This is a genomic window from Paenibacillus sp. OSY-SE, assembly GCF_000283315.1.
In the GTDB taxonomy this organism is placed as follows: domain Bacteria; phylum Bacillota; class Bacilli; order Paenibacillales; family Paenibacillaceae; genus Paenibacillus_B; species Paenibacillus_B profundus.
In genome coordinates this window covers 1-57,671 of sequence record NZ_ALKF01000204.1, presented here as the reverse complement: position 1 = coordinate 57,671, position 57,671 = coordinate 1, and the positions used below count along the sequence as shown (strand labels likewise).

The 57,671-nt window shown below is 51.4% G+C and carries 54 protein-coding genes and 1 riboswitch (1 of these 55 running past the window's edge); of the genes, 3 read left to right on the top strand and 51 right to left on the bottom strand.

The window, feature by feature from the left end; genetic code table 11:
* From A372_RS0130205 to A372_RS0130125, 17 genes are all read right to left on the bottom strand, one after another.
* A protein-coding gene (locus A372_RS0130205) for a M23 family metallopeptidase (RefSeq protein ID WP_026011385.1) crosses the window boundary here: on the bottom strand, window positions 1-347 show its beginning. 433 nt of this gene lie to the left of the window's left edge; 347 of the gene's 780 nt are visible here — the first part of the coding sequence; its start codon is at window positions 345-347; its stop codon lies off the left edge, out of view.
* Between the two features lie 59 nt (window positions 348-406).
* Complete coding sequence (locus tag A372_RS0130200; protein WP_026011384.1) at window positions 407-1,651, bottom strand: SpoIID/LytB domain-containing protein; 1,245 nt, start codon at window positions 1,649-1,651, stop codon at window positions 407-409.
* 347 nt (window positions 1,652-1,998) lie between these two features.
* On the bottom strand, window positions 1,999-2,265 hold the full coding sequence (locus tag A372_RS35080; RefSeq protein ID WP_019424681.1) for a hypothetical protein: 267 nt from the start codon (window positions 2,263-2,265) through the stop codon (window positions 1,999-2,001).
* Between the two features lie 1,285 nt (window positions 2,266-3,550).
* On the bottom strand, window positions 3,551-4,879 hold the full coding sequence (gene murA, locus A372_RS0130190) for a UDP-N-acetylglucosamine 1-carboxyvinyltransferase (RefSeq protein WP_192813650.1): 1,329 nt from the start codon (window positions 4,877-4,879) through the stop codon (window positions 3,551-3,553).
* Between the two features lie 295 nt (window positions 4,880-5,174).
* Window positions 5,175-5,429, bottom strand: a complete 255-nt coding sequence (locus tag A372_RS0130185; RefSeq protein WP_019424679.1) for a DUF1146 family protein — start codon at window positions 5,427-5,429, stop codon at window positions 5,175-5,177.
* 14 nt (window positions 5,430-5,443) lie between these two features.
* Window positions 5,444-8,338 carry a S8 family serine peptidase gene (locus A372_RS0130180; RefSeq protein WP_019424678.1) on the bottom strand — a complete coding sequence of 965 codons (2,895 nt, stop codon included), beginning with the start codon at window positions 8,336-8,338 and terminating at the stop codon, window positions 5,444-5,446.
* Window positions 8,339-8,691: 353 nt separating this feature from the next.
* On the bottom strand, window positions 8,692-10,230 hold the full coding sequence (locus A372_RS0130175; protein WP_019424677.1) for an NADH-quinone oxidoreductase subunit N: 1,539 nt from the start codon (window positions 10,228-10,230) through the stop codon (window positions 8,692-8,694).
* A gap of 4 nt (window positions 10,231-10,234) precedes the next feature.
* Window positions 10,235-11,851, bottom strand: a complete 1,617-nt coding sequence (locus A372_RS0130170; protein WP_019424676.1) for a complex I subunit 4 family protein — start codon at window positions 11,849-11,851, stop codon at window positions 10,235-10,237.
* On the bottom strand, window positions 11,852-13,747 hold the full coding sequence (gene nuoL, locus A372_RS0130165) for an NADH-quinone oxidoreductase subunit L (protein ID WP_019424675.1): 1,896 nt from the start codon (window positions 13,745-13,747) through the stop codon (window positions 11,852-11,854). It abuts the gene before it with no gap.
* 20 nt (window positions 13,748-13,767) lie between these two features.
* Entirely contained in the window at window positions 13,768-14,079 is a 312-nt protein-coding gene (gene nuoK / locus A372_RS0130160) for an NADH-quinone oxidoreductase subunit NuoK (protein ID WP_019424674.1), read from the bottom strand.
* Window position 14,080: 1 nt separating this feature from the next.
* Window positions 14,081-14,602: an NADH-quinone oxidoreductase subunit J gene (locus A372_RS0130155; RefSeq protein WP_019424673.1), complete on the bottom strand. Its 522-nt coding sequence runs from the start codon at window positions 14,600-14,602 to the stop codon at window positions 14,081-14,083.
* Window positions 14,595-15,047: an NADH-quinone oxidoreductase subunit NuoI gene (gene nuoI, locus A372_RS0130150; RefSeq protein WP_019424672.1), complete on the bottom strand. Its 453-nt coding sequence runs from the start codon at window positions 15,045-15,047 to the stop codon at window positions 14,595-14,597. The genes A372_RS0130155 and nuoI overlap by 8 nt, the downstream gene beginning before the upstream one ends.
* Before the next feature lie 114 nt (window positions 15,048-15,161).
* Window positions 15,162-16,172 (bottom strand): NADH-quinone oxidoreductase subunit NuoH, encoded by a 1,011-nt coding sequence (gene nuoH / locus A372_RS0130145; protein ID WP_019424671.1) that lies wholly within the window; start codon window positions 16,170-16,172, stop codon window positions 15,162-15,164.
* On the bottom strand, window positions 16,172-17,272 hold the full coding sequence (locus tag A372_RS0130140) for an NADH-quinone oxidoreductase subunit D (RefSeq protein ID WP_019424670.1): 1,101 nt from the start codon (window positions 17,270-17,272) through the stop codon (window positions 16,172-16,174). The genes nuoH and A372_RS0130140 overlap by 1 nt, the downstream gene beginning before the upstream one ends.
* Before the next feature lie 6 nt (window positions 17,273-17,278).
* Window positions 17,279-18,181: an NADH-quinone oxidoreductase subunit C gene (locus A372_RS35075; protein WP_019424669.1), complete on the bottom strand. Its 903-nt coding sequence runs from the start codon at window positions 18,179-18,181 to the stop codon at window positions 17,279-17,281.
* Window positions 18,178-18,696 carry a NuoB/complex I 20 kDa subunit family protein gene (locus A372_RS0130130; protein ID WP_019424668.1) on the bottom strand — a complete coding sequence of 173 codons (519 nt, stop codon included), beginning with the start codon at window positions 18,694-18,696 and terminating at the stop codon, window positions 18,178-18,180. The genes A372_RS35075 and A372_RS0130130 overlap by 4 nt, the downstream gene beginning before the upstream one ends.
* Window positions 18,681-19,055, bottom strand: a complete 375-nt coding sequence (locus A372_RS0130125) for an NADH-quinone oxidoreductase subunit A (RefSeq protein ID WP_036705696.1) — start codon at window positions 19,053-19,055, stop codon at window positions 18,681-18,683. The genes A372_RS0130130 and A372_RS0130125 overlap by 16 nt, the downstream gene beginning before the upstream one ends.
* 846 nt (window positions 19,056-19,901) lie before the next feature.
* Here A372_RS0130125 and A372_RS0130120 point away from each other — a divergent pair.
* Both A372_RS0130120 and A372_RS0130115 read left to right on the top strand, forming a co-directional pair.
* Window positions 19,902-20,555, top strand: coding sequence for an SDR family NAD(P)-dependent oxidoreductase (locus A372_RS0130120; protein WP_019424665.1), 654 nt, complete (start codon window positions 19,902-19,904; stop codon window positions 20,553-20,555).
* A gap of 439 nt (window positions 20,556-20,994) precedes the next feature.
* Window positions 20,995-23,055, top strand: a complete 2,061-nt coding sequence (locus A372_RS0130115; RefSeq protein ID WP_019424664.1) for an S-layer homology domain-containing protein — start codon at window positions 20,995-20,997, stop codon at window positions 23,053-23,055.
* A 174-nt stretch (window positions 23,056-23,229) separates the two neighbouring features.
* Here the strand turns inward: A372_RS0130115 and A372_RS0130110 are convergent, their stop codons facing one another.
* From A372_RS0130110 to ychF, 22 genes are all read right to left on the bottom strand, one after another.
* Window positions 23,230-23,646: a F0F1 ATP synthase subunit epsilon gene (locus A372_RS0130110; RefSeq protein WP_019424663.1), complete on the bottom strand. Its 417-nt coding sequence runs from the start codon at window positions 23,644-23,646 to the stop codon at window positions 23,230-23,232.
* Between the two features lie 66 nt (window positions 23,647-23,712).
* The gene (atpD, locus tag A372_RS0130105) at window positions 23,713-25,119 is read right to left on the bottom strand and encodes a F0F1 ATP synthase subunit beta (RefSeq protein ID WP_019424662.1); all 1,407 of its coding nucleotides are present in this window, start codon (window positions 25,117-25,119) and stop codon (window positions 23,713-23,715) included.
* A gap of 36 nt (window positions 25,120-25,155) precedes the next feature.
* Window positions 25,156-26,016: an ATP synthase F1 subunit gamma gene (gene atpG, locus A372_RS0130100; RefSeq protein ID WP_026011382.1), complete on the bottom strand. Its 861-nt coding sequence runs from the start codon at window positions 26,014-26,016 to the stop codon at window positions 25,156-25,158.
* A gap of 104 nt (window positions 26,017-26,120) precedes the next feature.
* Window positions 26,121-27,635, bottom strand: a complete 1,515-nt coding sequence (atpA, locus tag A372_RS0130095; RefSeq protein WP_019424660.1) for a F0F1 ATP synthase subunit alpha — start codon at window positions 27,633-27,635, stop codon at window positions 26,121-26,123.
* Window positions 27,636-27,672: 37 nt separating this feature from the next.
* The gene (locus A372_RS0130090) at window positions 27,673-28,221 is read right to left on the bottom strand and encodes a F0F1 ATP synthase subunit delta (RefSeq protein ID WP_019424659.1); all 549 of its coding nucleotides are present in this window, start codon (window positions 28,219-28,221) and stop codon (window positions 27,673-27,675) included.
* On the bottom strand, window positions 28,218-28,703 hold the full coding sequence (atpF, locus tag A372_RS0130085; RefSeq protein WP_019424658.1) for a F0F1 ATP synthase subunit B: 486 nt from the start codon (window positions 28,701-28,703) through the stop codon (window positions 28,218-28,220). The genes A372_RS0130090 and atpF overlap by 4 nt, the downstream gene beginning before the upstream one ends.
* 96 nt (window positions 28,704-28,799) lie before the next feature.
* Window positions 28,800-29,012, bottom strand: a complete 213-nt coding sequence (atpE, locus tag A372_RS0130080; RefSeq protein WP_019424657.1) for a F0F1 ATP synthase subunit C — start codon at window positions 29,010-29,012, stop codon at window positions 28,800-28,802.
* A 97-nt stretch (window positions 29,013-29,109) separates the two neighbouring features.
* The gene (gene atpB / locus A372_RS0130075; RefSeq protein ID WP_019424656.1) at window positions 29,110-29,895 is read right to left on the bottom strand and encodes a F0F1 ATP synthase subunit A; all 786 of its coding nucleotides are present in this window, start codon (window positions 29,893-29,895) and stop codon (window positions 29,110-29,112) included.
* 30 nt (window positions 29,896-29,925) lie between these two features.
* The gene (locus A372_RS0130070; protein ID WP_019424655.1) at window positions 29,926-30,309 is read right to left on the bottom strand and encodes an ATP synthase subunit I; all 384 of its coding nucleotides are present in this window, start codon (window positions 30,307-30,309) and stop codon (window positions 29,926-29,928) included.
* Window positions 30,302-30,535 carry an AtpZ/AtpI family protein gene (locus A372_RS0130065; protein WP_019424654.1) on the bottom strand — a complete coding sequence of 78 codons (234 nt, stop codon included), beginning with the start codon at window positions 30,533-30,535 and terminating at the stop codon, window positions 30,302-30,304. Before A372_RS0130065 ends, A372_RS0130070 begins: the two co-directional genes overlap by 8 nt.
* A 175-nt stretch (window positions 30,536-30,710) precedes the next feature.
* The gene (gene wecB, locus A372_RS0130060; RefSeq protein WP_019424653.1) at window positions 30,711-31,865 is read right to left on the bottom strand and encodes a non-hydrolyzing UDP-N-acetylglucosamine 2-epimerase; all 1,155 of its coding nucleotides are present in this window, start codon (window positions 31,863-31,865) and stop codon (window positions 30,711-30,713) included.
* 30 nt (window positions 31,866-31,895) lie between these two features.
* On the bottom strand, window positions 31,896-32,525 hold the full coding sequence (upp, locus tag A372_RS0130055; RefSeq protein WP_019424652.1) for a uracil phosphoribosyltransferase: 630 nt from the start codon (window positions 32,523-32,525) through the stop codon (window positions 31,896-31,898).
* Window positions 32,526-32,904: 379 nt separating this feature from the next.
* Window positions 32,905-34,155, bottom strand: coding sequence for a serine hydroxymethyltransferase (glyA, locus tag A372_RS0130050; RefSeq protein WP_019424651.1), 1,251 nt, complete (start codon window positions 34,153-34,155; stop codon window positions 32,905-32,907).
* 105 nt (window positions 34,156-34,260) lie between these two features.
* Window positions 34,261-34,833: a TIGR01440 family protein gene (locus A372_RS0130045; protein ID WP_019424650.1), complete on the bottom strand. Its 573-nt coding sequence runs from the start codon at window positions 34,831-34,833 to the stop codon at window positions 34,261-34,263.
* Window positions 34,834-34,854: 21 nt separating this feature from the next.
* Window positions 34,855-35,313 (bottom strand): ribose 5-phosphate isomerase B, encoded by a 459-nt coding sequence (gene rpiB / locus A372_RS0130040; protein ID WP_019424649.1) that lies wholly within the window; start codon window positions 35,311-35,313, stop codon window positions 34,855-34,857.
* A gap of 287 nt (window positions 35,314-35,600) precedes the next feature.
* Window positions 35,601-35,681, bottom strand: a riboswitch (ZMP/ZTP riboswitch).
* 47 nt (window positions 35,682-35,728) lie between these two features.
* The gene (locus A372_RS0130035; protein WP_019424648.1) at window positions 35,729-36,310 is read right to left on the bottom strand and encodes a low molecular weight protein arginine phosphatase; all 582 of its coding nucleotides are present in this window, start codon (window positions 36,308-36,310) and stop codon (window positions 35,729-35,731) included.
* 50 nt (window positions 36,311-36,360) lie between these two features.
* The gene (locus A372_RS0130030) at window positions 36,361-36,927 is read right to left on the bottom strand and encodes a manganese efflux pump MntP (protein ID WP_019424647.1); all 567 of its coding nucleotides are present in this window, start codon (window positions 36,925-36,927) and stop codon (window positions 36,361-36,363) included.
* 90 nt (window positions 36,928-37,017) lie between these two features.
* Window positions 37,018-38,319, bottom strand: a complete 1,302-nt coding sequence (locus A372_RS0130025; protein WP_019424646.1) for an L-threonylcarbamoyladenylate synthase — start codon at window positions 38,317-38,319, stop codon at window positions 37,018-37,020.
* Between the two features lie 1,213 nt (window positions 38,320-39,532).
* Window positions 39,533-40,300 (bottom strand): stage II sporulation protein R, encoded by a 768-nt coding sequence (gene spoIIR / locus A372_RS0130015; protein WP_019424644.1) that lies wholly within the window; start codon window positions 40,298-40,300, stop codon window positions 39,533-39,535.
* A 219-nt stretch (window positions 40,301-40,519) separates the two neighbouring features.
* Window positions 40,520-41,461: a peptide chain release factor N(5)-glutamine methyltransferase gene (gene prmC / locus A372_RS0130010; RefSeq protein ID WP_019424643.1), complete on the bottom strand. Its 942-nt coding sequence runs from the start codon at window positions 41,459-41,461 to the stop codon at window positions 40,520-40,522.
* Window positions 41,458-42,531 (bottom strand): peptide chain release factor 1, encoded by a 1,074-nt coding sequence (gene prfA / locus A372_RS0130005; RefSeq protein WP_019424642.1) that lies wholly within the window; start codon window positions 42,529-42,531, stop codon window positions 41,458-41,460. Before prfA ends, prmC begins: the two co-directional genes overlap by 4 nt.
* An 82-nt stretch (window positions 42,532-42,613) precedes the next feature.
* Window positions 42,614-43,714 (bottom strand): redox-regulated ATPase YchF, encoded by a 1,101-nt coding sequence (gene ychF / locus A372_RS0130000; RefSeq protein WP_019424641.1) that lies wholly within the window; start codon window positions 43,712-43,714, stop codon window positions 42,614-42,616.
* A gap of 322 nt (window positions 43,715-44,036) precedes the next feature.
* On the opposite strand from ychF, the gene A372_RS35070 reads away from it, so the two are divergent.
* Window positions 44,037-44,180, top strand: coding sequence for a hypothetical protein (locus A372_RS35070; RefSeq protein WP_192813649.1), 144 nt, complete (start codon window positions 44,037-44,039; stop codon window positions 44,178-44,180).
* 95 nt (window positions 44,181-44,275) lie between these two features.
* On the opposite strand, the gene A372_RS0129990 is transcribed toward A372_RS35070, so the two are convergent.
* From A372_RS0129990 to A372_RS0129935, 12 genes are all read right to left on the bottom strand, one after another.
* Window positions 44,276-45,451: a hypothetical protein gene (locus tag A372_RS0129990; RefSeq protein ID WP_019424639.1), complete on the bottom strand. Its 1,176-nt coding sequence runs from the start codon at window positions 45,449-45,451 to the stop codon at window positions 44,276-44,278.
* Window positions 45,452-45,755: 304 nt separating this feature from the next.
* On the bottom strand, window positions 45,756-45,953 hold the full coding sequence (locus tag A372_RS35065) for an AbrB/MazE/SpoVT family DNA-binding domain-containing protein (protein ID WP_019424638.1): 198 nt from the start codon (window positions 45,951-45,953) through the stop codon (window positions 45,756-45,758).
* 109 nt (window positions 45,954-46,062) lie between these two features.
* Window positions 46,063-47,034 (bottom strand): hypothetical protein, encoded by a 972-nt coding sequence (locus A372_RS0129980; RefSeq protein WP_019424637.1) that lies wholly within the window; start codon window positions 47,032-47,034, stop codon window positions 46,063-46,065.
* A 186-nt stretch (window positions 47,035-47,220) separates the two neighbouring features.
* Window positions 47,221-48,597 carry a sodium-dependent transporter gene (locus A372_RS0129975; protein WP_019424636.1) on the bottom strand — a complete coding sequence of 459 codons (1,377 nt, stop codon included), beginning with the start codon at window positions 48,595-48,597 and terminating at the stop codon, window positions 47,221-47,223.
* Window positions 48,598-48,762: 165 nt separating this feature from the next.
* The gene (locus A372_RS0129970; protein WP_036705691.1) at window positions 48,763-49,539 is read right to left on the bottom strand and encodes a carbohydrate ABC transporter permease; all 777 of its coding nucleotides are present in this window, start codon (window positions 49,537-49,539) and stop codon (window positions 48,763-48,765) included.
* Window positions 49,540-49,701: 162 nt separating this feature from the next.
* Entirely contained in the window at window positions 49,702-50,592 is an 891-nt protein-coding gene (locus A372_RS0129965; RefSeq protein WP_019424634.1) for a carbohydrate ABC transporter permease, read from the bottom strand.
* 32 nt (window positions 50,593-50,624) lie between these two features.
* The gene (locus A372_RS0129960; protein WP_019424633.1) at window positions 50,625-52,001 is read right to left on the bottom strand and encodes an ABC transporter substrate-binding protein; all 1,377 of its coding nucleotides are present in this window, start codon (window positions 51,999-52,001) and stop codon (window positions 50,625-50,627) included.
* Window positions 52,002-52,679: 678 nt separating this feature from the next.
* Entirely contained in the window at window positions 52,680-53,507 is an 828-nt protein-coding gene (locus A372_RS0129955; RefSeq protein ID WP_019424632.1) for an energy-coupling factor transporter transmembrane component T family protein, read from the bottom strand.
* On the bottom strand, window positions 53,504-55,213 hold the full coding sequence (locus A372_RS0129950; RefSeq protein WP_019424631.1) for an ABC transporter ATP-binding protein: 1,710 nt from the start codon (window positions 55,211-55,213) through the stop codon (window positions 53,504-53,506). Before A372_RS0129950 ends, A372_RS0129955 begins: the two co-directional genes overlap by 4 nt.
* A 40-nt stretch (window positions 55,214-55,253) precedes the next feature.
* Complete coding sequence (locus tag A372_RS0129945; RefSeq protein WP_026011377.1) at window positions 55,254-55,817, bottom strand: ECF-type riboflavin transporter substrate-binding protein; 564 nt, start codon at window positions 55,815-55,817, stop codon at window positions 55,254-55,256.
* 366 nt (window positions 55,818-56,183) lie between these two features.
* Complete coding sequence (gene fni, locus A372_RS0129940; protein ID WP_019424629.1) at window positions 56,184-57,227, bottom strand: type 2 isopentenyl-diphosphate Delta-isomerase; 1,044 nt, start codon at window positions 57,225-57,227, stop codon at window positions 56,184-56,186.
* Window positions 57,228-57,310: 83 nt separating this feature from the next.
* Window positions 57,311-57,671 (bottom strand): L-serine ammonia-lyase, iron-sulfur-dependent, subunit alpha (locus A372_RS0129935; RefSeq protein WP_019424628.1); only part of this gene is annotated, 361 nt, incomplete at its 5' end.

Sequence of the window (57,671 nt, the reverse complement as noted above, 5' to 3'; positions counted from 1 at the left end):
CCCAACGTTTCATTGGATGCGACCACTTCAACCGCCTCATCATTCGTCTTGCCTTCCGCCAATGTACCGGAATCTACTTGTTGTTCTACCTGCGTCGCATCCTTATTTGGGTCTAGTGGCTGCTGGTTCATGTCTTGATAGACCCACACTAACGTTAGGATGATTGCTGCTGCGGCCATGTACAAAGCGGGAAAGACCCATTTCTTCGACAACAGCTTTCTCCACGCGGATGTTTGAACCGCTTGAGCTCCTTGCATCGATTTAGAAGCTTCAGGCGTATTCGTTGCACTCGTTGCCGATGAACTAGTTGTAGATTTGTTTTTTGAGTTTTGGTTTTGTTCACTCATTTGTGATCACCTCAGTAACCATTGTTACCGGGGCTATCACTTTTATACGTAGTGTTTTGCTAATTTTTAAGATTTAAAGTTAGTAACTTCGAAGCTTTGTCGAGCGAAACTCCTTTGTAATAGTAAGTTACAATCTTCTCCGCCGATGCGCCTTCTTTCGCCATGCCCTGAGCGCCGTATTGGCTCATGCCAACACCATGGCCGAATCCGAAGGTCGTAATGAGAACTTTGTCGCCTTCCATCTTCCATTCAAAAGCGCTGGAGCGCAAATCTAACTTTTCCCGAATCTCGCGGCCTGTAAACTGATGTGTTCCAATCCGCACGTGCTCTACGCGTTCGCCCGGTGTATGTGAGAGAATTCGAATATCTTTCGAAAAGGCAGCAGCTGACAACTTACTGTCATGCTTTGAAGGTTCAGGGGGCGTGTGGTTCGTACCGTTCGAAGAGTCCAGTAAGCGAGATAGAGCCGGTACCGCATTGGCTGACAGGCCAAGCTTCGCCAGCACGGTGCTCACTTCCATTTCCACCTGTTCCGTATAACGCGGGGATATCGCTTGATCCCAAGGGCTCGATACACTCTTCAAATACGGAACGGGATTAGTCCAATAATCCTCCGCGTTCTCGGTATAGCCGTTGCTCGTCGAGAAGAAAGCGGCCATAATCGGCTCTCCTTTATAAGTGAGCACGATATCTTTTGTTTCGTTCACGGCGCGGTTCAGCTTCGCCACCGCGTCCTGCGGGCGCCGCTCCAGCTCTGCGAGCGGCACATAGGCTTGATGGGCGACGGTGTCGGTGACGTCAGCCCCCTCCGGTGCGCCGCTTGCGTCCTGCGCCAGCAGGCGGCGCACGATGTAAGTGCGGGCGGCAATCGCCTGCGCTTTGAGCGCTTCGAGCTCAAAGTCGCTTGGCATTTCTGCCGCGATAACGCCGCGCACGTATTGCTCCAGCGCGACGCGCTCTACCTGGCGCGTGCCGCTCAGGTATACGCGCACCTGCTCTGCCGCCCCGGCCTCGGGCGGCGCCACATCCGGCGCCACTGGCGCCGTGCGCTCGCTGCCGGGGCTTGCCGCCCGCTGCTGCGGACGGGTTTCCACCAGCAGCAGCGGCATGAGCAGGGCGAGCACGGTGAGCGCGCCGGCCCACGCGGTGGCGCGCACTAGCGCCGGCCGGGTACGGGCTGCGCTCCTCCGGCTCCGTCGTCTCCCTCGACGCCGAAGCCCCCGGAAGCCCCCCCCTAGGCGCGGTCGAAGGCGACTCGCCAGTCGCCGCGCCTCTTCAAGCAGCAGTCTCGGCTGCGTAGCCATAGGCTTCTCTCTCCTCTCCCGCAACACTCCCATTTCTCGAGGTTAATTTTCACGTTTCGAACGTGTTTCCTTTTGAAACTCGTACTCGTACTTCTAGCATCTCTCGAAAAGAACGAGTCTAACCTCTGCTTCTTCTAACCTATGCTTTTTTAAGAGAAGAAAGAACCGCGGAAACCAATAGAGCTGCGAAATGGAAATAGTCAAAAGTACGCCCTCATCCGGCCTATCTAGTGCACCCAGCCAACACACGCGCTTCTAACAGGATATCCTCTGCTCATCACGGCTCCTATCAATAGAAAAGGATGTCCCTGTTCAAGCACAAACTGCTTTAAGAGACATCCCTTCATTCAAATAGGCAGCAACCCTTGCCGCTCCGCCCTCTTTCTGCATGAAGCGCATACTCCCACCACGGAGCCGTGATTGCCTGCGTAAAACGTAAGCTTCTCTGCTTTCCTTTTGCAATACGAACACGGCTGTCCGGACACCGGCTTCTTCTTCGCATAGGACGCCATCGAGACAACCTTTTGCCTCTTCTTTCGATTTTTATAGAAAATGATGGTGCCTAACAGCAATACAAACACGACGGCCCCCAGTATAAACCAGAAATACAGCATGGCATCGCCTCCTTATTGAGGTGCAACGTCCTTACTATCAGGACAATGGATACGAGAAAACGTTTCTCTGTGGTGATGCAGTCAACCCAGCACAGGTGAGAGACTCGAAGTAATTCCTCTGCAATCCTCGGTAATCGAATAATCTACAATGGAATAATCTAAACAGGTTACGCTCCTACTTTTTTCTTTATTCCAATGTACCTCCTTGCGCCCCGATCAGCAACAATGACCCAACATTCTTTCCTTTTCAGAAAAGTTCCCGAATTAGAGCAAGCGTTTGTTGCAATGAGTTACTCCTCATAATATCTGTTAAAATTCGCTTTAAGTGCGTGTTCAAAAAGGTCACTTTTCAGCACCGAGAAGGTTGCAAGAACTCGAAGAAGGAGGAGCGCAGTGAAGGTAAATCTACATGAGCACCTGAGATGTTTCCGCAGGAAACATACTTCGGAAGCATAAGCTCTTCGAGAGTGAATTCAAGATTCGATGTCGAATCACATTCTGGGATGCCTCGTGATCAAAAGAGGACTTGTTGAACACCTCTTTAATACAACCAATGCAGCCTCTGAGTAGATGGCAGCCTATACCGGATGTAGTTCCTGAACGAAAGGGAGATTGGGTATAAGAACTGAGAGAGCCAGGTAATCTCCGGTAAATGACACTTTACTGAAATAACTGCTACTTTCTCGTAAGGCTGCCACTCCTGAACAGAGGGGTGATTGGACATAAGAACCGAGGGAAGAAACGCATAGCTGCCCTCATAAATCAAAGATTAGTTTCCATTGGATTTTGTGCAGCGTTTTATAGTTCCAATTGCTATAAAGGGGTATTGTATTGGATTAGGTACAGTGGAATCAGCTCTTTAGCAACAATTCAGCGGGAATGACTCAATTTCACTGGACATTTTCCAGTGGATTGAACATTTTATTCGAAAAAGTTAATTTCTACTGTAAGTTTTCCAATGAAAGAGAAGTATAAAGTTATAGGTAATGGACAGAACCGTTCAAAACGGCTAAGTTGTATCCGCACCAGCACATACATATAGAAACAGCAATGCGCCTCATTCTAGTCTATGCGCATACTGGGGTGAACCCTGTAAGGGCTCACAGTTTCTGAAAATATATCAGCACTGGGTTAAGGTGCAGCGCACAGTACGTTCCTGTCCATAGAAAAGCTCATTAATAAAGCCGCCCCTTACCGGGACGGCCTCATCTTCTGATTCAACTATATATGCTTCTCAACTGTCGAAACCTCCGTTGAGGGTCGTTCCGCAAACTGTAACCTGAACTTACGCCCAAGTCGGCTGTACGTTAAAGAGCTTCACTTCCTGCTCTTCCTTCACCTCAACCGGCTGCTCCTCCAGCGTCACGCGGTAGATGTCTGCGCCTAGAGAAGACAACTTCTCTGCCAAGTTCACATATCCGCGATCGATATGATGAACGCCGCTGACTTCCGTCGTTCCTTCAGCAACCAAGCCCGCACAGATGAGTGCAGCGCCTGCACGCAGGTCGGTAGCGCACACCTTGGCGCCCGCCAGCTTGACTCTACCGGTCACTACGGCCGTACGGCCTTCCACCTTAATATTGGCATTCATTAAATTAAATTCATCGACGTGCATAAAGCGGTTCTCAAACACCGTCTCCGTGACGACCGATGTCCCCTCCGCAACAAGCAGAAGCGCCATCATTTGTGACTGCATATCCGTCGGAAAGCCCGGATACGGCAGCGTCTTCACGTCTACAGCTTTGAGCGGCTTATCAGTGCGAACACGGATGCCGTTCTCATCAGGCTCGATAATTACGCCCATTTCTTCCATCTTAGCAATAACCGGACCCAGATGATCTGCAATCGCACCCTCGACATACACATCGCCGCCCGTCATTGCCGCGGCAACCATATACGTTCCCGCCTCAACACGGTCCGGTATGACCGTATGCTCGGCCCCATGCAACTGCTCTACACCTTCGATGCGAATGACACCCGTTCCGGCACCGCGCACCTTGGCTCCCATCTTGTTCAAATAGTTCGCCAAGTCAACGATTTCCGGCTCGCGAGCGGCATTCTCGATCGTCGTTGTCCCTTCGGCCAACGTCGCCGCCATCATAATATTTTCAGTCGCACCGACACTCGCAACGTCCAAATAAATCTTGGCGCCCTTGAGTCGGCCGTTTACTTTCGCTTCAATATACCCTTGACCAAGTCCGATTTCCGCACCCATCGCTTCAAAGCCTTTCAAATGCTGATCGATAGGCCGGGTTCCAATGGCACAGCCGCCTGGTAAGGAAATACGCGCCTGTCCCGCGCGGGCCAGTAATGGACCCATGACGAGGAACGATGCCCGCATCTTGCGTACGAGTTCATAAGGAGCTTCGAATGAATGAAGCTTCTCCGAATTAACACGAATGGTTTCATTGGAATATGTAAGGTTGGCTCCAAGCTTCTCCAACACATGGTGTATCGTCTTGACATCGTCGAGTGGAGGAGCATCGTAAATGATGCTTGCGCCCTTCTCTCCCAATAACGAAGCAGCGATGATCGGAAGCACTGAATTCTTTGCGCCACTTACGCGCACGGTGCCCGTCAGTCGTCTGCCTCCGCGGACGATAAATTTGCTCATCATGTTTCCCTCCGCGCTTTTTTTCGCCCCATCATCTATAAATCCGTAAAAAATGGCACGCTTTTTTTTCACCCAAACTCCATAATACCATTGTATTACAAGTAGGTACAAGCGATATTTTTCGACATACCCTTCCACATTTTACTTAGGGTTATCTACCATTGTTGACATCTTTATTCGATGTTATTCGACAAGTTCTGATTCTCTGTCGGGCGTAGCTTTGTTTGTGCGAATCATTGACAGCATTCCTGCAAGGGAACGCTGTCCTTTTTCCTCTTAACCATTCCGAATCGTTTCAAAACAAGAAGCGCAGCGATTGAGTCCATCCCCAATAATCTAAAAAAAACTGGGCAACCGCACGGCCCACAATAATCGCAAGGATAAGATGCAGCATTTTTCCTTGCGGACTTTGCGGATGTCGGATGAACAAGTCTATTTTCAGATGCTGCAGCGACCACCAAGCTATAGCAATGCATACAAGCGTAATAAGCATATGCGCCATGCCGCTCCATCCTACGGATGAAGTTACTTGAGACAACGAATCCTCCAACGCGAATTCCTCCCTTACTTCTCACTGTTCAGCACATTGACGAGCATCGCCACGAATTCGGCCCGTGTCGCGAAGCGCTCCGGTCCGAACCCTTCCTCCTGGTTGTTGGAGATCAGGCCCTGACGCTTCATTTCAGCAATCATGGGAGCAGCCCAATGTGTAGCGGCTACATCCTGAAATGGCGCCTCGGTTACCTTCGCCGGTGTAAGACCAAGCGCTTTGCCAAGCATGACGGCCATCTCGGCCCGCTTCACCATCCGGTTCGGACCAAAATGTTTTGGCCCCACCCCAGAGGTAATGCCTGCTTTGGCTACCCGGGCAACCGCAGCATGAGCCCAATGTGTAGAGGGCACATCCGTAAACGCAGGAGCCTGCCCGATATCGCGATTCAGCTTGAAGGCGTTCGCGATGACCGAAGCGGCCTCTGCCCTGGAAATATGCCGGTGCGGTTCGAACTTCGCGTCGCCGTATCCATTCATCCATCCGGACGTCACGGCTTCAACAATCGAATCCTCCGCCCAGTGGCCCTTTACGTCCCGAAATCCGGCGATAAGCGGCTCTGTGCTTACAGAGAGAAGATAATACTTCGTATCAAACTTCGCGTTTGTCGTCAGGCGTATATAATACGTTCCCGGATCCAACTTTGTTCCGGTTGCCACCTCGGTTTCCCCCGAAGCGTTGCTCCCAGATCCAAGAGGCTTCTGCTCCTTCGACATAACCGCCATTGAGACAATGCGGTTCGAAGGCAGCTGGCTCAGCTTGAACGTTGCATAGACTGGCTTCTTGACGATAAATTGAAACCAATCGACATCATCTTCTTCGTGAAAGACGCCTTTATATTCGGTGCCCTCGCTAACCGTAACCGCCTCGTACATCTTATCGTTCGGCTCATTCGGATCAGCAAGCTGAGTCATATAATCCACATGCAGCGTATACTCGCCGGCTACTGCTTCCGGACGTGCCGTTACTGCATTTTGCACCTGAATATAATACTTCCCAGGAGGCAGATCCTCCAGCAGGGCGATTTCGGACTGCCCTTCCTTCTGCTCATCAATCCAGCGAGTATCGATTTGCGAGCCTTTAATTTCAAGCGCCGGATCGATGCGGACCGTATCCGTACTTACCTTCAACCGCAGCGTTGCTTTGCTCGGCAGTTGAATCATGTACCAATCCGTGTCGCCCGCATGGCTGAACGTGCCAACGATATCTTGCGTTCGAGCCGGAATGGCATAAGCCTGGTACTGCTTGTCGTTCGGCTCGAACGGATCTTGATACACGATGAAGCGCGAGGCTAGTTTATAGGTTAACCCCACACTGCCAATGATGTCATCGGACGACAGACGCAGTACATTTTTCCCCCGTTTCACCGGAATAGCAGGCTGTTTGCTGCCAACGTCACTGTACGTTGTCCCAGAAACCTGCTCACCTGTAAAATACGTAACATGTACTTTTCCCGACCCTTGAATACGTTGAAATTGAAGCTTTAACGTACCGTCATATGGCGCATCGACCACATACCAATGCTCTTCCTTTGTACGGAGAACCGCGCTTAGCGAAGTGTCGATTGGGAACACCCTCGCCTTATTGCGAGCCGTGTTCGTCCCGAACGCATCTTCCTGAAACGGTACGGTCAATGCATCATCGGCACGGAGCAAACCGTAGCCGCTTTTACGGTTCCAGCCCTTCCCATCAATGTCCTTCGCCGTATAGCGTAAATGATGGCGAACCTGATACGGCTTCAACTCGGGGTATTTGCTCCATAAGAGCGCAGCCACTCCCGCCGCTTGCGGCGCTGCCATCGATGTGCCTTCTTCTGCTTTGTATCCGCCGCCCAATGCGGTAGTGAACACGTGCCAAGGCGCAACCACGTCGATTTCCGGACCGGTATTCGTCCTCGGCTCCACCTTCATCTGCGGTGTAGTGCCGCCAACAGCGAAGACAGTAGGATAAGCGGCTGGATACTTGACAGCTACTTTATCCTGATATCGTCCCCCGTCATTCCCGGTTGCCGCAATGAGCAGGACGCCTTTTTTCTCTGCATAGTTTACAATGTCTTCCATATATTTCGAATAGCGATACAATCCGACGGACATGACGACGACCTTCGCGCCATGGTCAACTGCATACAATATGCCTGCGCCCAGCTTGTCCTCATCGCCGTAACCGCGTGAATCGAGCGCTTTAATCGGCATAATCTTAGCTGACCAGAGCAGACCGGTCGTACCTTTGTTGTTGTTACCCACGGCGCCAACCACACCCGCTACACTGGTGCCGTGCCCATTGTCATCCTGGGGCAAGCCTGAATCTAGAAGGTTGATGCCTTTAACGATATTTTGCTTGAGATCCGGATGATTGAAATCAATGCCCGTATCTACCAGCGCTATAATAATGGACGAATTGCTCTTGGCTTGAGTCCATGCCGTATCCGCCCCGATTTGCCGTAAATAATGCTGCTGCGCATACAGCGTATCATTCGGTTTTACCCCAGATGCTAATGAATGTACCGTATGGTTCGGCTCGATGTATTCCACCTGTCGCGAGTGCTTCGCATCGTGCAACCAATTTTCCGTCTCAGCTTCGTCTACAGGCCTAAGCACCGCAATATCAACGGCAGCCTGTTCGTTTATAATCTCACTTTTCTGCAGCAGTTTTGCATCCTTCTGCCCTTGCTTCCATTTGACAATCCAGGAGGTCGCGCACGCCTCAGCTTCATCATTCGTAGTTGAATAAGCGGCTGTACGCTTTGTCACGTTCATGCTGCTCATGCCCTGCTGTTCTGTTTCCTCCGTCTTGTACCTTTGCTGCAATGTTTGATTCAACGGTACCGAAGCAATCGTCTCGCTTAACGTCAGAAAGGTAAGCGCAATGATCAAAGTCGATACGACGGCACGAGACAATCGTTTCATCATAAATCCCATCCAATTCGTACATCAAGGCCAGTTGAGTTTGAAGAATACAACACGTATTCGCCGTTCTTCCTGACCTCTAATCTAATTTGCTCTTCTTCTTGTTGGCATATGACCAATCAGGTCACAGCTTAGTTAAGGTTCGCCATGAAAGCAGCCATTCCTGTTACAAAACGTTAATTTAGGCCCTAAGACCTACCCTAAAACAAAAAGACCCAAAATCCTCCGATGGAGTAATTTCAGGTCTCTTTTAAGAAAATACATCGTTATAAGATTGACTAGGAAGTCCTACAGGTCACTGCTGGAGCGTTGTCCTTGCATACACTTCCCTGTAATCTTTTACGCGGGAAACATGTTTACCGTATTAATAAATCCGTCCCGAGGGAGAAGACCCGTTGAATAGCGCTCATCACCATGTTCGGGAACACGCCAAGCGAGATAACGGCCAACACGCATATCACAATGACGAAGCCTTGCGTAAGCGATACACGGACTTGAGCTTCGCTGCCGGCCCGCATATACATTTGGCGAATAAATCCGAAGTAGAAATAGAAGGACACGACGCCTGACACCATCATGAGAATGGCAATCCACACCGCTTGCGAGGCAACTGCGCCCAAAATAATGTACAGCTTTCCGAAGAAGCCAGCTGTAATCGGAATGCCCGCTAACGATAGTACGAACACCGTCATAGCGACCGCGATCCACGGGGAGCGGTAATACAGACCGGCATACCCGCTCATCTCATCATGTCCAGCGGAGCGTTCTATTACCATATGGACAGCAAAAGCCCCCGTCGTCATAAATAAGTAAGCAACCAAGTAATACATAAACTCCGAGAAGTTCGATGTATGCAAATGATTTCCCAGCGGATTCAATGCAATTGGAACGAGCAAAAAGCCAGCATTCGCAATTCCAGACAAAGCAAGCAGCCGCTTCACGTTCGCCTGTCGCAGTGCCATAGTCGTACCAATTATCATCGACAACGCCGCAACGACCAGCAGCATAATCGAGAAATCACGGTAGATGACCATTTCTGGTCCGCCAAGGCCTAGGAACAAGCTGTAAAAAACGCGGAACAGAATGGCCAGACCCGCTCCTTTGGATACGACGGCAAGAAACGCGGTAACCGGCGTCGGAGCTCCCTGATATACGTCTGGAGACCACGCATGAAACGGTGCAGCCGCAATTTTAAAGCCGAAGCCCACAAGCATCAAAATAAAGCTTACATAAATGATTGCCTCGAAGGAAGCGGAGTTCCCCGTCAATCCCTGCGCCATTTCTCCAAGCTGAGTGCTGCCAGTGATGCCGTACAGGAAAGACATTCCATATAAGATAAAGGCCGATGCCACGCTGCCGAGGATAGCGTACTTGAACGCGCCTTCCGTCGACTTCCGGTCGCTCTTCTTCATCGCCACCAAAATGTATGATGTGATGCTGAGCAGCTCCAGTCCGACATAGAGCGTAATCAAATCTCCGGAGGAGGCCATTATCATGCCGCCTAGCGCAGCAGGCAGCAACAAGTAATAGTACTCTCCCCGGTGCGGAATTTCTTCATCCCGCACATTGCCGATGCTCATGAGCAGAATGAATGCAGTTCCGACCAAAAACACAATTTTGAGCAGCAAAGCAAATTCATCGACACGATAGCTGTGATTCAGCAGTTGAACGGCATCTGATGATTGCTGCATACGCTCATAAAGCTTCCATAAGACGAACCCAAGCGAAACGAGCACGCCAAGTAACGACAGTCCCCCGATCAGATCTCGATTTACGCGGCGGGGGAGCACCAGATCGATGAGCGTGATGAGTATGGCTGCAATAACGAGCGTAAGCTCGGGTGCCAGCAATGCAAGATCGCCCACTTGCAGCAGTTGAACAGTTGGCGCATCCATCGGCCTACCCCCTCACCTTGAATAATTCAATGATGTGTTCCACACCAGTCTCAATCGGAGCCGTCACAAAGTACGGGAATAGGCCGATTAAGACAATGCACGCGGTTAATACCATAATCGGCATTGCTTCCACGAGTCTGGCGTCCTTTAAAGCTGTATACCGTTCGTTCAGCGGACCGTACGAGATGGCCAGCACCCCGCGCAGAACATAGACCGCGCTCAAAATAATTCCTATGGCGCCGAGCACGGCTGCCCACTTCATCGTTCCGAACAATCCAAGCAACGATAGAAGTTCGGCCACGAATCCGGATAGGCCCGGCAAGCCGAGCGAAGCGAGCCCCGCAAGCAGCAGGATGCCGCATATAAACGGCATGCTCTTCGCCAAGCCGCCCAATTCATCGATTCGCGTCGTGCCCGTGCGTTCCAAGAGGCTGCCTACTAGCAGGAAGAAGAGCGCCGAGATGAATCCATGCGACACCATCTGCACGACTGCTCCTTGCAGACCGATATCGTTCATCGCCGAGATGCCGAGCAGCACGAAGCCCATATGGCTGATGCTGGAATAAGCAAGCACAAGCCGGAATTCCTTTTGCACGAAGGCCAGTATCGCGCCATACAGGATGTTAATTACGCCAAGGGCGGCAATGACGGTCGCCCATGACGCCGTCTGCTGCGGCAGAAGCGCCGTACCGAACTGAATGAGACCATAGGCGCCCATTTTCAAGAGCACGCCGGAGTGAAGCATGACGACCGGAGCAGGCGCCTCGGCATGAACACGCAGCATCCACGTATGAAACGGGAAGAGCGGCAGCTTAATTCCGAACGCGACGAGCAGCAGGACGAACACCAATGTGCGCATCCCTTCCGTAAGATAGAACGTGTTGCCTTCGACCGCCATGTTCACAAATGCCTCTGGGTTGCCCAAATTCTGCATAATGACGTTCAGGTTGCCACTGTATATATACTGGCTGCCATCGCTCACTGCTGGATTCGGACCGAAGCCAGCGGTTACCGTCAAGATGACAAAAGCGACCAACAGAAGTGCGGAACCGAGACCGTTGTAGACGAGGAAGCGGTTCGCCGCCTTCTCGCGGTGCATGAAGCCCCATATGCCGATAAGGAAATACGTCGGAACGAGCGTCCATTCGAAAAACATAAAGAATAAGAACAAATCCCGCGCCATAAAGACACCGAGCATCCCAACTTCAAGCAGGAGGAACAGAATGAAATAGGTCTTCCAACGCTTCTTCAGGTAAAGTGAAGCAAAGGCTGCCATGGATGCCACGATGGTAGTCATAACGACGAGCGGCAACGATAAGCCGTCAATCGATAAATGGTACTGTATATCAAATGTCCAGGATTGAATGCCTCTCATTAATTCGATGTTGAGCGGTATTGAAATCCATGATGACTGCTCCGTAAGCGCCTTACCCTGTTCCAGCATGTCATAACCGCCATAAATAACGAGCGCAAGGAGCAGCGGCAAAATTGTCGTTCCAATGCCCACGATTTGGATGGCTCGCACGCGCCCTTTTGGGACGAGCAATAAAATAAGAACCCCGAGCAGCGGAGAGAAGGTGAGCAGCGTCAATATCGGCCAAGATGAAAGTTCACTCCACATTTACCAGAACCTCCTTCCGAGCGCCAATACAAGCACAACCAAACCTACAAATCCGAACAGCGATACCAAACCGTACGTTTGCATCTGACCGTTCTGCAGACGGGTCGAGGTCTTGCCGATTCCAACCATTATTCTAGCCACCAGACGAACAAGACCGTCGATGACCCACTTGTCGATGGCCTTCAGCACTTGGCCTATACCCTGCAAGGAACGGACAAACACAATTTGATACAGCTCATCGATGTAATATTTATTTGCAAGCAGACGATATACTGGACCAGCCGAGTCTTGGAGTCCATCACGGCGACTGCGGCCAGGGCCATATATCATATACCCTATGCCAATTCCAAGCACGCCTACCAGAACGGAGACGACCATAACGATAGCGTTGGCATGCTCCCCTGCTTCTTCCCCCGTCAACCAAGTACCGAAGGAACCGGTCCACGGCGTGTACACAAATCCGGAAACCACGGCCAACACGCTTAAAATGATAAGCGGCACCGTCATAGATGAAGGCGACTCGTGCGCCTTGGACGCATCGGATTCATTCGACGGCTGACCGGTAAAGACAAGGAAGAACAGCCGCGCCATATAAAATGCAGTAAAAAATGCGGCGATTGCACCGACGACGAACAACAGCTTATTGTGCTCCCACGCTGCCGATAAGATGGAATCCTTGGACCAGAAGCCGGATAGCGGCGGTATGCCCGATAACGCCAATGCTCCGATGGCAAATGTCCATGTTGTAACTTTCATCCGGCGGCCAAGCCCGCCCATTTGGAATATATCCTGTGTATGTACCGCGTGTATGACACTGCCTGCGCCCAGGAACAGCAGAGCTTTAAAGAAAGCATGCGTGAACAGGTGGAACACCCCGGCGGTTACCGCGCCAAGTCCGAGCGCCAGCATCATGTAGCCAAGCTGGCTGATGGTCGAGTAAGCCAGGATACGCTTCATGTCGCGCTGCGCGATAGCGATCGTGGCCGCAAAAATGGCGGTAAAACCGCCTATGCTCGCGACGATCGTCATCGCCGTCGGCGACACGTGGAAGATATCGAAGGTGCGCGCCACGAGATATACGCCGGCGGCAACCATCGTCGCGGCATGAATTAATGCCGATATCGGTGTCGGACCTTCCATCGCATCCGGCAGCCACGTATGCAGCGGGAATTGACCTGATTTCCCGACTGCGCCTATGAAGATCAGCGAGGCAATCCAGGTGGCGATGCCCGCTGAAATGCCATGCTGCGTAAGCGAGTCGGCACTGGCGAACACGTTGCTGATCATCGAGAAGTCGAGCGCATGGTTCGGCATGTGCCAGAACAGAAGCAGGATCGCAATCAAGAGCCCCACATCACCGATGCGCGTTATGATAAAAGCCTTTTTAGCCGCCGCACGCGCCGCCGGCCGTTCATACCAGAAGCCGACGAGCAAAAATGAGCATACGCCGACCAGCTCCCAAAATATGTAGAGCTGCAGCATATTCGGCGACAGCACGAGTCCGAGCATCGAGCAAGTAAACAGGGCGATATAGGCGTAGAACACCGTCAGCCGCTCGTCCCCTTGCATATACCCTTTGGAATAAATGTTAACTAACGTGCTCACAAGCGTGACGATAACGAGCATCAACGCATTCAAATTCGTCACGTCAAATCCGAATTCCAGACGAATAGCCCCAAAGCCCAGCCATTCGAAGCTTCGGGTATAGTCATCCGGTGATCCCTGTACCCGTTCCCACAAAACAAGGACGGAAAGTGCAAACGCGGCGAACGAGCTGAAGACGCCGATCGCGACGGCCACGTCTTTCATCTGGCGGCCGAATGCCGTCAGCACGAGGAACGCGAGCAGCGGAATGACCGGAATGGCCCAAGCGTACTGCGAAAAGACGGATTCCATTGTCGTATCCTCCCTACCGATTATCTCTTCAAGTCGTCAAATTCGTCCACGTTGGCCGTCCCGCGGTTCCGGTACAACGCGATCAGAATGGCAATGCCGATAGCCGCTTCCGCAGCCGCGATAGCAATCGTAAAGAGCGAGAAGATTTGCCCCTTTAAGCTTGGCACTACACCGTATTTAGAAAATGCGATTAAATTCAAATTGGCTGCATTCAGCATCAGCTCGATCGATAGGAGCACGATAACGGCGTTGCGTTTCGTCAATACTCCGAACAGGCCGATACAGAATAAGATAGCGGCGAGGGTCAAGTAAGAAGCCAACATCGTGCTCATCTTAGTCCGCCTCCTTTTTCGCGATGACGATAGCCCCAATGAAGGACACCGTAAGCAGAACGGACAGCAGCTCGAACGGGATGACATGTTCCGTAAAAATTTGCTTCCCAAGATTCAGTGTATTGTCCTCTGCCAACGACACCTTGTCGTGCACAGGAAATTCGGCGCTTCGTATGGAAAAAAAGAGAACTCCGAACAGGGCCAGACAGCCAATTGCGGCCAACCCTTCCTTCCACGGACGCACGAGTTGTTCATCCTGCTTGTCGTGCCGGGTCATCATGATGCCGAATATCATTAAGATGGTGATCGCCCCCGTGTACACAAGCACTTGCACGAAAGCAACGAACTCCGCGTCGAGCAGCACATACATGCCGGCGAGCCCCAGAAAAGCGAACGCCAGCGAAACGACCATATGCACCACTTTCGTAAAGTTCAGCATCAAGACGGCACCAGAGATAATGCAAATGGACAGCACGAAGAAGGCAACCGTTTCCCCCGTCCATTCAATGGAGAAGTTAAACATTTTTCTTCGCGCCCCCTTTTGGCATGGCGGAATTGTTTTCTTGCCTGATCAGTTCGTTGTTGTCGTTCAGCCAATCCATATTTTTGAACAGATCATCCCGGCTGTAGGTCGAAAGTTCGAAATTGTTCGTCATGACAATCGCTTCGGTCGGACATACTTCCGTGCACAGATCGCACAGAATGCAAATCTCAAAGTTGATATCGTACGTATCGATCACTTTTCCTTTTTTCTCCGGGTCCGGATTCGGCTTGCCCGTCAGCGTAATGCAATCGGTAGGACAGATTTTCGCACAAAGGTTGCACACGATGCACTTGTCCGGGTCGAAATGTTGAATCCCGCGAAACCGGTCGGGCATTTGCAGAGGCACATCCGGGTACTTATAGGTGACTTTTTTTGATGTCATCGCCTTCCATGTGACGCCAAGACCTTTTATCAATCCCTTCACGGATTTCACCCCTAGCCTTTTTGAGGTTGTTCAAAAAATCCCCTTTTGATCACGATTCGGCATCGAATCCCGCATTCACTCTCGCTGCTGAAAATGAGATTTTTTGAACATGAACTATTTGTTGAAAATTTCGATGTATACTGCCGTCAAAAATACGTTGATTAGGGCAAGCGGCAGCAGCACCTTCCACCCGAAGCTCATCAATTGATCCACGCGAATACGCGGCATCGTCGCACGCAGCCAAAAAAGGAAGAAGACGCAGAACGAGAATTTTAGCACGAACCACAACAGCCCCGGGATGAAATCGAGAAACGGAAGCGGTGGATGCCAGCCGCCAAGGAACAATACGGTCGTAAGTGCCGACAGCGCGAACACATACACGTATTCCGACAGCATGAAAAAGGCGAAGCGGAAGCCGCTGTACTCGACGTGATAGCCTGCCACGAGCTCTGACTCCGCTTCCGGCAAGTCGAACGGGGTGCGGTTCAGTTCGGACACCCCGGCAATAATAAAGACGACGAAGCCGATAATTTGCGGGAGAAAGTTCCACTCCCAGAAGTAGTTTCCTTGCCCTTCTACAATAGTACGCAAGCTGAGCGATCCGTTCAACATAATTACGCCGACGACGGAAATGACAAGCGGAATTTCATAGCTTACCATCTGCGCTGCAGAGCGCATTCCCCCCAAAAGAGAATATTTGTTGTTCGAAGCCCAACCACCTAAAATGATACCAATAGTTGAAATGCTGGACAATGCCGCATAGTATAACAGTCCTACATTTAAATCGGCAAACCCCAGGTTTGCACTATATGGGAGCGTCGCTAACACGGCAAACGCCGGAACGTAAGTGATGACTGGAGCCAAGATGAACAGCGCTCTGTCTGCTTTGCGAGGAATAGTATCTTCTTTAAGCAAAAGCTTAAAAATATCGGCAACCGTCTGCAGCAGTCCGAACGGTCCGACGCGTGTAGGTCCGTGACGAAGCTGCATCCAGCCGATAACTTTGCGTTCGAAGTAAATTGCATAGGTGACGAAGCCAAGAACGACGAAGAGAAACACAACTCCCCATCCGAGAAAAATAAATCCGTTCTGCCACGTAAGTGTCTGCTTCAGTAGTTCGTCCATTAGCAATCCACCTCCCCAACGACGATATCGACCCCGCCCAATATGGTAATGAGGTTCGTCATCGTCTCACCAACGAGCAGCTTCGGCAGGATCTGCAAATTGACAAAAGATGGACGGCGGAACTTCAAGCGGTACGGCTCCGCTTTCCCTTTAGAAATAATATAGCATCCAATCTCACCGCGCGGAGATTCAATCCGTGCGTACATTTCTCCGGCCGGCGGCCGAATGACACGCGGCACTTTGCCCATCGTCTCTCCTTCGCTCGGGAACTGCTCCAATGCTTGCTCCAAAATACGCAGGCTCTGCCGTAACTCCTCCATACGAATTAGATAACGATCATAGCAGTCTCCGTTCACGCCGAGCGGCACATCGAATTCAAACCGGTCATACAAGCTGTATGGCTCATCCTTACGCAAGTCCCAATTCACGCCCGTACAGCGCAGGTTGGCCCCACTAAGGCCATATGCGATGGCTGTCTCGGCATCATAAGCGCCTACCCCTTTGATGCGGGCGAGAAAAATCTCATTGCCGCTGACTAGCTTGTCGTACTCGTTCAACCGCTTCCTCATATACGGGAGGAATTCACGCACCTTGTCAATCCATCCCGGAGGGGCATCCCATTTGACGCCGCCAACCCGCATGTAATTGTAGGTGAGACGCGCTCCGCACAGCTCGTTAAATAAATCGATAATAATTTCCCGGTCACGGAATGCGTACAGGAACGGACTCATCGCCCCTATATCAAGCAAATATGTCCCCCACCATACTAAATGGCTTGCAACACGCTGCAGTTCCATCACGATAAGACGCAGAAATTCAGCTCGTTCCGGAATTTCAATGCTCATCATTTTCTCAACTGCATGCACGAGCACGTAGTTGTTAGTCATGGCGGACACATAATCCATCCGGTCCGTATAAGGAATAATTTGCGTATAACTCAGACTCTCGGCCAGCTTCTCCGTTCCCCGGTGCAAGTAACCCATTACCGGAGTGGCTTCAGTGATAACCTCACCGTCCAGCTTGACGACGATACGGAATACTCCATGCGTGCTAGGGTGCTGCGGTCCGACGTTCAAAAGCAATTCTTCTGTGCGAATCACGGGTGGTTACACCTCCGAATCCAACGACTCGTAATCTTTGCGCAGCGGGTGTCCTACCCAATCATCCGGCATCATGATGCGGCGCAAATCGGGATGTCCCGTAAACTGAATGCCGAGCAAATCATAAGCTTCACGCTCGTTCCAATCCGCCGTCGGCCAGATTGGCGTGACCGAGGCGACCGTCGGCGCTTCGCGATCAACCTTGACGTGAACCGCGACTTCTGCCTTCGTCGATAAATTAATCATATGGTAAACAACCTCGAGATGCGTTTCCTGATCCACGCCGGACAGGTTGCGTAAATACTCGCATGACCATTCCAAATGACCGCGCAGCTGATGCGCGCAGGATAGCCAATGCTCATTTTTAATCGTCACAGTGGGCAAATGATCGTTCTCATAGTTGATGACAGCATCCTCCACCGCATCCTCAGCCACGTCCGCCCTCAGCATGGCGACCAGCCGGTCAAGAAGGGGCTGCTTCGGCGACGGTTCCTTCGGCTTCGGCGGCTCTTCATTCGCCTTGGCGCGCGGTGCGCGTGCCGGCCGCTCCGGCTTCTCCTCGCCTGCCGCGTCGCCCTCCGCCTTATCGCGGGTACGCGCAGGCTTGTCGGCGGGTGCTTCTGCGCTTCCTTCGCCGCCTTCGGCAGCGGCTTTCGCACGAGCAGCGCGCGCTTCGGCTGCTGCTTGCACGCGAGCCGCCTTCTCCTCTTCAGTGAGCGGCGCCCGCTTCGGCTTGTCTGCCCCCGTGGACGCAGGTGCATTCGCCGTTGGGGAGCTCCCCGTCTCGGCTTCTGCAGCCGTATCTGTTGGCACCTCAGTATCCGGCTTTACCGATTCTTCTGATTGTGGTTCTGACACGTTGTTCGTTCTCTCTAGTTTCGTTTCCTTATCCTTTTGTTCTTCACTCATGAGTTGGTCACCCGCTTCCCGGTCTTCGCCTCATAGCGGATCTTCTCTTGCAGCTTGTTAATGCCATAAATCAGCGCGGCGGGATTCGGCGGACAGCCCGGAATATAAATATCGACGGGCACAATCTGGTCTACACCCTTAATGACCGCATAGGATTTGACGTAAGGCCCGCCCGCAGTGGCGCAAGAGCCCATGGCAATAACCCACTTCGGTTCTGGCATCTGATCATACAGTCGCCTTAAGAGCGGCCCCATCTTCTTCGTGACGGTTCCCGCCACAATCATACAGTCCGACTGACGGGGGGACGTCCGGAAAATAACGCCAAAGCGGTCCAGATCGTAATGGGATGCTCCGGTCCCCATCATTTCGATGGCGCAGCATGCAAGCCCGAACGTTAAGGGCCATAGTGAATTGCTGCGCGCCCATGCCTTCAACTGCTCCAACGTGCCAAAAAACACGTTGCGGTCTAACTCTTGCCGTTCCTCCGGCGTGATTGACTCTAATGAGAGTTCCATTGAAGCACCTTCTTTTTCCAGGCATAAATTAATCCGACTAACAGCAATCCAACGAAAATCAACATCTCGACGAGCGCAAACAATCCCAATTGATTATACGCGACCGCCCACGGGTACAAGAAAACGGTTTCCACATCGAAAATGACAAACATAAGCGCAAACAAGTAGTACCGGATGTTAAACCGGACTTGTCCGACACCGACCGGATCGTTACCGCTTTCATAAGTCGTCTGCTTCATTTCTGTAGGCTTCTTCGGTCGCAATAATCGGCCAGCCGTCAGTGCGGCAACCGGCAGGAAAATACCCAGCCCGACAAAAATGGCCACAATGACGTAATTATTGATGTACTCCAAAGACATCCCCTCCGTCGCAGCAGCTAACATTTTGCAAGAAAACTGTGCAATTTGTAATAAACCCGCCACAATTATAACAAAACCTACCAACCCCGTCTATGCAATTCCTGCCACCTTTTACCTCTTTTTTCGGGAATGACATGGTTTATTCAATATATAACTATTCACATGTATCAGCGACTAGAAGTGCATGTGCAAAAAGTACACTTTTCAGCACCGAGAGGGTTGCAAGAAGCTGAAGAAGGAGGAGCCGAGCATTGGCGAGACTACATGAGCACTGGACTTGAAGGGGGAATGCAAGATTCGATGTCGAAATGCTATCAGATAATCATCGTGATCAAAAGGGATATTTTTACACAAACCGTATAAAATGTTCTAATTGAACATTTTGTGACAACACAAAGCATTTCACAAAAAAAAGGAGCTGCGGACGTACCACAGCTCACGGAGGATGAGGAAACTACCTACAATTAACGAACCTACTGCAAAACAAAATAACCAAGAAGAAGGGATTTCGACACTGTTGTTTAATATGACCATCATCCATTTGAGAATGATTATCAATATTAACTGTCTTCATTATAAAAGCTTCTCCCATCACCGTCAAGCAATATTTTTCAATATTTTGACACGCTCCCGAATGGCTTCCTGCGCATCAAGTTCGATTGAATCCATCGGACATAGCAGTTATAGTTGATACTTTATCCAATTGTCGGAAATATGAAAAATGATTTTGAACTTACCTGTCTCTTCGGTTTACAATACTTAATAGTGCGTGTTCAAAAAGTTCACAGAAGGGGACCTTTTGAACAACCTCTTATACATTGGACTAACAACAAGGGGTTGAATGAAATGACACAACCGATGATTTGGATCGTCGGCGCAGGATGCGGTATCGGACTCGGCATTGCAAAGTCGTTCGGACAACGGGGATACCGTCCCATGCTTATTACACGCGAGGCACAGACGCTTTCGCAAATGCAGGATATTTTACGCGACATGAATATAGAAGCCGCCGGTGCGGTTGCCCATACGGGAGACGAGCAGGCGCTACGGGAAACGTTAGCACACTTGGACACAGAATGGGGCACACCTGATGTGCTCGTGTACAACGCTTCTGCTCACACACCCGGGCTTCCTTCCGAAGTGGTGCCCGGACAAGTGACCGAGGATTTTAAAGTGAACGTGATAGGGGCGTTAACGGCCGCTCAATGCGTACTTCCCGGTATGAAAGCACGCGGAACGGGCTCCCTGCTGCTTACCGGTGGCGGACAGGCTTTGCATCCGACGGCGGCATTGGCATCGCTCGGCATCGGCAAATCCGCGCTGCGCAGTCTAGCGCTCAGTCTGCACGAGGAGTTCAAAGGATACGGACTGTATGCCGGCACATTAACGGTATGCGGGTTCGTTCAGCAGAATACACCGTTTGATCCGCAAACGATCGGGGATGCGTTCTATCAAATGCATATGAAAAAGGTCGAAGCTGAGGTTGTGCTTAAACCTTGATATTATTAATTTTTGAAGTCGTTAACTTTTAAATCCATTAATTCTTAAGGCCATCAATTCTTAATTCCCTTAATACAACATATGGAGACCGTTTAGAACCGGAGAGGCACGCGTACGCTTGTCTCCCCGTTTTTTTCTATATGCCGATAATTGTTTGTGTTCGATGTTACTATCTACATTAGATTTTGTGCTATGAAAACAACACGTAAATACAGTCCATATGCCGTTTAGCCTCCCAATCCGTACAGTTTACTGTATATTCTCCAATGGGGCTTACTTCGACTGCGAAAAACAATTTAGTCCAACTTATATATTGCTAGGTTTGCTCCCCCGCCGTAAGCATCTCTTCTGTCCGATCGCATAAGTTTTTCGTTTCTACTTCACACTAAATGCAATAGATGCGCTGAATGGATGTATTTATGACAAAGGAGTGGCGTAATTGGATGCACATAACACGAACGGAAGAAGGAAGCTCAATCGGTGGGCAATCTGGGTTACCTGTCTCCTCCTCACTTTCGTTTCCGCACTTAATGGGTGCTCGACGTCTTCCCCGCAGCCGAAGCCGCATTCCGAATCAATTACCGGCGAGGAACAAGCCCCCCGGCGATTTCATGTCAACGAAGCTGCTGATGCTTCTGTACCTGATCTGCTGCAGTCGCTTCGCGCCGCGGCCTGGCCGCAGCTGAACAACGTCTGGCCGTATGTTCCATGGTCCGATGTGGTACTCCTCTACGCGGATGGCGATCAGGTCTACGCCATCGAAGCGAAAAGCGTCCGGCTGCTGGCGGGGAGCGATCGTCAAGCCGCTCTGCCATTGCCCGACTACGGGCAAGTGAGCGTGCGAACATGGCAAGGCAGCCATGCCGTAATCGTCCGGAAGGCGGATAGCCGCCTGCAAGGACCCATCGCGGAATCGGAAGCGGAACGAGCCTTCCGGCTTGCTACAGAGCAGCTGGTGTTTACGTTGGGCTTCCCTCGTGAAGGCAAACGACGCGCAACACGATACCCGCTGAGTGAAAAGCCGCGCGAATACCGGTTGGCACTTATCGATCGGTTGACCAGCGCCGTATTGGATGAGACTTACCGTAAGAATCGTCTGCAGGAAGCAAAATATTGGTGGGATACGTATCATCAATACGCCGCTGACGATTCACGTGCACGCATAAACGAAGAGATCCGCGAAGGAACGGCAGGGTACGTCAGTCACTATGCTCTGTACGCAGCTGCTCATCCTGATGCCAGCGATGTGGCGTCATGGAGACGTTCCCTGCGTGCGGAAGCTGCACAATGGAAGCCGTCCGCGTTAACCTTCCTTGAGGAAGAAAGCCGTGCTGTCACACTGTGGGCAGCGTTGTTGGCGGATGAGGCCGGAATCGATTGGCGGGAAGCAGCCTATAACGGCACCGAGCCCGTAAGAACGCTCTTGTCGTCCCAGTCCGCTGAATGGCAGTCGTTGCCGACAGAGATCGCAGGCGAGGCCAAGGAGCTGACGAATAGACTGAACCAAATGGTGTCGGAACGCATGAGCCTGTTCATCAGCGGCTACGAAGATGCGAAGAAGCCACTGCTCGTGCTTCCTGCTGGCGGAACCCGCAATGGTGCGCATTGGGAAGGATTTTACCAGAGCAGCGATATCCCGGGTACGATTCTTCATGCAGTTACCGGAAGCGTGGACGTGCTGACAGGCTCAGCTCAGCTGCGCAATAAGACTGTAGCTGTTCAGCCGAATCGCTTCAAGGCACAGCTCAAGGATGAAGAAGCGGTGCTGGTCATTCCGTTGTGGGAAAATGATTACACGTGGGAAGATCAGTCTATTCAACTCACCGAGCCGCTCTTGCAGGGCAAGTTCAACGCTGTATCTCAATTCGATATGTACGGGCGACGCTACTTCATCGCAGATGTAGCGAACCCTGCACTGCCAGGGGGAGGAATCGGACCGTACACTCCTCCGATCGCCGCCAATGAACCGCTAAGGGACATTCGCGGACACTGGGCTGAGAGCACGATCGCACAGCTCATCGCCGACCACGCGATGAGCGGCTATGAGGATGGAACGTTCCGGCCGAATCGCCGGGTAACACGAGCCGAATTCGCGCAAATGATCGTTGGCGCATACAAGCTGAAGCCGCGTGCCGGTCGCGTCTACTCAGATACAGCCAAGCATTGGGCCAAGGACGCTATCGCGACGGCACAATCGTACGGTATCGTACAAGGCTATGATGAGAATACGTATGGCTCGAATGATTGGATTACACGCGAACAGATGGCGGTTATGCTAGTCCAAGCTTCGCATTTGCCCAAGCGATCATTGGCTGAACCGTACAAACGGTATACAGATACGTATTTGCTGTCCGGATGGGCCGAACAAGATGTATACACTGCCATTGCCTACGGCGTGCTCGGCGGCTATGAAGACCGAAAGCTAAAGCCTCTCCACCGGGCAACACGTGCAGAAGCAGCCGTCATGCTGCACAATGCGCTCCAACTCAAGACAAGATAAACGGGTAACTACAGACAAGAACCAGGTGGGCTCCGTACACGACATGACTCACCCGGTTCTTTGCGCTACGTGTTAATCCATGTTCAGAATGATTCCATGCTTAACAAAAAAGGGACTGTACCCGCAGCAGAGCTTCTGCTTGCGGGACAATCCCTTACTAATGCCAAAGGCATTTTACCATTGTCTTTGCGATACTTTAATCCGCGTCACGGCACGATGGAGCGATAATTCCGCACGACGGAAATCGACGGAATCTTGCTTGCTCCGTTGAGCTATCGCCAGGCGCTGCTCCGCCCGGGCTTTCGCTGCTTTCGCGCGTTCAACGTCGATATCATCCGGTAATTCAGCGCTTTCCGCAAGCACGACGACTTTGTCTTTGCGCACTTCGACAAATCCACCGTGAACCGCAATCCAATGCTCTCTGCCACCTTCTTTGATCTTCATCGGACCAATTTGAAGCGGAGTGACCAAAGGAATATGATTCGCCAAAATACCTAGCTCACCTTCGACGCCCTTGACGCTAATCATGTCCACCTGCTGTTCGAACACTTTGCGCTCCGGTGTAACAATTTCCAACAAATAGGTGCTCAACTGCGGTTTCCTCCTTCCGTTCTGCCTGCCGCATTAGCTTAGGCAGCCCGTTTCACGTCAAGCCGCTTACAGCGTCTTTGCTTTCTCCACAGCTTCTTCGATTGTGCCGACAAACAAGAAAGCTGCTTCCGGAAGGTCATCGTACTTGCCATCCAGAATTTCTTTGAAGCTGCGCACCGTTTCTTTAACCGGTACGTACTTCCCTTTAATGTTCGTGAACGCCTCTGCCACGTGGAACGGTTGGGACAAGAAACGTTGGATTTTACGGGCACGTGCAACTGTCAGCTTGTCTTCCTCTGACAATTCATCCATACCGAGAATAGCGATAATGTCCTGCAGCTCTTTATAGCGCTGCAAAATCTTCTTCACGCCTTGTGCAACATCGTAGTGTTCTTCGCCCACGACTTCTGGAGTCAAAATACGGGAAGAAGAGGACAACGGATCAACAGCCGGGAAGATACCCATCTCGGAAATTTTCCGATCCAAGTTCGTCGTCGCGTCCAAGTGAGCAAACGTTGTTGCAGGAGCCGGGTCAGTATAGTCATCCGCAGGAACGTAGATCGCTTGAATCGACGTAACGGAACCTTTCTTCGTCGATGTAATCCGCTCTTGCAATTGACCCATTTCCGTAGCCAGCGTAGGCTGATAACCTACCGCAGAAGGCATGCGGCCGAGAAGCGCGGATACTTCGGAACCCGCTTGCGTGAAGCGGAAAATGTTGTCGATAAAGAGAAGCACGTCCTTGCCTTCTTCATCACGGAAATATTCCGCCATTGTCAAACCAGTCAGGGCCACGCGCAGACGCGCTCCAGGCGGTTCGTTCATCTGACCGAACACCATCGCCGTCTTGTTGATAACGCCGGATTCTCTCATCTCATAATACAAGTCGTTACCTTCACGTGTACGCTCGCCTACACCAGCGAATACGGAGATACCGCCATGCTCTTGTGCGATGTTGTTGATAAGCTCTTGAATCGTTACCGTCTTCCCTACGCCCGCACCGCCGAAGAGGCCGATTTTACCGCCCTTCGCATACGGAGCAAGCAAGTCGATAACTTTGATGCCTGTCTCCAAAATTTCCGCCTGCGTGGACAATTCATCGAAGCCAGGAGCCGGTTTATGAATCGGACTGACCATCTCACGGCTAACATCGCCTGCATTGTCAATCGTATTGCCGAGTACGTTAAATACGCGTCCCAGTGTAACAGAGCCCACAGGAACGGTAATTGGCGAACCCATATCTGTTGCTTCCATGCCACGCACCAGACCGTCTGTCGAAGACATCGCAACGCAGCGAACTACGTTGTCACCCAAGTGAACCGATGTTTCCAACGTCAAGTTGATGTCAGGTGCGCCAGGAGTCGTCGATTTCTGTTCAATCTTGATCGCGTTCAAAATCTCAGGCAGTTGTCCACGTTCGAACTCAACGTCGATAACCGGACCCGTAACGCTAATAACGCGTCCTTTATTCATCTCGTTCCCTCCTACTGAAAAGCTTGCGCTATCCCGTTATGCTTGAGCGTTCGCTCCAGCTACAATCTCCGAAATCTCTTGCGTAATCGCCGCTTGGCGCGCACGGTTGTATGTCAATGTCAGCGAATTAATCATCTTCGTCGCATTTTTCGTCGCACTGCCCATTGCCGTCATTTGCGCACCGAATTCACTTGCTTTCGCATCCAGCAGTGCGCTGTAAATGATCGTTTCCGCATATTTCGGCAATAGCTGCTCCAACACGCTCTCCGGAGATGGTTCATACTCGTAAGAAGCTGTTCCTCCGCTGAATGTGTTATCATCTAGCGGCAAAAGGCGCTTCTCAACCGGCGTTTGTGTGATCGCGTTAATGAATTGATTGTAGAACAAGTTCAATTCATCGTACTGCTCTTCCTCAAAAAACTTAACCGCCTTGTATGCAATCGACTTAATGTCGGCAAACGTTGGCGAGTCCGGCAATTCCGTTACGTCTTCCACAATCGGCATCCCTCTGCGGCGGAAATAATCCCGCCCTTTGCGTCCGATGACAAATAGCGCAAACTCATCATTGGACTGATGGCGTTCCTTGATCGTTTGTGACACTTTGCGGAGTACGTTGGCATTGTAACCGCCCTTTAATCCCCGGTCTGAAGTGATGACAAGGTATCCCGTCTTCTTGACCGGACGCTTCTCGAGCATCGGATGCTGAATGCCTTGGGTGCCTGCCGCAATGCTGGACACTACTTCTTTAAGCTTTTCCGCATAAGGACGAGCCGCTTGCGCTTTCTCCTGTGCGCGGCGCAGCTTCGCTGCAGCAACCATCTCCATCGCCTTCGTGATTTGCTTCGTGCTCTGTACACTCTTAATCTGGCGTTTAATATCAAGCATTCCTATAGCCACTTACGTTTCACCTGCCTTTGGCACTTTGCGCGGGGCAAAGCGGACTTCTTCAGCATGCCTGCCGGAGCGCCGCAGCGCGGCCCGGCTACATATAATTCTGTATATTAAACCGAAACGGCAAAGCTTTTCTTAAACTTCGTCACGGCATTTACCAATGCTTCTTCATTCTCTTTCGACAAATCTTTCGTGTCGCGAATCGATTGGAAAATAGCCTCGTGATTGGATTCAAGGAATGCATGGAATTCATTTTCGAAGCGGCGGACATCTTTCACCGGAATTTCGTCTAGATGCCCTCTCGTTGCCACGTAAATGCTGACAACCTGCTTCTCAACCGGCAACGGTTGGTTAACACCCTGCTTCAAGATCTCCATCAGACGATCACCGCGGTTCAAGCGGGATAACGTCGATTTGTCCAGATCAGAACCGAACTGGGAGAATGCTTGCAGCTCGCGATATTGCGCAAGATCGAGCTTCAACGTACCAGCGACCTTCTTCATCGCTTTGATTTGCGCCGCTCCCCCTACGCGGGATACGGAAATACCTACGTTAACCGCAGGACGTTGACCCGAATAGAACAAGTCAGACTCCAAGAAAATCTGTCCGTCTGTTATGGAAATTACGTTGGTCGGGATATAAGCGGATACGTCGTTCGCTTGTGTCTCGATGAAAGGCAATGCGGTCAAAGAACCGCCACCGTTCTCGTCGCTAAGCTTCGCAGCGCGCTCCAACAAACGGGAATGCAAATAGAAGACATCCCCTGGATACGCCTCACGTCCTGGAGGACGGCGAAGGAGCAAGGACAGTTCGCGGTATGCCGCGGCTTGCTTCGACAAGTCATCGTAAACGACAAGCACATGCTCGCCTTTGTACATGAAATATTCACCCATCGCACAGCCTGCGTATGGAGCCAAGAACAGAAGTGGAGCTGGCTCGGAAGCAGATGCCGTTACGACGATTGTATATTCAAGCGCACCGTGGCGGCGCAATGTCTCCACGACTTGCGCAACTGTGGATTGCTTTTGTCCAATTGCAACGTAAATACATTTTACGCCGTTGCCTTTTTGGTTAATGATCGTATCAATCGCGATCGTCGTCTTACCTGTTTGACGGTCGCCGATAATCAGCTCGCGCTGACCTCGTCCGATTGGAACCATCGAGTCAATCGCTTTAATACCAGTTTGCATCGGCTCATGAACCGATTTCCGGTCGATAACGCCCGGCGCATTCGCTTCTACCGGACGGAATTCTGTTGTCGCGATTGGTCCTTTCCCGTCGACCGGATGACCGAGCGGATTTACGACACGGCCTAGCATCGCTTCGCCGACAGGAACCTCCATGATGCGACCTGTGCGCTTCACTTGGTCTCCTTCGCGAATATCTGTATATGGTCCAAGAATAACGATACCTACGTTGTTCTCTTCCAGGTTGAGTGCCATCCCCATAACGCCATTGGAGAATTCGAGCAGTTCCCCGGACATACATTGCTCTAATCCGTGCACGCGAGCAATACCGTCACCGACATTAATGACAGTGCCGACTTCTGCCACTTCGATTTCCGATTTGTACTTCTCGATTTGACTTTTAATCAGCGTGCTGATTTCATCAGGTCTAATGCTCAATTCGCTTCACCCCATTCTACCGTGCTATATATGAAAACTACCGTGCTTGAGATTTCAATGTTTTGTTCATGCGATCCAACTTGCCGGACAAGCTGCCATCATACAGACGATCCCCAATGCGGACGAGCATGCCGCCAATGATGGATGCATCGACCACGTTATGAATGCGGATGGTCTTGCCCAGCTTGTGACCGAACTCTGCGGCAACTGCTTGCTTCTCCGCATCATTCAACGGATAAGCCGTCGTCACATAAGCATCCAACAGCCCGATCGCTTCACCCGCAATGCGAATATAACTGTTGACCACCTCATGCAAAATACTGATGCGGCCGCGCTCGATAAGCAGCTGCAGCGTATTGTATACAATGTCGGAGACTTGATCTTTGAGCGCAATGTCCAGCACCCCGATTTTGTCTGCCAACACAACATTCGGCGATGTCAACAAGATATACAGCTTCTCGTTGTCGGATACCACTGTCGCCACATCTTTCAGTTGCTGTTCGGTTTCCGAGACAGTCTTGCGCTCCTCGGCAAGCTCGAACAGCGCTCTGGCGTAACGCTTTGCAACTCCGATTTCTTGGCTCATTGTTTGTCCCCTACCTCTTTCAGGTATTGGCCAACCAATTGCTCTTGCTCCTTCTCATCCACTTGTTTCTCCAAGATTTTGGAAGCAATCGCAACGGACATGCTGCTTACTTCGTTGCGAAGCGCAGCCACCGCCTTGTTCTTCTCGCTCTCGATATCACGGGCCGCTTCTTCTTTCAAGCGAACCGATTCTTCTTTCGCGCCAGAAAGTATATCGTCTGCTTGTCGCGCGCTGGTCTGTCTCGCTTGCTCGATAATGTCGTACGCTTCCTTGCGCGCTGTAGCAAGAGCTTGCTTCTGTTCTTCCACAAACGTTTGTGCTTGCGTACGGCTGTTAGCCGCTTCATCCATTTGCTGCTGCACCAATGCCCGGCGTTTTTCCATGACGTCGAACAGAGGCCCAAAAGCATATTTTCTCAGTAATAGATAGAGAATTAAAAAAGCAATAATTGAAAAAACCATATTTTCCCAAACTAAGCTCACTACAGTCACTCCTTTCCGTTAAGCATGAAGTGGATTAACAAAACGAAGGCGCGGATGGCATCGGCCTTCCCCGCCAAACCGTGTTTATAATCATCATTAAGAGAAAAGGATCAAGAATGCGATAACTGTAGCCGCGAGCGGAACAACCTCTACGATACCGACCCCGATAAACATTGTCGTCTGCAATGGACCGCGTGCTTCTGGTTGACGAGCAATCGATTCTACCGTACGGCTGACGATCATACCATTACCAAGACCTGCGCCCAAAGCGCCTAAACCTACTGCAATTGCTGCTGCTAACATTTCCATTAGAAAATCCTCCTCGAATCTGTTTATTATTTTAGTGCTTTGTTTATATATCTCATCCGAAGTAACCCGTAACGGGAAAGGGTTCGGGCAGAGTTTGTCAATACTCTTCGTGTATCGTCGTTTGCGCAATATACACCATTGTCAAAATAGTGAAGATAAAGGCTTGCAATGCGCCAATGAAAATACTGAATCCTTGCCACGCTGCGAGAAATGGAACCCCGAATACTCCCGCCTTAATAATGGTGGAAATGAGCACTTCACCCGCGAAAATATTCGCGAACAAACGAATCGCCAAAGCGATTGGCTTGGCCAAATTCTCAATAATGTTCAGAGGCAGGAAGAACCAGTATGGCTCCACATAATGTTTCAAGTAATGCTTCCGGTTATGTTTCAAACCTAAGTAGTTCATCAGGACAAAGACGATAATGGCAAGACCGAACGTAATGTTAATATCCGCTGTCGGTGATTTCCACCATAGCAATTCGATATGCGGGTCTTTTCCCTCCGCAGCCAATTTGTCGAGTGCAACCTGACTTGTCGTCACGATTTCTTGACCGAAAATCGATACCGGATGATGCGTTTCAGTCATGATGGCAAACGGCAAACCGAGCAGATTGGATACAAAGATAAACAAGATGAGCGTCAACCCTAAAGAAATGTAAGGCTTACCCTTCTTAAGATCCATGGCACTGCCGACAATACCTTGCACGAATTCGACAACCCATTCCATAAAATTTTGCAATTTGGAAGGATTTTCGACCGATAAGTTGCGCACGGCCAAGCGGCAAAGCACGAATACGACGATCATGCTCACTAGCAGCATGAATACTGCCGATAAGTCGATGTTTAAGCCCCCAAGTTGAATAATCGGTGCTGAATGCATGTAATGTGTTCACCCCTTTCCAAAATAAAGTTACTTATTTTGTCTTATTCCAAAAAAAATACTCACAGGAATGGTCAATAGCTGCGCGATGAACAATCCGACTATGGTTGACGGTAGCGATATTTTCACATGACCCAATTTCGCTGCGATCATGACGGCCAAGAATGCAATACACATTCTCGTAACCATTCCAAAATTGTACCGCTTCCTCTCCGCGCTTACGGCAAGGTCGACAAGTTGCCGGACCTTCATCGACAAATATCGAACGTTGATCAAGCCTATAGCCGTGCCCAGCGTCAAGCCTGCAGCTATTGGCCGGTATTCCGGTGCAAAAGCCCATACGAGAAGGAACACCGACAACAGGATGAACGTCACTCTGGTAACGGCATTGACAATGGAAGTCATATCATTCATCTTGTTCCCCCATGAACTTTCTAACAAAGTAGACGATGTTCGCGATACCGAGACACATCCCGGATATCGCACCTACGGCAAGCCAAAGCTTAGGTCCGTCCAATGCATGAGCTAACCACTTCCCCACGAAAAATCCAATGAGAATATATATGGCAAGCATAACGCCGGCTCCACCAATACTGAGAGCGACCAGCCACAGGTTATCATTGCGTTTAGTGGTCTTCATAGGCTATAATTCCCATTCATTTTACTTAACAATACGAGATTTTGTCAATTCATAAAAACCCTGTATTTATAAGGATGAAAACGATGTATTTTCGTTTCCCAAGCTGCAAAAAACCGCGTAAACCGTACAGTGTCACTGTATGCTGGAACGTTATGCTCTAGAAGACAGCACTGAATCAATTTGTGAACGTTGTGTGAAATTCTTCCGGACGCTCCGCCTGCATGCCAAAATTGTGAAGAATCGCACTGACAATTCGTTGGGATGCTTTGCCATCCCCGTAGGGATTGGCGGCTTTGCTCATCCGTGCATAAGTTGATTCATCCGTCAATAATGCCTTTGTACGTGTGTATACCATCTCCTCTTCGGTACCGACCAATTCTAAAGTGCCTGCATCGATGCCTTCCGGTCGTTCGGTAGTTTCACGAAGGACGAGTACCGGTATGCCAAATGACGGTGCTTCCTCCTGGAGACCGCCCGAATCGGTAAGTATGAGATGCGTATGAGGATAAAAATTATGAAAGTCCACCACATCAAACGGGTCAATCAGCTTAATGCGCGGGTGATCCCCCAACATCTCATAGGCCGGTTCACGAACTGCCGGACTAAGATGGACCGGATACACGATGGCGATATCATCGAACTCGTCCGCTATGCGGCGCACGGCGCGGAATATATTGCGGTGCGGTTCTCCCTGCGATTCACGGCGGTGAGCCGTCATCAACACGAGCCGCTTGCCCTGTGCCCAATCGAGCACTTCATGCGTGTAATCGGATCGTACTGTATATTGAAACACATCTGTTACCGTGTTGCCTGTGACAAATATCGATGAATCTTTCTTGTTTTCGTGTCTCAAGTTATTTGCCGACCAATCGGTAGGCGCGAAATGCAGGTCTGCCAATACTCCGGTCAATTGCCGGTTCATTTCTTCCGGATACGGCGACAATTTATTCCATGTGCGCAATCCGGCCTCGACATGTCCAACTTGGATCTGCTGCAAAAATGCCGCATAACTAGCCAAGAAGGTTGTAAGCGTATCTCCGTGCACAAGCACGATATCCGGCTTCGCCTCCTGCAGTACCGGCTCTAATCCTTGCAGCACCCGAATCGAGATGTCATTCAGCGTCTGGCTCGCCTGCATGATGTTCAAGTCGTAATCAGGCTTGATGCTGAATACATCGAGCACCTGGTCCAACATCTGACGATGTTGGCCCGTGACGCACACGATGGACTCGATTTGTTCCGGATGTTTCTGCAATTCCAGGATGAGCGGCGCCATCTTAATCGCTTCTGGACGCACACCGAACACCGTCATTACTTTCACTTTGGACATCTTCTAATCCTCCGTAGTCTAAACGTATTGTTATTTCGTGCCGAACAGACGATCCCCTGCGTCGCCCAATCCAGGCACGATATAACCGTGATCATCCAGACGCTCGTCCAATGCGGCAAGGTAAATATCCACATCCGGATGCGCCTCCTGCACTGCCTTGACACCTTCTGGCGCGGCGATTAGGCATGCCAACTTAATCTGTGTGCAATCGCGTTTCTTCAGCACATCGATTGCAGCAATGGCCGAGCCGCCTGTTGCGAGCATCGGATCAATGACGATAAGCGCGCGCTCGTGAACATCCTTAGGCAGCTTGGTATAGTATTCTACTGGTTTCAAGGTTTCCGGGTCGCGGAACAAACCGACATGTCCAATTTTGGCGCCGGGAATCAGCTTGACGATGCCTTCCACCATGCCTAACCCCGCACGAAGAATCGGGATGATACCGAGCATCCGCCCTGCAATGATTTTGCTTTCTGTCTCCGCTACCGGCGTCTCCACCGTGACGGTCTGCAGCGGCAGCTCGCGCGTAATCTCATACGCCATCAAGGTTGCCACTTCGTCCACCAGTTCCCGGAAATCTTTCGTATTCGTGCTCTTGTCACGAATTAATGTCACTTTGTGTTGAATCAAAGGATGATCGCAAATGACCAATTTGCCCATATAACATGTCCCTCCGCTTTTTACTCTCGTTGCCTTCAAGTTATCAGTTTACGCTAAACAGGCTCTATTATAACATTTGTATCCCGTCACTGCACAGTGTTCCCCATCACTTTTGTCAGCCTTTTTCCCGCTTCCCTGAACTTGGAAAAGAAAGAGTCACTGTACTATTAGTAAACATTCCTTGGATTGGTTATACATGCAAGCGAATATGCCATGGGAAAAAGGTAGTGCATCACTACATTCACACAGGTACATTGACCCATCTCCCACTACTGATGTCCTTAATGCTTAGCCATCTGCAGCACAAACAAAAACAGGCCGCGCATGCCTGTTCAAGGCATACACGGCCTGTGTCAGCGGGAACCCGCTGCCTTTACCATTAATATTTCAATGTCTCATACAACGGATATTGTGCCGTCAAGTCACGCACCATACCTCGCGCTTTATCTAATACCGCCGCATCTGCCGGATTTTTGAGCGTCATAGCGATGACCTGCCCGATAATGCGCATAGCCGCCTCATCCATGCCGCGCGAAGTTGCTGCCGGCGTCCCGATACGGATCCCGCTTGTAATGAACGGGCTCGTCGGATCGAACGGAATCGCATTCTTGTTCACGGTAATGCCAACGGAATCAAGAACTTTTTCCGCATCTTTACCAGTTATGTTGATGCCGCGCGTATCGATGAGCATGAGGTGATTGTCCGTACCACCGGATACGATCGTCAATCCTTCCGCCATAAGGGACTCTGCCAGCACTTGCGCATTTTTAATCACCTGCTCGGCATGCTCCTTGAAGGACGGCTGCAATGCCTCGCCCAGAGCAACTGCTTTGGATGCGATGACGTGCATGAGCGGACCGCCTTGCGTTCCCGGGAATACTGCCTTGTCAATCGCCTGCGCCCATGCTTGGCGGCACAGAATCATGCCTCCGCGCGGACCGCGCAGCGTCTTATGCGTCGTCGTCGTTACAAAGTGGGCATGGGGAACTGGGCTCGGATGCAGTCCAGCCGCTACGAGGCCGGCAATGTGAGCCATGTCGACAAAGAACAGCGCGCCTACGTCGTTCGCAATTGAAGCCAGTGCCTCAAAGTCGATAATGCGCGGATAAGCGCTGGCACCTGCAACGATCATTTTCGGGCGATGTTTGAAAGCTGCCTTGCGCACCTTGTCATAATCGATGCGGAACGTATCTTCTTCGACGCCATATGCAACGAAATTATACAACAGGCCCGATGCGTTGACAGGGCTGCCGTGCGTCAAGTGTCCACCGTGCGCCAAGTCCATCCCGAGCACCGTATCTCCCGGCTTCAATGCTGCCAAATATACAGCCATGTTCGCTTGCGCTCCGGAGTGCGGCTGCACATTAACATGCTCCGCTCCGAACAGTTCCTTCGCACGATCCCGCGCGATGTTCTCGACGATGTCGACATGCTCGCATCCGCCGTAGTAGCGTCTGCCCGGATAGCCTTCCGCATATTTGTTCGTGAGCACCGTACCCATCGCTTCCATCACCGCTTCGCTTACGATGTTCTCCGAAGCGATAAGTTCAATGTTGTTGCGCTGACGCTGCAGTTCCAGATCCATTGCTTTCAATACGTCCGGATCGGATTGTCTTAAATGATCTACCATTACCATAACCCTCCCATTGTTAAATTACCTTATTGCAATGTATGACAACGCATTCTGCGTTAAGGTTCCATGTGTTATCGTCATCCGGCAGCCTTCTTGCTCATCTTACTCACAGGAATCTGTGCCCGCGATATCCGGCAACTGGTAGACGGCTCTTTCCCCGCCGATAAGCTTCGGCCGCGTTGCCGCCATATTGACTCTTGCCTTGCCGATAGTGCGTACCTCAGTTCGGAGCGGCACGGCAACCCGGCGTATGTGCATGCCGATGAGCGTCTCTCCGATGTCGACTCCGGCATCAGCTGCGATCGTCTCCGCCAAGCAAGCAGCGGATAATCGCCGATACGCATAGGCAGCCATTGATCCGCCCGCTGTCGGAACAGGTACTGCAGCAACTTCCTCAAGCCCGAACCGTTCGAGCGTGTGCCGTTCTACGACGAGCGCGCGGTTAAGGTGCTCACAGCATTGAAATGCCGTGTAGAGCCCGAATTCCGTATGCAGCACATCCAGCCCGGCAAAAATCTCCTGGGCTACATCAAGCGTGCCCGACGTTCCTATTCGCGCCCCGGCTACCTCACTCGTGCTGCAGCCGATAACAACCAGCTGCCCGGGCTTCAAGCCCGCCGCTTGCACGAGGGCATACGCAGCCGCTTCCGACTGCTCGCGAATATTATTACTCATAATAACTCCACCTCCGCTTCATTACGGTGCAGGGTGATATTTATGCTCCACATCGGTTACTTTGCCCAGACGCCCTACATGACGTTCGCCTCGGCTGAATTCCGTGCTCAGCCAGACGCGCACAATTTCCTCAGCAAGCCCAGGCCCGATGACACGCTCACCCATGGCCAGTACGTTCGTATCGTTATGTTCGCGGGTCGCTTTCGCAGAGAACAGATCGTGAACGAGCGCGCAACGCACACCCGGCACTTTGTTCGCGGCGATGGACATGCCGATGCCTGTGCCGCAAATGAGCACGCCCCGGTCTGCTTCCCCGGAAGCAACCATCTCTGCAACCGGCACCGCGTAATCTGGATAGTCTACCGATTCCGTACAATTGCAGCCCAAGTCAACAACATCATGACCCATGTCCTTAATGACTGAAATAATTCCATCTTTCAACCGCACGCCGGCATGATCTGCGCCTACGGCAATTTTCATTGTTATTCCCTCCATCCGTCGTCTTTCATTAAGGCGCATCCAACGTTGTTCATGAGACAAGCCATGGCTCTATTATAACGAATTTCCGGGAAATTGGAGCAAACAAATTGCATTTTCTTCCCTCTCTCTTACCATCCCCCGAGACAAGCGCCTCATACGAATGCAGGAGGCTCGCCCCGATGTAATATCCAAGAAATCATATCCGTAACAACTCAGCACCATTTATACCATATATAGCATAATATAACATGAAAAAAAGAGCATAGCATGGCAATTACCATACACTGCTCTTTCGCCCAGGCGACCGGCCGTATTATTCGATGCTCCACCGTGGTTACCCACTTTCGTCGCCAGTTACATCGAACCTGCATTTTCTATCCCTGATGATAAAGGATACGGAAATGAAATGCAATCCCTATTTGTCCAGCTTGTCCAGCAGCAGATGAAGCGCCTCGCGGATTTCCGCAGCCGTCATTCGGTACTGCTCTAACGTGCCTCCGAATGGATCCGCCACATCCATGCTCGGTGCGCGCCGCTGCAGTTCAAAGAGCTGCTTCCGTTCTTCTTCAGTCGGCTCTTCACCCAGCGCCAGCTTCAACTGCAGTTCCGCCGCCAGAGCAAGCAGTTGTTCCCGCTCATCCACCGCCGCCCCGTCCTGCTCTACATACTCTTTCAGCGCGAACGTCTTGTCCGCTGCATGAGGAAAGCGCTGCAGCACATGCTGCTTATGACCAAAGGTTAACGTCAAAATAATATCCGCCCACTGTATCCCTTCTTCGTTCAGGGCAGTGGACCGAAACGTCCGATGGCTCGTAATTTGCTGTTCGGCAAGCGCTTCAGCCGCATGCTCCGAAATAGGAGTGCCATCCCACGCCGCTACGCCGGCCGACTTCACCTCTAGGTCAAAAGACCTATCCTCTGCCAAATGTCTCAGCATCGCTTCTGCCATCGGACTGCGGCAAGTGTTGCCTGTGCACACAAACAAAATGCGTTTCATAATCACATTCCCCCTCTCGTGAAGTTCTCCTCTATCTATTGTACCCTAAGTCAAGAAGGGATCAAAAACAAGATGCCGAATACGAGTAATACAGCACCGCCCACCGCTTCGCCGTACTCACCGAGCCGCTGTCCCGCATGATGTCCAAGCAGCAGCCCGAGAATGGACATCGCCCCGCCGAACAGACCGAATGCAACGAGCGTAATCAGCAAATCAGAACGGAACATGCCAAGCGTTACTCCGACAGAGAACGAATCGACACTGACGCTCAGCGCAAACAAAATTGTACCCCAGAACGAAGCCGTGTCGATAAAGTGAGATGCTCCCCCTTTGAACGAGCTGTAAATCATATGTCCGCCGAGCATTACGAGAAGAGCGCCGGCAGCCATCGCCGTCACCTTCCCGAGCACAATGCTCATATATATGCCCGTTATGACGCCCATCAGCGGCATCAGTACATGAAAGAGCGCGATGACGACGCTGATGCGAAAGGCATCCATCCGCCGTACCCCTCTCATTCCGATGCCAAGACATAGGGAAAAGGCGTCCGAGCCAAGCGCCAGGGCCATAGCGAGAATCGTAATCCATTGACCTAGGGGTGCAGCCGTTTCCCACATCTGCCTCTCTCCTCGTCCAATCGTCTTTAATCAACGTATGCGGACAAGGCCTTAATCATGACAAGCTCTATTTTACCCATTTTCATATCTTTAACAGTGGATGATACGGTGACCCGCTGCTTTAATAAGCCGGTTCATGACGGCAAGTCCCATGCCTTCTGCCGGACAAGCCTCCGCCAGCATATAGGTGGCTCCCGCTGCATCGAAATGGCGCAGCGCATCATATAGATGATGGGCCGCCTCATCCAGCGCCTCCACGCTTCCAAGCGATGCGACGATGTCCGCCCGGTATTGCCCGGCATGCTCTCTGAATGCCAGTACACCGGTCGTCTCGCCGCGTCCTTTGGCTGCATCCAATTCCGCTTGGATGCAGCGACTTACGCGGTCCGCCGACGGTCCCTGCACGATAGAAAGTGTGCCTTGCGGCGCATAATGCGTATATTTCATTCCAGGCGAGCGCGGCGCAGGTTGTACCGAGAGCAGCTCAACTGAGCGTTCTGCCGCTTGCTCTGCCGTGTGGCCCGCTGCGCCTTCCTTCAATGGCGGTTCAGCTGCAAGTCCCGAAGCATGCTCTGCCATACGCTGCGACTCGATCGGTGCCGCCGAAGGAGAAGTCGGCGGCAATGCTTTCGTCATGCCGCCGTTCGGATCGACCGCTGGATCGACCGTCACCTCGGCCGCCACTTCACGCAGCATCGCTGTCGTAATTCCACCCGGCCGCAGCACGTGCACACGATCGCCCTGCACTTCGAGCACCGTGGACTCCACGCCGACGCCTGCTGGGCCGCCGTCAACGATGCCGCCTATGCAGCCGTCCAGGTCCGCGCGCACATGCTCCGCGCGGGTTGGGCTCGGCCGTCCCGAGCGGTTCGCGCTTGGTGCCGCAATCGGGCAGCCTGCAGCGCGAATGAGCGCAAGCGCCGTATCGTGCGCCGGCATGCGCACGCCCACGGTGTCGAGCCCTGCGGTCACGCGGGAAGAGACCGCGTTCGGCCGGACCGGCAGCACAATGGTAAGCGGCCCCGGCCAGAAGCGTTCCATCAACCGCTGTGCGCTCTCTCCGTAGGGCAGCACCAGCGCATCCAGCTGCGCCACATCCGCGATATGCACGATGAGCGGATTGTCTGACGGGCGTCCTTTGGCGGTAAAAATGCGTTCCACAGCCTCACTGTCGCAAGCATTCGCCCCGAGGCCATATACCGTCTCCGTCGGGAAGGCAACCGTCTGCCCTGCTGCCAGCATGGCGGCGGCTTCCACAATGCACGCTTGTTCCTGTACCGGAATCGCCCCATCCACCTTCCACCACTTCGTGGCTTGAGGCCGGGCAGCGGCGTGGCTAATGGGTGCTCCTATGCGGTTTGCTTCGACTTTGCTATCATTTGATTTGTTCATGGCGTCAAGTCCTTACTGTTATTGAGGTTGTGTACTTTCTTCCTATTGCTCTGATTGCTCGTTATAGATTACCTAGTATCTGCTGCTCGTTATTTGTTATTTGTTATTTGTTAATTGTTATTTGTTAATTGTTATTTGTTAATTGTTATTTGTCATCGTTTAGCGTTTGGCGTTTACCGTTTAGCGTTTATTGGCCGTTTACAAGTTGTTTGTTTGCCGCATTCTAGTTGCTGTCTATTACTTGCTCGTTGTTTTACCGGGTCTTGTAGATGATTTAAACTGAGCGTCTCACTCTGTTCCCATACTGTAAAAGTACATCCCGTTCAAGCCTTTTTCTAAAAATAAACTCCATGAGATGTAAAAGTTCAGGTGATCCCCTTCGTATCGCACAAATAATGGATAAACTAACGGATCTTTACGTACTTTTGCATTAGAAAGGTAAACAAGACGCCTTTAGTCGATTGTGAAAAACTGCAAGAAGGTAATGTTGTTGCATCGCAAGAAAAGATGCCGAAGGAGCTTCGACATCTTTTCGTTCACGTTCCTTTGCTTCTTCATTAGTTGTACCATAAGAGTCGGAGGATCGTCCAGTTATAGCATAATTACGCAGTTAGTTGCGTATATAGCGAAAACAGCATATATCATATTCATAGCATGCAGTGTTCATATTAAGTTTTCATTAGAATGCACAACACACGTATACAGTGGTCAAAGGCATATCGTTTTCACATTAATAAAAAATAATTGCAGCAATTGATTACAAAATGTATATCAAACTATATAAGTTGAACTGCATTGTTTGCCCCGCTCGAAGTAAGTCCCATTGGAAAACATACAGTAGAAAGTACCAATTAGTCGGTTAAACCGCATTTAGACTGTATTTCGTACAGTGGATCTGCTGTTTTTCAGCGTTTGCTGTGGAATGAGAGACAAAGCATTGGATGAACTCCAATGAAACCTGACCGTAAAAAGATATATGTGCTGTTCCGTTGGATAAAATCCAATGGAGGATTGGAAAAGGAGTACAGCCTAGCGTTCAGCCGTATGAATATCATCGCACACAATCAATTACTCGGAAGGTTTATAGTTCAACTTATATAGATATCATCCAAAAATGAGCCGAGTGTATAACGAATGCACTATTGAAAATAATCTGAATAATTATTTTGAAAATATGATTTCACAAATAATTTGAATATATGAAAGGCATATCTTATCCGACTAGAGCAGTCCACACTTCAGAAATCCATTGAAGCAAAGTGACAAGCATATCCCATAAGAAAAATCGGACTTCGGTCGTATCCTCAGCGGCACTCGGATCGTCGTTTGCAGCGTCACTTGCAGCACCCCCCGCTACACCTGCTTGCTGCACTTCGGCCGTTTTTCCCGCTTGCAGGTCGCCGCTTGCTGAACCTTGTGCCGTATCTCCATCAATAAAGCAGAGCGGCGGGAACAGCACGCACCACCAATTCTGCCCTTCGCCTGCCCCCAACGTCACGAGCAGCGCCTCATACATGCCGGCAGGATACACGTTGCCGCCGTACCATTTTGCCGGGAAAGACACTTCGCCTAGCTCCAGCTTCGCTTCGTAAGGCATGTCTTGTTCGGCGAGCACGTCTGCCGCCGCCTGCGCCAGCTCATCCATATGCTTCGCAATGAGCGCCTGGGACTCGTCCCGTGATTGCGGTGCAGCTTCATGCTGCAGCCAGCCGTTAATCTGCTCGACGATCGCATCGCGCACCATGCGCTTTACTTGCTGGTCCCGATCCGTATCGGAGTTCGCCAGCACCCGCAAGCGTATCGCATCCTCCGGAATCACGTCATCGGCATTCCGACCTGAAGCTTCTTGTAAGGCCGCATTTGCCTTCAATTCCTGAACTTCACCTATAGCCGCATCCACACGGCCAATTTCCCAACGCATCAAAGCTCCCGCTGCCATCGCGACAAGTGCGAGACCGAGTACGAACACACGAATCTTCATGTTCATTCTACTCCTTGTGAGGTTGGGCGCGCCTCTTGTCTATCATTATGTCCGGCAGTCAGGTGATTAAACCTAGCAATTTCGATTTTCATAGAAAAAAAGATAGAGTCTCTCCGATCCGGCAGCCATAAGGAAGGCGGCACAGACGCGAAAAACTCTATCTCCGAAATAAATCGAATTATTCAATGCGCGTGCTGCGAATCATTGCACATTGCGCAGCTAACGCACGCCGATGACGTGGCGCTCAATGCCCGCCAAGTCAGGCACAATGACGAGCTTCGAGCCGTAGCCGGCGCTCTTCAGCAGCGCGGCTACGTCGTGGGCCTGTCCTTGGCCCACCTCGAAGCCAATCAGGCGCGGCGCCGCGCCAAGCAGCGGCAGCATGGCGACGAGACGGCGGTACGGGTCGAGCCCGTCCGCACCGCCGTCCAGCGCCGTGCGGGGCTCATAATCGCGCACCTCGCGCATGAGCCCCGCCAAGTCGCCGGCCGGAATGTACGGCGGGTTGGACACAAGGATGTCCAGCCCGCGGCCGGCGAACGGCGCCAGCAGGTCGCCCTGCAGCCACGACAGGCGCGACGCCACGCCGAGGCGCTCCGCGTTACGCTCGGCTACCCGCAGCGCCGCCGGCGAAATATCACCGGCCATTACGCGCCACGCCGAGCGCAGGTGCGCCAGCGTGCACGCAATGGCGCCGCTCCCCGTGCCGACGTCCGCCACCTCAAGCGGCGCCTCCTCCGGCCAGAGGCGGGCCGCTTCCGCGATGACGGCCTCCACGAGCAGCTCCGTCTCCGGCCGCGGAATCAGCACGTCTGGCGTCACCTCGAACGGCAGGCCATAGAAATGCTGCCAGCCGATAATATATTGCGTCGGCTCGCCCGCAGCCCTCCGCGATATCGCCTCCTCGAAGCGGCCGATCACCGCTTCCGGCAGCGCATCCGGCAAGGCGACCAAATAAGCCGCACGCTCCATCTCCAGCTCATGCCGCAGCAGCAGCTCGGTATGATGCGCAGCGTCATCCACCCCGCTCGCCGCTAAAAAAGAAGAAGCCTGCACCCAGGCTTCTCGAATCGTCGCAGGCACAACGAGGTGAAAGCGCAGGGCCGGATTGCCGGTTCCCTGCGTCTGTCCTTCACTCATCGATCTGCTGTGCTCACTCATGCATGATTCTCCTTTTCAAGGAGCTCCGCTTGTTCCGTCAACGTCAACGTTTGAACAATTTCTTCCATATCCCCATTCATCACCTGGTCGAGCTTGTGCAGCGTCAACCCGATGCGATGGTCCGTCACGCGGCTTTGCGGGAAGTTGTACGTCCGAATCCGTTCACTGCGGTCACCTGTACCGACCTTGCTCTTCCGCTCGCCTGCGTATTTCGCTTCCTCTTCTTGCCGCTTAACGTCGAAAATACGCGCGCGTAGCACTTGCAGCGCCTTCGCTTTATTATCATTCTGTGATTTGCCGTCTTGGCACGTCGCTACGATTCCGGTCGGAATGTGCGTGACACGTACGGCTGACTTCGTCGTATTGACGGACTGTCCGCCCGCGCCGGAGGAACAGAATGTATCGACACGGATATCCTTATCGAAAATCTCCACTTCAAAGTCTTCGATTTCCGGCATAACCGCTACCGTCGACGTGGACGTGTGGATGCGGCCGCCCGATTCCGTAGATGGAATGCGCTGCACGCGATGCGCACCGCTCTCATACTTCAGCTTGCTGTAGGCGCCTTTGCCGGATACCAAGAAGATGACCTCTTTGAAACCGCCCAAATCGCTGATGTTGGCTTCCATCAGCTCCGTACGCCAGCCTTTCGTATCCGCATAACGTGTATACATGCGGTACAAGTCGGCCGCGAACAACGCCGCTTCGTCGCCGCCGGCCGCGCCGCGAATTTCGACGATGACGTTCTTGTCGTCGTTCGGATCCTTGGGCAGAAGCAAGATGCGAATATTCTCATCCAACTCAGCTTGGCGCGCGCTCAGTTCTTCAATTTCCATCTTCACCATGTCACGCATTTCATCGTCCAGCTTCTCTTGCAGCATTACTTTCGCCGCCTCCAGCTCGCTCACAACAGACTTATATTCCATATAAGCCTCATAAGCTTGCTGCAAATCGGACTGTTCCTTCGAATATTCACGCAGCTTCTTCGGATCGTTCGCCACGTCCGGATCACACAACAATTCACTCAATTTATCATATCGATCCGCAAGGGATTGCAGACGGTCCAACATAATACGATCACCTCTCTCATGCTTCAATCTCCGGCTTTAACACCTATATTCATCAGCCTTGCAACTCGCGCAAGGCGTTCATCTAAACATTAAAGCGGAAGTGCATGACGTCACCGTCTTGCACGACATATTCTTTTCCTTCCAAACGAAGCTTGCCTTGCTCCTTCACCACGTTCATCGAGCCACCTGCAACCAGGTCATCATACGATACGACCTCGGCACGAATAAAGCCACGTTCGAAGTCAGTATGAATGACACCTGCCGCTTGCGGCGCCTTCATGCCTTTGCGAATCGTCCAAGCGCGCACCTCTTGCACACCCGCGGTGAAGTACGTATACAGGCCGAGCAGGCGGTAAGCCGCCTTGATGAGCCGGTTCAAGCCCGATTCATCCAAGCCCAGCTCCTGCAGGAACATCTCTTTGTCCTCGCCTTCCAATTCGGCGATTTCCGCTTCCACCTTCGCACTGATAGGCACGACTTCCGCATTCTCAGCCACTGCGAATTCGCGCACCTGCTGCACATATGGATTGGATTCCGCATCTGCCACACCGTCTTCGCTTACATTCGCCGCATATAACACAGGCTTCATCGTCAGCAAGTGCAGATCGCGCACCAGCAGCTTCTCATCATCGCTCAAATCCATGCTCCGCGCAGGCTTATCATTATAGAGCGTGTCTTTCAAGCGCTCAAGCACTTCGGCTTCCTGCGCATACTTCTTATCGCCGCTCTTCAAATTCTTCTTCGTGCGATCAAGACGCTTTTCTACCGATTCGAGATCGGCCAACACGAGCTCCAGATTGATTGTTTGAATATCGCTTATTGGATCAACCTTGCCGTCCACATGCGTAATGTTCTCATCTTCAAAGCAGCGCACTACATGCACGATCGCGTCCACTTCACGAATATGCGCCAAGAACTTGTTGCCAAGCCCTTCGCCTTTGCTCGCGCCGCGCACAAGACCTGCGATGTCTACGAATTCGAACGCTGTCGGAACCGTACGGTTCGGCACGACCAATTCCGTCAATTTGTCCAGACGATCATCCGGCACTTCCACCACGCCGACGTTCGGGTCGATCGTACAGAACGGGTAGTTGGCAGATTCTGCGCCTGCTTGCGTTATTGCGTTAAACAATGTAGATTTGCCAACGTTCGGCAATCCGACGATACCAGCTTTCAGTGCCATTTATAATTACAACTCCTTAATATAGTTCTATTTCGATAATGATTTCGATTATTTCGTTCGTTGCAATGCCGTTTCGATGCCTATAAATACGTGCAAAAATTCCTTAACCATTATAACCAACAACGCACAAAAAACCTAGTCATCGACTAGATTTTTTCCATATTGTCAACATTTTCTCGTGCTTGATTACAAAAAGCGTTTCGATTCTGTCACACGTTCACGGATAGCATCTGGATAGCATCTTTCTAATTTGCTAACAATAGGGCGGAGCATCCTGAATGAGATGGATGACATCTTACATCGAAAGAAGGTCAAATTCATCATGGAAAACAAGACACACCGAGGAAATTACACTGGCACCACCAACATGAAAGTGAAAAACCAAGATATGGCCTTTGTCAATGATACATTGGAAGGAGCCAAAACCGTTACCCCCTATCAGCACAAAAAGAAAAAGACGGACTAGTCCCGTCTCGGCATCATCAATATAGTCATTTCACGTTCTTAAATATCTCGCGGGTGTTCCTTCTCAGTTGAATGCTGGGCCAGGAATACCCCGCTTTACGTAATAAAACGATACAACTGCCGTATGACACGACTTACGCCGTAACGCTCTGCGTTCGGCATCTCCACTTGATGCTGGAGACATAATTTGATGGCGCGCGAAACGTTCGACGGAAGAGATATTTCTTCCCCCTTTTCCGCAACAGGAACGCCATTCACAGGAAACAACGAGAGCAGCATGCCGTCCGCCACGAGCATCGGGCCGTTCCAATTCCATTGCAGCAACTCTTCATCCCACTGTACGGTCGACTCGCCAATCTCCCATATCACTTTGCGCGAGCGCAGCTGATGCGCATGAATACATTTTTCAAGCGCCTCCAACCAGAACACCGCTCGCTCTTCGATCGAAGTGCCGTCCTGAAATAGGTAACAGGCAGCCTGCGCGCATAGCGAGGATATTGCCCCATCTGCCCAAGGAAATTGGATTCGATCGAGCCGCGGCAGTGCACAACCTTGCAGCAGCTTAGCCGTTACCTGTAAAGACTGAGCTTCGGAAGCCGTTAACACTGCGCAGACAGCGCGTACCGTCTCATACAGATCGTCGTCGCGATGCTGACCGAACGCAATCGATGGATTGAATGGCTTACCTGAACGCCGGCGATGATCGGCAAGCGCGATGAGCGCGTTCAGACGAAGCCGGGAAGTCTCCCCATAAAAAGCGGCACGCAGCAGCTTATTTTCCACTTGAGGGTCATCCCATTGCAGCAGATGCAGCACATATACGACTTGAATTGCCGTTAATTCCTCTTCCTCTACTAATACAGACCATTCCGCATAACGGCCGCGCAGCGTATTGTGCCAGTGCCGCGCCACCGCTGCCGCCGCACCATTCTCTTCCTCCACCCCATGACTATGGCTGCTGCAGTAACACAGCGGGGTGACACCGAAAGGGAGCGGATTCGACATAGCGCATCGCAGCACCTGCGCAATACCGTTCAGGATCGTTGCCTTGGCGACCGACTTGTGACGTATGGTCAAAATATCAAGCAGCGGATCAATCAGAGGAAAGGCTGCTTCATCCACATCGTTGTCCCGGCAAATCTGCTCAAATAAAGCTTGAGCCGCTTCCGCGGACTGTTCCTTTGATCCGTTCTCTATGACACAGAGTAATTCCGGCATATTGTCTTCCGAGCCGAATGCCTGAATCCATCCCGCTTCATTAGCCATGCCCATTTTCTCTACGCCTCCATAAGCCACCCCTATTATAGGGGCCGTGGTTTTAATTTCCATTATATCATTTCATGTCAACTATGGAACTGTTTTTATCGAAAAATGTCGAATAATCGTGAAATGAATAGGTATATTCTATTATTTTATGTCCGTTGTTTCAAACGGAAAGAATTCGGTGATTATATAATAGCATGACATTCTCCCCCTTTTTCTTGAATAGACGATAACGGAGCAACCCTTTCGGCAACAGTGAGCTGCAGGGGTTGTTTCTTGTTTAACAACAAAAAAAGGTGCAGGGATACAATCCCTACACCGATATTTTCGTCTTCTCTTTTATTCTATTGCGGTTAGATGCGTCAGCGACCTTGCGAATGACAATTTCTCCAGTCTGCTCCCTAACTTCCATTTCAAACAAATCTCCGTATTCTGCTTTCAACTTCGACAAAATATCCTTTGTCAGGATAAGGCCGAAACTATTGCCAATACGCAGCAATTTGCGCCGCACAAAGCTTCACCACCCTCGTTTCGTTGTACAGTCGATTATTCATTTTATATACATTACCCAGCATCGGCTGCATGCAAACAGAGATACGAAGAAATGGTGATTGATGAAGTTAGTTCGCTACGACAATTTGGTAAGCATAGCTCTGCGGCGGCAACGACATCGTCATAATTTGAGCATGGAAGCCGATGATTTTCTGTCCAGCCTTCAAATCCTTGGCGTCAAGCTTCTCGCCGGATTGATTAACGATGACTGTATTCTCGTCCGTGGTCAACACAATGCCGCTCACTTGACCCCCATCAGCTTTCACATCGACAGCAACCGTTGTTTTCCCGTCATATTTATTCACTTTGCTAATCGTGCCTTCTTTGCGAACCGTTTCTTCCTTTACGACAATTGAGACGGCATGGCTGATTGGCGGCAGACTTCTCGTCATGACCGGGCTGTATTCCACTTCCACGCGTACGTCCTGCTTCAAGGCATCCTTCGTCAGCGTCTTGCCGGATTCATCCGTAATCTTTGTCTTATCGGTAATATTCAATATTATCGGATATTCCCCAATAATTGAGATGCGGTCTTTGCCCGCTTCTGTAATGACACCTGATGTCTTGAACTCTTCTGTCGCATCCGGACGCTCGACGACAAATTTCTCCGCATTCACCTGAGGCGGGATGCTGCTCGTCATGGCGGAACCATAATAAGCCGTTACCGTCCAACCTTCATTAAGCGCCTGCAACAGGTCTGCTTGCTTGCCGTTTTGATCGACCACTAGCGTTCCTTTGGCGAACACAAGCCGAAGTTCATCTATATTTTGCGTCTGCGCGGATTTTCCTTTCATCATCACATAAGCGCCGCTTTTCGTATACGTAATTTGATCGATGGTCCCTTTGGTCGAGAACGATTCCTGCTGCTCTGGCTTCTTCACGTCCGTTTTATGGATTGTGATGTCTGAACTCTGTTCCGCTGCCGGGCTCACTACCGTGCCCTGTACTTGGTCTGCCTTCGCTGCCGCTGTCAGCGGGAGCGCCGCCATAACCACTACACACGTCGTCAACAACATTTTCACCCAAGCTTGTCTCTTCATATCGAGTTCCTCCTGCATTCCAGTTCGTTTTTTATTGAATGTGGCGTTTCTCATCCCGGGATTTGTTTCTTTTTCAACCTCATAGACGGGACGACTTGCAAATATGTTGCATGAAAATGCATTTTTTTCTCGAAATATAAAAAAAAAGCCTCTCCCCTAAGACGGAGAAAGGCTCTCTTGCCGACGTTATACGAGGCCGACAGATGAAAGGAAAATCAAAATAATTAAGACAGGCGCGACAATACGCATCGTGAATAGCCAAATTTTCATCCCCGACGATCGCAATCCCGTTTCACTGCCCGCATCTTTCCATACGTAACCGACCAACAGCGTAACGAATAAGCCGCCAAGCGGCAGCATGACGTTCGACGTAATGAAGTCGAGCCAATCGAACAAATTACGCCCGCCGAACTTAACATCGCTCCATGCTCCTCCAGCGGCAAGCGTACACGGCAGCGCAATGACATACATGGCAAGCACGACAGTGGTTGTCGCTTTGCCGCGGGTGAATCCGAACCGCCGAATCAAATAAGAGACTGGAACCTCTGTCAGCGACAGACACGAGGTAACCGCCGCGATAGCCAGAAGAATAAAGAACAGCCCGCCGAACAAGCTGCCGTAAGGCATGGATGCAAATGCAGCCGGCAAAGTAACGAATACGAGTCCAGGTCCGGAATTAGGCTCGATGCCAAACGTGAACGTCGTCGGAAATATAATCAAGCCGGCGATCAACGCATACGTCAAGTCTCCAGCGCCAACGGCCAACGTCGCGAGCGGCAGCGACTGACGCTTATCTACATAAGCGCCATACGTCAGCATGGCTCCCAGACCCAGCGATAGCGAAAAGAATGCGAGACCGAGCGCCGCTAACGCAGATTGAAAGGTTAACACGGAGAAATCGGGATATAAGAAATATTTGATTCCTGCGGCAGCTCCGTCCAACGTGAGCGTACGCACGAGCATGATAAGCAAAATAAGCAAAAGTCCCGGAATGACGATTTTATTGAACTTCTCAATTCCGCCGGAAATCCCCCGCGCAATAATGAAACCAGACAGCGCCATGACGACGATTTGCCAAATGATCGGCCACATGCCGGCTGTAAAAGCGGTAAATTGCTGTTCGTAGTTCGGATTGTTGAACAGATTGCCGGTTAGGGATTCTACCGCATAATGCAGCGTCCAGCCTGCAATGGTGCTGTAGTAGGTCATGATGAGGAACGCCGCCAAGACGGCGACGAAGCCGAGCGCGCCCCAGCCTTTCTTATTGGAAAGCTTCGTGAATGAGGTTACCGCATCGCCGCGCCCTGCCCGCCCGACGGCTAATTCCCCAAGCAGAACCGGCAAACCGACAATGAGCAGACATATTATGAACAGGAGAAAAAAGGCTCCGCCGCCATTCTGGCCGGTAACATACGGAAATTTCCACATGTTGCCCAAGCCGACCGAACTGCCGATAGCCGCCAATATAAATCCCGAGGAGCTAAATTGTTCCGACTTTTTGGAACCCGATTGGCAGGAAGACTTCTGTTGCGAATGTTGTTGAGATTTTCCTTGTGTTGGCATGTTGTCTGTAACGCACCCCTTCCGATCATATCTATGATGCCTTGGCGGCAGATATAGACTTCATTTTATTGAAAAAATGGCCAACCTGCTAAGGTAAAATTTCACAACATTAATTCTATTTTATAAATTTCTTTCATCTTTCACATTTTATTTATATTTTACGTGCTACTTGATGCCGGAATGCATAAAGCTGTTAATAAATTTCCGTTGAAAAAGCAGAAATCCGATGAGCAGCGGAGCGACGACGAGCAATGTGGCCGCACTCACTTCCGCCCACTGCGCGCCCGTCTCGAACGATTGGGCGAACATGGCCAAGCCGACGGTAAGCGGGCGATTCTCCACCGAGTTCGTCACGATAAGCGGCCAGAGGAAGTTGTTCCACTGATAGCTTACCGAAACGACGGCGAATGAAATATAGACCGGAAGCGAGAGCGGCACGAAGATGCGCCACAAAATACCTAGCCGGGAGCATCCTTCGACCATCGCCGCCTCTTCAAGCTCCAGCGGCATCTGCTTGAACGTTTGGCGCAACAGAAAGATTCCGAAGGCCGATGCAAAGTAAGGCAGCATAATCCCAAGCTTCGTATCGAGCAAACCGAATTCTTTTAATACATGATAGTTAGAAAAAATAAGCACGTCTGCCGGCACCATAATCTGCACCAAAAACAGCATGAACACGACATCACGGCCAAAGAAGCGCAGACGCGCAAAGGCATAGGCGGCCAGCGTTAAGCTAAATAGTTGAACGGCGAGCACCCCGCCAGCTATCGTCAGCGTGTTCAAATAATACTGAGCGAACGGCGCCCCTTCCCATACACGGGCAAAATGTTCGAAAGTCCATTGCCACGTCAAGAATGAATTCATCCCTGCGTCTTTCGGGCGGAACGCTGTCCAGATGACCCAGACGAACGGAATGAGCCAGACGACGCCGACGGCCAGCATAACCAAATGCCATATCCCGCGTGCGGCGCGTTGCTTCAGACGTCCGATTCGCAGCTCGCGGTCCGTTCGTGCGCCAATCCCGGAATGACGGTCTAGGCTGAATTTGACCGCGTCCGCTCTGTCCAATTCATCCGATTTCCCCATAAAGCCTCGGAGCCCCCTCTATTGATAATGAATTTTGCGATCCCAGCCGAAAAATTGAAGGGAAGACAAAATAAGCAACACCGCAATCATAACGACCGTCATCGCCGCTGCCATCCCTTGGTCGTAGAAGCTGAAGGCCGTGTCGTAAATATGATAGAGCAGCAGATTGCTCGCATTATCCGGCCCGCCTTTTGTCATTATCCACAAATGGTCGACCAGCTTGAAAGCGTTCGTTAACGCGACGACCCCCACAAACAGGGTTGTCGGCATCGTCAACGGTATCGTAATTCGTGTAGTCACCTTCCATGCGCCAACGCCATCCATAGAAGCGGACTCATACAAGTCCTTCGGAATGTTCTGAAGACCAGCCAAATAAAAAATCATGAAATAGCCGGCTTCCTTCCAAATCATCATCACGATCATAGCTCCCATTACCGTATCTGGATGACCGAGCAGATTCATATCCGCACGCCCTACCCATTGCGCCAACTGCGCCAGCAGCCCGTACTGCGGGGTATAAATAAACAACCAAATGTTAGCCACCGCTATCATCGGAACCATATTCGGATAGAAGAAGGCAACGCGGGAGAACGTCTTGCCCGCCATTGCTTTGTCCGCGAAGAGCGCCATCAGAAATGCCAAGATCATAGACGTCGGCACCGTGCCGACAGCAAACCACAAGTTGTTGCTGAACACCTTCTGGAACACCGGGTCGGAAAATAGGAACGCATAATTGTCCGCTCCGTTAAAGACCGGCTCCGGCACGGCCAAGTCCGCTTGAAACAGACTTAGCCACGCCGTCTTCAGCATCGGATAATACGTAAACAAAATTAGAAATAACAAGGATGGCAGCAGCAAGGCCCAAGCGAATCCGTTGCGCGCGAGCCGTTCTTTCCATGTGACGCTCATCCGCATCTAGTCCTCCTTGTGTGGACACATTGTTATTTATTGAACGGCTTGAGCGCACGCTCCGCTTCTTCTTGCGCCTTCTTCAATGCGGTCGCGGCGTCGGTCGTTCCAGTCAGGACAGCCTGCACCTGATCGGTCAGCGCTTTGGACACTTTGCCGTTGTTATGTGTAGACAATTCCGCATATGCATGTTCTAACTGGTCGCGCGCGACGACCGATTGCGGAAAATCTGCCGCATAGGTCTTCATGACGCCCGTCTCATAAGCTGATTTCCGTACTGCAACATATCCCGTATCAATACTCCATTGTGCCGCCTGCTCCGGCTCGGTCATGAACTTGATGAATTCCCATGCAGCCGCTTGCTTCTTCGGATCAATATCTTTAAATATGTACAAATTCCCGCCGCCTGTCGGAGATCCATACTGCTTGCTCATCGGCAGAAAAGCGACTCCGAAATCGAACTTGGCGCTATTTTTAATATTGGTCAGGTTGCCGGTCGTATGAATCATCATCGCCGTCCTCTGCTCCAGGAAATCAGTCGGAACGGTGGCCCACTCAATGACGCCATCCGGCATTATCTTATGCTTGAGAGACAGGTCCTGCCAGAATTGCAGCGCTTCAATATTTTCCGGAGTATCGAAAAATACTTTTTTGCCATCCTGCGTCATCAAGTTCTGCTTCGGGTCGCTCATGTTCTGTAAAGCAAACTGCTGGAACATCCAATAAGCAAAGCCGGAGCCCGGAACCTCGATGCCATGGCGTCCTGCTTTCTTTACCTTCGCTGCAACTTCGACAAGATCCGCCCACGTTTTCGGCGGTTGCTCTGGATCCAGACCGGCCTCCTTGAAGACATCCTTGTTATAATAAAGCACGATCGTGCTGCGTTGGAAAGGAATGCTATACGTCTTTCCCTCCACTTGCGAGTTCGAAAGAAAAGCCGGATAGAAATCTTGCAGCACGTCTCCGCTTTCCTTCGCAATGAAATCATCGAGCGGAAGTATCGCATTCGTGTCAAGCATGCTGAACAATTCCGTGGACAGCATCACGGCTACATCCGGCGGCTGCTGCGCTTGAATGCCGGCTTGAATCTTCGTCGTCGTGTCCGCGTAGCTGCCCGTATACACCGGCTTGACCGTAATGTTCGGGTGCTTCTCCGTAAATTTCTTCGTCATGTTCTCAACCACTGACGTTAGCGGTCCGCCTACGGCAATCGGATAGTAGAACGTCAGCTCAATGTTCTCTTCGCCACCGTTCGGCTTCTTGTCGCCAGATGGCTCTGCGCCGCTGATTCCTTGCCCTGCCGCCTTATCGGCAGCCTGCCCTGCGTTCGAGTTTCCCGACTGTCCGCATCCGACCAACATCGTGAAGCAGAGCAGCAGGAGCAGCATCCACTTTGCTTGCATTTGCATGTTACAATTCTCCCCTTCTAACGGCAACGTTCATAATGTGATGGCATGTCATTCACCATCCCCATCTACCATAACTTTCCTCTGGCAAGAGAGTATTAAGCTGATATGAAACTTTTGTTAATTTGTGACAAAAAACGACTGATTCAGGCGGTTCATTACGAGTGTATCCCTCAACACACGGCTTGCTGCAACTAGCGTTACGTGCCTGCTCTTTCTCCGTAAAGAAGATTGCCTTCAAAAGCCCTTTTGTTCACTCTCCCAACTATTCAGAATAATGTGAACCATATCGAATCACCGTTTGAGACAGATAAGTTTAAGCAAAGCGCTCAGAGTCTTCTTACCATTCACGGAATCCTTTCTACCTCCTATCATTAATCTATTTTCCACACCCTGTTCCTCAGAACCATCTCATTCAAATCGCTCCAATAAACTATTACTTCAGCTGCCGAGCTGTTGCGTATCTGAACCAATCACGGCAGCTCGCTAGTCCGTTCATAACATGCACGGATCGATCACTGCGCGCCGAGCCATTCATTGCAATACTGAGAAATGAGGAGAGTGGGCGAAAGGGATGAGCGGAACAGGGGGCAGTGAACACGAAGGATGTTGTAAGATTCGTGGACATTATCTTTTGGATCAAAAAATCGGGCCTCCTCTTGGAGAACCCGATTCAGTAGTTCAATATGGATACCAGAACGTTCCGTAGCCCTGTACTCGCCAAGCTATCGCTGCAATAAGCACGATGAGACTCGTGACGATGACGATATAATCCTCGCGGTGCCATACCGTCGCAGAATACCACGTCCGCTTGGAATGCTTGCCGAAGCCGCGCAAATCCATCGCATTCGAGATCGTCTCAATCCTGTGAAGCGAGGATTGGACAAGCGGAATGGCAATCGAGACGAAATGCTTGAGCCTTTGGCTCAGCGTCCCTTCGCCTTTGCCGAAGCCCAGCCCCCGTGCTTGCATAGCGTTCGAGATGTTGCGGAATTCCGCCTGCATATCTGGAATGTAGCGGAACGCGATGCTGAACGCGTAAGCCACCTTATACGGAACCCCTACCCGGTTCAAGCTGCTGGCCAAACGAGTCGGATGCGTCGTATAAATAAACAATACGGTAATCGGCATAAGCGACATATATTTCATGGATAAGGTCAGTACGTAAACTACCGTTTCAAGCGTAAGCACATTGTATCCCAAATCCAATATGACCGTCGTCGAGCCCGACACTTCACTTCCATAGGCCGGTGTAATGGCAAGCGTAAACAGAGAGTTGAAGATATTGAATACGATCATGAGCCAAACGAGGAGACGGATTCGTTTCCATGGCAGCTTGGCGGACAGCAACATGATGATCCCGATCAGAAAAAGCGGGACAAAGATACGAATATCCTGAAATAAAAAGACGACGACGGTCCAGACAGCCAAGACGATAAGCTTGGCCGCTCCGTCCATGCGGTGGAACAAGGTGTCACTATCGATATAGAGCATTCCAGCCTTACTCATGAATGATTCACCTTCTTCTCCTGCACGATAAAATGACGCACGAACGCTTCCGGTGCGGAGACACCGGTTAAACGCGACAGAGCGCCCAACGACGTTTCTTTCAAATTCGCCTGCGCGATTGCGTCTGTATCCGTCAACACATGCGCGGTATCGCCTACCGCAATCAGCTCCCCGTTGCACAGAACCGCGGCCCGTTCCGTATATTCAAGCGCCAAATGCATATCATGCGTAATAAAAAGAAACGACATGCCGCTGTCGGCCAAGTGCGAGATGAAGCTCATAAATTCGGTATAATGCTTATAGTCCTGTCCAGCTGTCGGCTCATCCAAAATCATCAGCTTCGGCTCCATAACCAAGATGGAAGCTATCGTCACCCGTTTCTTCTGACCGTAGCTGAGCGCAGATACCGGCCATTCCCGATACCCGTACAAGCCGCAGATGCGCAGCGTCTCTTCCACCCGCGTCTTCACTTCATCTTCCGATAAGCCGCGCACGCGCAGGCCAAGGGCGACTTCGTCCCAGATCATCGGCTGCGTAATCATATGATTCGGATTTTGCATCACATAACCGATATGTTCACCGCGGCGGCGAATTGACCAAGAATTGATCGGCTCTCCTTGCAGCCGGATGACTCCGGCATTCGGCTTAACGATGCCGGTCAGCAGATGGGACAGCGTCGATTTGCCTGCGCCGTTGTTGCCGAGCAGCGCAACGCGTTCCCCTATGCCTATCGCAAGGGAAACGCCGCGGATGATTTCCCGTTCCCCATCATAGGAGAAGCGGACATCCTCCATTTCGATGAGCGGAGGATGAGGAACAGACTTTGATGCTGGTTCTGCGCTGTCCGCCCACACTGCCAGACGTTCCTTAACAACAGGGCTGGCGCTCACCTGCGCCAAGGAGGACGGCTTGTCCTTCGGCAGCAAGTCGCAGCCGGCATATTTCAACGCAGAGACGTAAAGTGGTTCCCGCAATCCGTGCTCGCGCATGATGTTGGAGGATAGAATTTCATCCGGTGTTCCCACCTTAACGATTCTTCCCTCTGCCATAATGACGACACGGTCGACAGGCTGCTCCAGCACATCCTCGACGCGATGTTCGATAATGATGATGGTCTTCTCGGTCTGACGGTGAATCTCCTCCATCAGCTCCATCGCATGCTTGCCGCTGGCTGGATCCAAATTGGCAAGCGGCTCGTCGAACAGCAAAATATCCGCCTCCATCGACAGCACGCCCGCCAGCGACACCCGCTGCTTCTGTCCGCCCGATAATTCGTGCGGGCTCTGATCGTGAAGCGGCAGCATGTCAACAATATCGAGCGCATGCGTCACCTTCGGCTTCATGTCCGCCGGTGCCATGCAGTCGTTCTCGAAGGCAAAGGCAACATCTTCGCCGACGGACAAGCCGATGAATTGACCATCCTGATCCTGCAATATTGTGCCGACGCTGCGGCTGATTTCAAAAATGCTGAGGTCGGCCGGACGCTGCCCTCTAAGGGAGTATTCTCCGGACAACGTGCCGCTGTAAGTAAAAGGAATCAGCCCATTGATACAATGGGCCAACGTAGATTTGCCCGAGCCGCTTGGCCCGGCAATGAGTATTTTCTCACCTGGATAAATGTCCAGATTAATTTGTTTCAATGTCGGCTCAGACAAGCTGCGGTATTGAAAGCTAAAATCTCGAAACGAGATAAGCGGTTCCTTCATAGATTCAATAGCTCCTGTCATCATGCTGCAATCTAGCAACCTATTTAAGTACGCGCAAATTCGAGTTGCGACGGTTCAATTTAAGTAATCCAAGCACAGCTGACACACCGAGAATCAAATGTACGGCTATGTTGGCAATGGCGGACGCATAAAATTGCACCCACATTTTGTCCGGCGCCTCGCCAAACAAATAGACATCAAGAATACTGGAAATCCCGTAGCCGACTGCCAAAGCAACCGATCCGGAAATAGCTAGTGTAACGATGTTGCCTTTCGTGGAACGACCTTCATTTACGTTAAAAGAGCTGCTTGCATACACGAGCCCCATTCCTAAACCGGAAATCGCAGAACCGAGCACCCAAGACCACCAAATCGTGCCGCCACCCCATGTTAAATCGGTAATGATATGGCCGATCGCTCCGCTTAAAAAGCCAACGACAGGACCAAACAGCGCGCCGAAAATAGTAAGAATGGCAATGGCCGGGCGCAATCCCGTCTGAGGAACTAACGGTATCGTAATCGTGCTGAGCAAGCCGTACAGAGCAGCTCCAATACCGATAGCGACTACCGTTTTGGTATCAAAGTTGAAAATCGATTGTTTCATCCCATTCAACCCTTTCTTTTCACTCATTATAATATTTATCGACGCTCTCCCGTTCGATGTCCACTATTTACGCACTTATTATCATGAAATCCGAACGTTTGAATGTGATTCCGATCATAATATAAAGGATTTTCCATAGTATGGGTACAGGTTTTATTTACCAAAAATGATGTTTTCAAACACATTTTCAAGATATGAAGGTAAAAAACCGTGAAAAGTGGGGGTTTTATGAACAAAAAGCGTCGATTCCCGTGAAAAGTTTCTGTTTTTCATGACTATTCCAGGTTGATATTTGCAAGAAACAGGCCACAGTTATCAGGCTGCGGCCATTTCTAGTTTATCCCATTGTAACAGGATGATCACTTATTAGACTAGTCGTTCAGTCATTCGCAACTGCTCGATCGTTCGCGCCCCAATGCCGAACATCGCGATGCGCAGCTCCGTCTCCACCTGTGCCAGCACCGCGTCCACCGCTGTTTCCGAATCGGCCGCCGCCGCAAGCAAGGAGCGTCCGAAGCCAGCTGCGTTCGCACCCAGAGCGAGCGCCTTGGCCGCATCGACGCCAGTGCGGAGCCCGCCGCTGGCCACCACCATGTGGTCAGGCAACGCAGCGCGCACCTGCCGCACGCTCTCTGCCGTAGGAATCCCCCAATCGGCAAAGGCCTCGGCAGCTTGCCGGCGAATCGGATCCGGGAGCCGCATCTTCTCGACTTGACTCCAGGAGGTCCCTCCCGCTCCGGCGACGTCGATGAAGGCGACGCCCACCTCGGCCAACTGCTTGGCCGTGTCCGCCGCTATCCCCCAGCCGACTTCTTTCACGCCGACGGGCACTTCCAATGCGCGGCACACTTCCTCGATACGGTGAAGCAGCCCGGCAAAGTTCAAGTCGCCTTCCGGCTGAAACACCTCCTGCAGCGCATTGAGATGCAAAATGAGTCCGTCTGCCTGCACCAGTTCCACTGCACGGCGGCATTCATCCGCCCCCATGCCCATATTTAACTGCACCGCGCCCAAGTTCGCGAACATAGGAATCGTCGGCGCCAAATCGCGCATCTGGAACGTGTCCGCGACGCCTGGATTCTCTACCGCCGCCCTCACTGAGCCGACGCCCATCGCCCAGCCGCGCGCTTCCGCCACGACGGCCAAGCGACGGTTAATCGACGCCGTATGGCTGCTGCCTCCCGTCATCGAGCTGATCAAGAGCGGCGTCCGCACCGGCTTGCCCAACCAAGCGGTAGCAAGATCAATGTCGCGATAGTCAATGTCCGGAAGCGCCTGATGCACAAAGCGGTATCGTTCCAGTCCCGTTGTAATGCCAATACCGTTCACCGGCTCCTCCAAACAGATGCGAACATGCTCTGTCTTGCGCTGCCCGGTCAATCCCCCCAGTTCGGGCTGTCGCTCTTGCATTTTGGTACCCCCTACAGATCTGGAGTCCAACCATTCGGACTCCAGATCTTTCATTTATCTCGTTCATTCAGCGATAATTTCGTTTATTTTGTCGTCTGATCTCCAAAAATTTGCTGCTTCAACCGCTGACCTGTCGGAGTGGCAGCCAAGCCCCCGCGCGCAGTCTCCTTCAGCGTAGTAGGCATCGTCTGTCCAATGCGGAACATCGCCTCGATGACTTCGTCGCACGGAATGACGCTCTCCACGCCGGCAAGCGACATATCTGCCGCCACCATCGCAATGGCCGCGCCCATGGCGTTGCGCTTCACGCACGGCACCTCGACCAAGCCTGCAACAGGGTCACAGACGAGGCCGAGCATGTTCTTCAGCGCGATCGCCATCGCATGCGCCGCTTGGCGCGGGCTTCCGCCCGCCAGTTCAGTAATGGCTGCCGCCGCCATACCT

What these genes read in the sequence shown, in the direction of transcription:
- A372_RS0130045 (WP_019424650.1), bottom strand. Translation starts at nt 34,833, where the DNA reads ATGAGTAATAATATTCGCGAGCAGTCGGAAGCGGCTGCGTATGCCCTC.
- prmC (WP_019424643.1), bottom strand. Translation starts at nt 41,461, where the DNA reads ATGAGTGAGCACAGCAGATCGATGAGTGAAGGACAGACGCAGGGAACC.
- spoIIR (WP_019424644.1), bottom strand. Translation starts at nt 40,300, where the DNA reads ATGAAGATTCGTGTGTTCGTACTCGGTCTCGCACTTGTCGCGATGGCA.
- A372_RS0130065 (WP_019424654.1), bottom strand. Translation starts at nt 30,535, where the DNA reads ATGAAGACCACTAAACGCAATGATAACCTGTGGCTGGTCGCTCTCAGT.
- A372_RS0129950 (WP_019424631.1), bottom strand. Translation starts at nt 55,213, where the DNA reads ATGAAGGAACCGCTTATCTCGTTTCGAGATTTTAGCTTTCAATACCGC.
- ychF (WP_019424641.1), bottom strand. Translation starts at nt 43,714, where the DNA reads ATGGCACTGAAAGCTGGTATCGTCGGATTGCCGAACGTTGGCAAATCT.
- A372_RS0130125 (WP_036705696.1), bottom strand. Translation starts at nt 19,055, where the DNA reads ATGTCTTTGGAGTACATCAATAATTACGTCATTGTGGCCATTTTTGTC.
- atpE (WP_019424657.1), bottom strand. Translation starts at nt 29,012, where the DNA reads ATGGAAATGTTAGCAGCAGCAATTGCAGTAGGTTTAGGCGCTTTGGGC.
- A372_RS0129965 (WP_019424634.1), bottom strand. Translation starts at nt 50,592, where the DNA reads ATGAGCGTCACATGGAAAGAACGGCTCGCGCGCAACGGATTCGCTTGG.
- A372_RS35075 (WP_019424669.1), bottom strand. Translation starts at nt 18,181, where the DNA reads ATGAGTGAAGAACAAAAGGATAAGGAAACGAAACTAGAGAGAACGAAC.
- A372_RS35070 (WP_192813649.1), top strand. Translation starts at nt 44,037, where the DNA reads ATGGAAAACAAGACACACCGAGGAAATTACACTGGCACCACCAACATG.
- A372_RS0130200 (WP_026011384.1), bottom strand. Translation starts at nt 1,651, where the DNA reads ATGGCTACGCAGCCGAGACTGCTGCTTGAAGAGGCGCGGCGACTGGCG.
- A372_RS0130030 (WP_019424647.1), bottom strand. Translation starts at nt 36,927, where the DNA reads ATGTGGGAAACGGCTGCACCCCTAGGTCAATGGATTACGATTCTCGCT.
- A372_RS0130070 (WP_019424655.1), bottom strand. Translation starts at nt 30,309, where the DNA reads ATGAATGATATGACTTCCATTGTCAATGCCGTTACCAGAGTGACGTTC.
- A372_RS0129990 (WP_019424639.1), bottom strand. Translation starts at nt 45,451, where the DNA reads ATGGGCATGGCTAATGAAGCGGGATGGATTCAGGCATTCGGCTCGGAA.
- A372_RS0130130 (WP_019424668.1), bottom strand. Translation starts at nt 18,696, where the DNA reads ATGGAACTCTCATTAGAGTCAATCACGCCGGAGGAACGGCAAGAGTTA.
- upp (WP_019424652.1), bottom strand. Translation starts at nt 32,525, where the DNA reads ATGGGCAAATTGGTCATTTGCGATCATCCTTTGATTCAACACAAAGTG.
- rpiB (WP_019424649.1), bottom strand. Translation starts at nt 35,313, where the DNA reads ATGAAAATTGCCGTAGGCGCAGATCATGCCGGCGTGCGGTTGAAAGAT.
- A372_RS0130170 (WP_019424676.1), bottom strand. Translation starts at nt 11,851, where the DNA reads ATGTGGAGTGAACTTTCATCTTGGCCGATATTGACGCTGCTCACCTTC.
- A372_RS0129960 (WP_019424633.1), bottom strand. Translation starts at nt 52,001, where the DNA reads ATGCAAATGCAAGCAAAGTGGATGCTGCTCCTGCTGCTCTGCTTCACG.
- nuoK (WP_019424674.1), bottom strand. Translation starts at nt 14,079, where the DNA reads ATGAGCACGATGTTGGCTTCTTACTTGACCCTCGCCGCTATCTTATTC.
- A372_RS0130155 (WP_019424673.1), bottom strand. Translation starts at nt 14,602, where the DNA reads ATGTTTAACTTCTCCATTGAATGGACGGGGGAAACGGTTGCCTTCTTC.
- A372_RS0130180 (WP_019424678.1), bottom strand. Translation starts at nt 8,338, where the DNA reads ATGATGAAACGATTGTCTCGTGCCGTCGTATCGACTTTGATCATTGCG.
- A372_RS0129980 (WP_019424637.1), bottom strand. Translation starts at nt 47,034, where the DNA reads ATGAAGAGACAAGCTTGGGTGAAAATGTTGTTGACGACGTGTGTAGTG.
- A372_RS35080 (WP_019424681.1), bottom strand. Translation starts at nt 2,265, where the DNA reads ATGCTGTATTTCTGGTTTATACTGGGGGCCGTCGTGTTTGTATTGCTG.
- A372_RS0130175 (WP_019424677.1), bottom strand. Translation starts at nt 10,230, where the DNA reads ATGGATGCGCCAACTGTTCAACTGCTGCAAGTGGGCGATCTTGCATTG.
- nuoH (WP_019424671.1), bottom strand. Translation starts at nt 16,172, where the DNA reads ATGGACGAACTACTGAAGCAGACACTTACGTGGCAGAACGGATTTATT.
- murA (WP_192813650.1), bottom strand. Translation starts at nt 4,879, where the DNA reads ATGAGCAAATTTATCGTCCGCGGAGGCAGACGACTGACGGGCACCGTG.
- prfA (WP_019424642.1), bottom strand. Translation starts at nt 42,531, where the DNA reads ATGTTGGACCGTCTGCAATCCCTTGCGGATCGATATGATAAATTGAGT.
- A372_RS0130090 (WP_019424659.1), bottom strand. Translation starts at nt 28,221, where the DNA reads ATGAGCCAAGAAATCGGAGTTGCAAAGCGTTACGCCAGAGCGCTGTTC.
- A372_RS0130120 (WP_019424665.1), top strand. Translation starts at nt 19,902, where the DNA reads ATGACACAACCGATGATTTGGATCGTCGGCGCAGGATGCGGTATCGGA.
- fni (WP_019424629.1), bottom strand. Translation starts at nt 57,227, where the DNA reads ATGCAAGAGCGACAGCCCGAACTGGGGGGATTGACCGGGCAGCGCAAG.
- A372_RS0130035 (WP_019424648.1), bottom strand. Translation starts at nt 36,310, where the DNA reads ATGAAACGCATTTTGTTTGTGTGCACAGGCAACACTTGCCGCAGTCCG.
- wecB (WP_019424653.1), bottom strand. Translation starts at nt 31,865, where the DNA reads ATGTCCAAAGTGAAAGTAATGACGGTGTTCGGTGTGCGTCCAGAAGCG.
- glyA (WP_019424651.1), bottom strand. Translation starts at nt 34,155, where the DNA reads ATGGTAGATCATTTAAGACAATCCGATCCGGACGTATTGAAAGCAATG.
- A372_RS0129945 (WP_026011377.1), bottom strand. Translation starts at nt 55,817, where the DNA reads ATGAAACAATCGATTTTCAACTTTGATACCAAAACGGTAGTCGCTATC.
- atpB (WP_019424656.1), bottom strand. Translation starts at nt 29,895, where the DNA reads ATGCATTCAGCACCGATTATTCAACTTGGGGGCTTAAACATCGACTTA.
- nuoL (WP_019424675.1), bottom strand. Translation starts at nt 13,747, where the DNA reads ATGGAATCCGTCTTTTCGCAGTACGCTTGGGCCATTCCGGTCATTCCG.
- A372_RS0129955 (WP_019424632.1), bottom strand. Translation starts at nt 53,507, where the DNA reads ATGAGTAAGGCTGGAATGCTCTATATCGATAGTGACACCTTGTTCCAC.
- A372_RS0129975 (WP_019424636.1), bottom strand. Translation starts at nt 48,597, where the DNA reads ATGCCAACACAAGGAAAATCTCAACAACATTCGCAACAGAAGTCTTCC.
- A372_RS0129970 (WP_036705691.1), bottom strand. Translation starts at nt 49,539, where the DNA reads ATGCTGGCCGTCGGCGTCGTCTGGCTCATTCCGTTCGTCTGGGTCATC.
- A372_RS0130025 (WP_019424646.1), bottom strand. Translation starts at nt 38,319, where the DNA reads ATGAACAAATCAAATGATAGCAAAGTCGAAGCAAACCGCATAGGAGCA.
- atpD (WP_019424662.1), bottom strand. Translation starts at nt 25,119, where the DNA reads ATGAATAAAGGACGCGTTATTAGCGTTACGGGTCCGGTTATCGACGTT.